At 41.9% G+C, this 57,671-nt stretch carries 32 protein-coding genes and 2 pseudogenes (1 of these 34 running past the window's edge); 8 read left to right on the top strand and 26 right to left on the bottom strand.

Translation table 11 applies throughout. From position 1 onward, the window contains the following. The 19 genes and pseudogenes from H6G79_RS25070 to H6G79_RS24985 all read right to left on the bottom strand — a co-directional run. Positions 1 to 669, bottom strand: partial view of a hypothetical protein gene (locus H6G79_RS25070; RefSeq protein WP_190592750.1) — the 5' portion only. It extends 558 nt beyond the left edge of the window; only the first 669 of its 1,227 coding nucleotides appear in the window; its start codon is at positions 667 to 669; its stop codon lies off the left edge, out of view. Beyond that, positions 656 to 1,684: a MoxR family ATPase gene (locus H6G79_RS25065; protein WP_190592749.1), complete on the bottom strand. Its 1,029-nt coding sequence runs from the start codon at positions 1,682 to 1,684 to the stop codon at positions 656 to 658. The genes H6G79_RS25070 and H6G79_RS25065 overlap by 14 nt, the downstream gene beginning before the upstream one ends. Continuing rightward, positions 1,669 to 2,829, bottom strand: coding sequence for a hypothetical protein (locus H6G79_RS25060; protein ID WP_190592748.1), 1,161 nt, complete (start codon positions 2,827 to 2,829; stop codon positions 1,669 to 1,671). Before H6G79_RS25060 ends, H6G79_RS25065 begins: the two co-directional genes overlap by 16 nt. Before the next feature lie 208 nt (positions 2,830 to 3,037). After that, the gene (locus H6G79_RS25055; RefSeq protein ID WP_190592747.1) at positions 3,038 to 5,770 is read right to left on the bottom strand and encodes a metallophosphoesterase; all 2,733 of its coding nucleotides are present in this window, start codon (positions 5,768 to 5,770) and stop codon (positions 3,038 to 3,040) included. Continuing rightward, the gene (locus H6G79_RS25050) at positions 5,767 to 9,504 is read right to left on the bottom strand and encodes a CHAT domain-containing tetratricopeptide repeat protein (RefSeq protein ID WP_190582612.1); all 3,738 of its coding nucleotides are present in this window, start codon (positions 9,502 to 9,504) and stop codon (positions 5,767 to 5,769) included. Before H6G79_RS25050 ends, H6G79_RS25055 begins: the two co-directional genes overlap by 4 nt. A 2-nt stretch (positions 9,505 to 9,506) precedes the next feature. After that, positions 9,507 to 12,584 carry a CHAT domain-containing tetratricopeptide repeat protein gene (locus H6G79_RS25045; RefSeq protein WP_190582610.1) on the bottom strand — a complete coding sequence of 1,026 codons (3,078 nt, stop codon included), beginning with the start codon at positions 12,582 to 12,584 and terminating at the stop codon, positions 9,507 to 9,509. 86 nt (positions 12,585 to 12,670) lie between these two features. Next, on the bottom strand, positions 12,671 to 15,463 hold the full coding sequence (locus tag H6G79_RS25040) for a CHAT domain-containing protein (RefSeq protein WP_190592746.1): 2,793 nt from the start codon (positions 15,461 to 15,463) through the stop codon (positions 12,671 to 12,673). Between the two features lie 45 nt (positions 15,464 to 15,508). Continuing rightward, positions 15,509 to 18,550 (bottom strand): CHAT domain-containing protein, encoded by a 3,042-nt coding sequence (locus H6G79_RS25035; protein ID WP_190582606.1) that lies wholly within the window; start codon positions 18,548 to 18,550, stop codon positions 15,509 to 15,511. A gap of 68 nt (positions 18,551 to 18,618) precedes the next feature. Continuing rightward, on the bottom strand, positions 18,619 to 21,975 hold the full coding sequence (locus H6G79_RS25030) for a CHAT domain-containing protein (RefSeq protein WP_190592745.1): 3,357 nt from the start codon (positions 21,973 to 21,975) through the stop codon (positions 18,619 to 18,621). Between the two features lie 13 nt (positions 21,976 to 21,988). Then, on the bottom strand, positions 21,989 to 25,012 hold the full coding sequence (locus tag H6G79_RS25025; RefSeq protein ID WP_190582602.1) for a tetratricopeptide repeat protein: 3,024 nt from the start codon (positions 25,010 to 25,012) through the stop codon (positions 21,989 to 21,991). Between the two features lie 14 nt (positions 25,013 to 25,026). Beyond that, positions 25,027 to 25,074: pseudogene (locus H6G79_RS37770) on the bottom strand (hypothetical protein); the annotation flags it as partial. An 81-nt stretch (positions 25,075 to 25,155) separates the two neighbouring features. Beyond that, the gene (locus tag H6G79_RS25020) at positions 25,156 to 28,653 is read right to left on the bottom strand and encodes a CHAT domain-containing protein (RefSeq protein WP_190582600.1); all 3,498 of its coding nucleotides are present in this window, start codon (positions 28,651 to 28,653) and stop codon (positions 25,156 to 25,158) included. Then, positions 28,653 to 31,784, bottom strand: a complete 3,132-nt coding sequence (locus H6G79_RS25015; RefSeq protein WP_190582598.1) for a CHAT domain-containing protein — start codon at positions 31,782 to 31,784, stop codon at positions 28,653 to 28,655. Before H6G79_RS25015 ends, H6G79_RS25020 begins: the two co-directional genes overlap by 1 nt. A gap of 180 nt (positions 31,785 to 31,964) precedes the next feature. Then, positions 31,965 to 32,270, bottom strand: coding sequence for a DUF3155 domain-containing protein (locus H6G79_RS25010; RefSeq protein WP_190582596.1), 306 nt, complete (start codon positions 32,268 to 32,270; stop codon positions 31,965 to 31,967). Continuing rightward, entirely contained in the window at positions 32,239 to 32,529 is a 291-nt protein-coding gene (locus H6G79_RS25005; protein ID WP_044520292.1) for a GIY-YIG nuclease family protein, read from the bottom strand. The genes H6G79_RS25010 and H6G79_RS25005 overlap by 32 nt, the downstream gene beginning before the upstream one ends. Before the next feature lie 96 nt (positions 32,530 to 32,625). Continuing rightward, the gene (locus H6G79_RS25000) at positions 32,626 to 33,198 is read right to left on the bottom strand and encodes a hypothetical protein (RefSeq protein ID WP_242048539.1); all 573 of its coding nucleotides are present in this window, start codon (positions 33,196 to 33,198) and stop codon (positions 32,626 to 32,628) included. Continuing rightward, a complete protein-coding gene (gene iscB, locus H6G79_RS24995) occupies positions 33,188 to 34,480 on the bottom strand; it encodes an RNA-guided endonuclease IscB (RefSeq protein ID WP_190592744.1) in 1,293 nt (430 codons plus the stop codon). Before iscB ends, H6G79_RS25000 begins: the two co-directional genes overlap by 11 nt. Positions 34,481 to 34,957: 477 nt before the next feature. Further along, positions 34,958 to 35,545: a hypothetical protein gene (locus tag H6G79_RS24990; RefSeq protein ID WP_190592743.1), complete on the bottom strand. Its 588-nt coding sequence runs from the start codon at positions 35,543 to 35,545 to the stop codon at positions 34,958 to 34,960. Positions 35,546 to 35,678: 133 nt separating this feature from the next. After that, a complete protein-coding gene (locus H6G79_RS24985; RefSeq protein ID WP_190592742.1) occupies positions 35,679 to 37,229 on the bottom strand; it encodes a hypothetical protein in 1,551 nt (516 codons plus the stop codon). Positions 37,230 to 37,380: 151 nt separating this feature from the next. Here H6G79_RS24985 and H6G79_RS24980 point away from each other — a divergent pair, with 151 nt between their 5' ends. Beyond that, positions 37,381 to 37,602, top strand: a complete 222-nt coding sequence (locus tag H6G79_RS24980; RefSeq protein ID WP_224311777.1) for a helix-turn-helix transcriptional regulator — start codon at positions 37,381 to 37,383, stop codon at positions 37,600 to 37,602. Positions 37,603 to 38,236: 634 nt separating this feature from the next. On the opposite strand, the gene drmC is transcribed toward H6G79_RS24980, so the two are convergent. The 6 genes from drmC to H6G79_RS24950 form a co-directional block, all read right to left on the bottom strand. After that, a complete protein-coding gene (gene drmC, locus H6G79_RS24975) occupies positions 38,237 to 39,061 on the bottom strand; it encodes a DISARM system phospholipase D-like protein DrmC (RefSeq protein WP_190592741.1) in 825 nt (274 codons plus the stop codon). Further along, entirely contained in the window at positions 39,058 to 40,917 is a 1,860-nt protein-coding gene (gene drmB / locus H6G79_RS24970; protein ID WP_190592740.1) for a DUF1998 domain-containing protein, read from the bottom strand. Before drmB ends, drmC begins: the two co-directional genes overlap by 4 nt. Beyond that, entirely contained in the window at positions 40,914 to 44,309 is a 3,396-nt protein-coding gene (gene drmA, locus H6G79_RS24965) for a DISARM system helicase DrmA (protein WP_190592739.1), read from the bottom strand. The genes drmB and drmA overlap by 4 nt, the downstream gene beginning before the upstream one ends. Before the next feature lie 119 nt (positions 44,310 to 44,428). Next, a complete protein-coding gene (locus H6G79_RS24960) occupies positions 44,429 to 45,295 on the bottom strand; it encodes a hypothetical protein (protein ID WP_190592738.1) in 867 nt (288 codons plus the stop codon). Between the two features lie 2 nt (positions 45,296 to 45,297). Next, the gene (locus H6G79_RS24955) at positions 45,298 to 46,356 is read right to left on the bottom strand and encodes an AAA family ATPase (protein ID WP_190592737.1); all 1,059 of its coding nucleotides are present in this window, start codon (positions 46,354 to 46,356) and stop codon (positions 45,298 to 45,300) included. Further along, on the bottom strand, positions 46,353 to 50,369 hold the full coding sequence (locus H6G79_RS24950) for an Eco57I restriction-modification methylase domain-containing protein (protein WP_190592736.1): 4,017 nt from the start codon (positions 50,367 to 50,369) through the stop codon (positions 46,353 to 46,355). The genes H6G79_RS24955 and H6G79_RS24950 overlap by 4 nt, the downstream gene beginning before the upstream one ends. A gap of 90 nt (positions 50,370 to 50,459) precedes the next feature. Between H6G79_RS24950 and H6G79_RS24945 the strand changes: the two genes are divergently transcribed. Continuing rightward, a complete protein-coding gene (locus tag H6G79_RS24945) occupies positions 50,460 to 51,014 on the top strand; it encodes a GNAT family N-acetyltransferase (RefSeq protein ID WP_190592735.1) in 555 nt (184 codons plus the stop codon). Between the two features lie 18 nt (positions 51,015 to 51,032). Then, complete coding sequence (locus H6G79_RS24940; protein WP_190592734.1) at positions 51,033 to 51,569, top strand: hypothetical protein; 537 nt, start codon at positions 51,033 to 51,035, stop codon at positions 51,567 to 51,569. 37 nt (positions 51,570 to 51,606) lie between these two features. Here H6G79_RS24940 and drmD read toward each other — a convergent pair whose 3' ends face one another. Then, complete coding sequence (gene drmD / locus H6G79_RS24935) at positions 51,607 to 54,849, bottom strand: DISARM system SNF2-like helicase DrmD (protein WP_199334060.1); 3,243 nt, start codon at positions 54,847 to 54,849, stop codon at positions 51,607 to 51,609. A 636-nt stretch (positions 54,850 to 55,485) separates the two neighbouring features. Between drmD and H6G79_RS24930 the strand changes: the two genes are divergently transcribed. The 5 genes and pseudogenes from H6G79_RS24930 to H6G79_RS24910 all read left to right on the top strand — a co-directional run. Further along, on the top strand, positions 55,486 to 55,884 hold the full coding sequence (locus tag H6G79_RS24930; RefSeq protein WP_190592733.1) for a hypothetical protein: 399 nt from the start codon (positions 55,486 to 55,488) through the stop codon (positions 55,882 to 55,884). Positions 55,885 to 55,906: 22 nt separating this feature from the next. Continuing rightward, positions 55,907 to 56,458, top strand: a complete 552-nt coding sequence (locus tag H6G79_RS24925; protein WP_045873788.1) for a hypothetical protein — start codon at positions 55,907 to 55,909, stop codon at positions 56,456 to 56,458. Between the two features lie 8 nt (positions 56,459 to 56,466). Then, positions 56,467 to 56,715: a hypothetical protein gene (locus H6G79_RS24920; RefSeq protein ID WP_190592732.1), complete on the top strand. Its 249-nt coding sequence runs from the start codon at positions 56,467 to 56,469 to the stop codon at positions 56,713 to 56,715. Positions 56,716 to 56,717: 2 nt separating this feature from the next. Beyond that, entirely contained in the window at positions 56,718 to 56,936 is a 219-nt protein-coding gene (locus H6G79_RS24915) for a hypothetical protein (protein ID WP_011316696.1), read from the top strand. 10 nt (positions 56,937 to 56,946) lie between these two features. Then, positions 56,947 to 57,582, top strand: a pseudogene (locus H6G79_RS24910) (phage terminase large subunit family protein); the annotation flags it as partial. Between the last annotated feature and the right edge of the window lie 89 nt (positions 57,583 to 57,671).

The raw sequence follows: 57,671 nt of genomic DNA, 5'->3' as shown, positions 1-57,671 counted from the left end.
TTCTACCGTACCTGCTACGTCTAACTCCTCTAATGTAACTTCGCGCACGCGACGACGTAGAAAACGCCAACCCTGCTTCATCTCTCTGCTGGTTACTGGTAGATATTGTGCTGATACATCGGTGGGGTAGTAGCTGATTTCAAAGCTACTAGATTGATTGCTGCGAACTGCTTGAATTAACTGTTCCGGTTCCATTTCTTGCACTATGTCAGCAGGTGGACTTGGTTCAGAAACTGGTTTTTGAGGCTCAGTTATTTGATTGTCAAGCGGTGCTTGATTAGATTCTTCGGAAACAGATGCTGGTGTTGAAGAATCTACAGTTTCTGGTGGCTTTGTTGATGGATTTACAGGTTGAGGCGTTTCGGTTTTTTTGGATGTTTCGACTGTAGTTTTTACTGATTCTTTGATAGAAGATTGATTTGTATAAGTTTGGGGTTGAGCTAGCACTTCATCAAAAAGTCGATTTAGCAGACGGGCTTCTTGCTCAGATTTTGTCCATAGTGTACAACACAGACGCTCTAATGTTTGGCGATCGCCCATACCAAATCCACCTTGCAACGCCTGCATTGCCAACATATAATCTTCAACACCCAAGGGAAAACCGTATGACCGCAATTTCTTAAATAAAATTAATAAAACATTGAGTAAGGGAATTTCAACGGGATTCATTTTTATCCTCCCGTGGCGGAAGCAAGTAGTCCCGATAATCTTTCCAGTACTTTAATAAAGTTCCAGCAAATGGAAGTTCTCCTTTAAGTTCTCTGATAGCCTGGTCTTCAGAATATCGTCGCAAGATTGTAAACCAGTCAATTAACTCACTGGTACTGACTTTTTTACCAGTTTTACCGATATCTTTTTCCATCTGTGTTCGCAATTGTCGAAAGCGTCTAACTGCTGCTCCTATAACTGCTGGTTGTGAGTTCGGGAAGTGAGCATTAATAATGTTGATTAATTCAGATTCTTGAGGAAACTTAATATAGTGGAATAAGCAACGACGTAGGAAAGCATCAGGTAAATCTTTCTCATCATTGCTGGTAATAAATATAATTGGCAGGTAGTCTGGGTTTGCTTTGATTTCCTCTCCCGTTTCTTGAATGGTAAATCGTCCCTCATCTAGCGATTGAAGTAAGTCGTTGGGGAAGTCAATATCGGCTTTGTCAATTTCATCTATCAGAACTACACAGCGTTGCGGTTTTTCTGGGGAGTTGTGCTGCGATTTTTCCAACGATTTCTGAAAGTCACTACCCAACCAACCAAGTTCGTGACGTTGCGATTTGTCAAGGGAGTACAGAAACGCACGACCCAACGGCCTAAGCCTGATATAATTTTTAGGGTCATCCACTTTTGAGCGTTTCTGCTCATCATGCTGTGATAATTGGGCATCTTGGAGACGAGCGATCGCATCGTAAGTGTAAAAACCATCTTTTGCCCTAGTTGTAGACTGGATATACCAAGACTCATAAGGTAAACCTAGTTCATCCGCCACAGCACGAGCCAAGCGAGTTTTACCACAACCCGGTTCTCCCTTGAGCAACAAAGGGCGTTTTTGTAAAAAAATTGTCAGATTTACTGCTTCAATCAACTCTGGTGAGGGTATATAAGGCTCACGTCCATTCAGTTCACATTCTTGGAGGGATGGTTGCTTTTCGCCTGTGTAGATGTGAGGTATTATCGAATCTGGCATTGGTCAATTTCCTCCCAACTAACATCAAAATACCTGCAAATCTTTTTATAAACAAGCTCAGGAATGCCCCATTCAGTTTCTTTCAACAATTTATCAACAAAATTTCTCTGCTGCATACCAGCAAGCAAATTTTGACGTATTTTTTCATCTTTTACACCATTGTCCAACCATTCATTTAAGTGCTTGCTCGAAAATTTACTTAGCTGACTTAAATATAGGGGATAGCTAGGATAGCTTGGCTCATCCTCAAAGTCCGAAGCTAAACAAGCACCTAAACCTTTAGCTCCTAGTTCTTTATGGTTGTGTTCAACGAGGAACATTGTTAGGTAAGTATCTTTGTGATTGACTCTATCTACAACTGGTTGCCAAAAATGCTGAATTAAATCAGTTAGAAATCCTGCTAAGAGATAGTCAGGTATATAAAAAATAAAAATCAAGTTTTGAGATTGTAAGCATTCACGAATTTTATCTATAATTTTCTCTTCTATATCCTTTGTCATTTTAGGTATATGCTCCGAGCCAAAAAATTCTGGAGCAATTTGCTTCCAAAAATAGGATATTTCACATCCGCTATCTAATTTTATTTTGATTTTTCGTCCATTTATGAACTCTGGTAATTTCCGGAATAATCGTTCAATCAAGATTTCTTGTCCGTATCTATCATCGTAACCATTAACTAAAAATGCAGCTTTTCGTTGACGTTTTTCTTGACAACGTATAGCTTGGATTATGTTATCTTCTTGGTCTTTAAAATCAATTTCGATAATTGAATTAAAAATTTCGTGTTTGTCAATATGAATTTTCGGTTGCTTGGCTCTAGTGAAGTTTCTATACTCTTGAACCTTGCTTAAGAGGTCATCAAATTCTATCCGTCGTGCATCACCTTCGGAAATACTCAGTTGTAATATTTTTATAAACTTAGGAAATATCCAACTATCTGTATCATTTTCTCCTTCCAAAACAATTGCTAATACCGATTGAACTAAAATGATAGAATCAACGCTATTTGGAATTTTAAGTGCTAGATGCTTAAGTCCATCAATTGGTCTACATAAATTGCGAAGCCCTTGAGCGTCATTATTAGCAAAATAATCGCATTTCAAAAACACATTTTGGCATAATTCATATAGTTCTACTGAAATCATGTCATAGTTGATCGCCTAAAAGATTACACTGTTACAGAGATGACTGATATATATCCAATGCATCCCCATCATTTTCTTTAAATGCTGAAATTTTATCTTCATCTTCAATGAACGAGATTTTTATCAACACTAAATGTGATTATATATACCAAAAATTTTGTATTAATTTCAAGGCTGTTAGTGACTCATTTTTATTCAAGTTAATTTTTTACATATTCCTACTGGCATAAGGTTGCAGCAGTTCAAACTCTTTTGGCTCAGTGTGCTGGTTATCAGTCAACACTAGAGAATAATCTGGCACAATACTTCTCTGTCCTCCTTGTAGACGTGCTTCACGAGGCCAAAATATCAAATTACCTTTATTCTTGCTCACTTCTATTTTGCCAACAGTGTAACCATGCAGACGTTGAACTTCTGTATTTTCTCTGGAATAGTATTCTAAACCAAAAAGCGATCGACCCTGCCAAATCCGTCGAGCATCAGCTCCACCTTCTACAATTTCTCCAGAAAATGCTTCGTGTAAATGCCCGCACAGGTGAACGGCAAAGCGTCCATGAGATGTTATTTCTGCTTTTAAATCTCGTTGTGAATTTGGATTTAACCATCCTGGTGGGTGATGTGTCAGCAACAGACAGGCGTTGTGTTGTTTTGTCCAAGCCGAACCATCACCGTTGCAGGCTTGATGAAATTGGCGGGGATGAAGTGCCAGCTTACCTTCATAGTTATCACCAGTTAATTGGAGAAAGCTTGTATTCAAACCTACAATTCCCAGCTTTGCACCTTCCTTTTCAATGGTGGCTGAAAAATCCCCTGGTAAAGTTCCTAGTTTTAGGTCTTTGGGCTTGAAGGTTTGATTTTCCCACCATATGATGTAGTTTTCAAATGCTTTTGTAACCACTTGACGATATGGTGACTCCGCATCCTCCCAAAACTCTTCCTGTATGTCCGGTAGGTTTAGCCACTGCTGCAAAAGTCGTACCGCAGGATCTTTTTTATTGGGTCTAACTAAATCGTGATTGCCTGGTACTGCTAGTAACTTGGGGGATGAACCCAGTTTATCGAAAAAATCCCATAGTTCTTTCATGAGTTGATCGAGTTTCTCGAATTCTTGGGCACTTCCTAGCTGAGTTAAGTCTCCAGTAAATAAAACTAAGTCCCACGGCCCGCACTTATCATGAAGGCGTTTCAAATCTGCAAAGAAGATTTCTCTAACACCAGGCCAAAGCCAATGCTGTTCCCTCATACCTTGATGAAGGTCTGTGAGGTGCAACCAACTGAAACTGCATTTCAGGTTTTGCTTTATTTGATTTCCTAGAGAATTTTGACCACCAGTGTTGATTTCAGGGGGAATATTGACTGGTTTAAAAGCTTGATTAGATATATGGCGGGAAAGTACAACATTAAGTTCCTCTGCCAGTTCTGCTAAAATTTGATGGCGATCGTCAGCTGGGTCTATTGAGTTTGCGAGTAGACGCAGCAGTATAACTAAGGCATTTTCCTTTGTGTCGTCACGAAATTTATCATTTAAGTAACCAATTGCATCCTCCACCAGTTCAGACGGGCTACCAGTTTGCCAATGAGATTGCCAAGGTGTAAGGGGAGCATTTGCTTTAAAGAAATTTCGTAAGCGTTGAGCGGTGTCAAATTGGTCACAATTCAACAAAGCATTACGTAATCTACTATAGATTTCAGGAGGAATCCCAGGCATATCGTCGTTTACTGGTTCAGTAGCAATGGTTTCCTGAAGTATAACTTTTAGATGTTGCAGGCGATCGCGCCCCCGTTCTAAGAAGCGCAAATCTGTTTGAATTTGTTTTTGTAATTTATTTTCGGTATATTGTAAAAAAATCTGCCATAGATCCAAATTTGTTTCTGGTAATATTTGTAGCTTTTCTAACTTAGCCCTATAATTTTGTTCGTTAATAGCAATAGTATTTTCATGGTCTTTTATGTCTTCCAGGTAGCGACTATAATCCAAGATTTCTTGCCGTAACTCTGCTTGTAACGGTCTAAGTTGCCATTGTCTATTTGTTGCTTGAGAAATTTTACTAAAACGTCGCCTGTACTCTTCTAATTTGCTATAAAGTTGTTTTGCTCTTGCATCGCACCACCGAGATTGATGATAAACATACTGAATTTTGTGGCGACACCATAGCAGATATAGTAGAATTTCAGCTACTTTATCCATGTGGTTTTGGTTCATATCTTGGCATTTAAACCAAACTAAAATATGCAGTTTTTTGGCAGGGTCTGTGTGGGTGCTTTCATATTCAAAAATTGGATTGCCTAGCAGATAACCTGTACCAACTAACTCAGTTGAATTTCTTTCTGAAAGTATTTGTGCAACAAAAGCATTAGCCAAATCTTGATAGTTGTCTTGTGCTTCTATTGGTTGACCAAAAAGTAATAATGTTTTCCCCAAAGAAGCTTGAATTTGTGGAGGTAGCAGCAGATTTTTGGAATTAAGATTACTTAATTGAGGTATGCTGAACGTATCTTGAGAATACAGAGTTAAATCAATTGCATAACTATCGTGTAATCGAAAAGGGCAAAGTAAACCTTGAAGCTCTAACCCACCAGTTTGAGGAATTAACTGAAAGTTTAAACTTTGTTCTTGATTATGTAGGAGATTGCTATATTCAACTCCCAGACTATCTTCTGCTTGGGGAAAATATTGATTATCTTGGTAACAAATAAGTTTTTGTTTTAGAGTTTGTAGTTCTATAATGTGGAGTTTATTACCCAAATCAACTAACTGTTCCCACAAATGTGGTGCTTCCACTAAAGTCGGTTCTTCCCCTTGGTTAATGCTGTTTCGCAGATGGAAGGCATAAAGAGTAATACTAGGACTAGACAGTCCCAAATTCTGGGTGATTTCGTTCATGATTTGGGCAGATTCTACCGATAGTCTTAGCTGTATATTATCGATATTTGATGTCATTGACCGATCGCACAAAATGCCGCCCAGTAGAAAGGCGATTGAAAGGGTTTAGTATCATCCTCTAACTTATATAGGCGGCGACGTAGATTCATCTTAACTGCTGGACTCAGTGGTAACTGGTTTTCTTCAATCCATCTTTCCAATTCAACCTTGGTTACATCTCGCAGCCAAAGCTGTGCCTGATTCAATGCCACTCCTACTGAGTCACCAGTTCGCAAATTCTGATAAAGTTGGATCATCAAAAATGCGGTCGATAGATCATTTACTGTCCACAGGCTGCTGACCACACTAGGACTTCCAGCAACCAGAAAGGCGCTAGGTAAACCTACATATTCATCGCTGAGAATCTGGAAATCGATAAAACCCGTTTCACACGCAGAGAGGGTAACAAGACGGCATTGACTGAGATCAAGTTCAAAGATTTCGCCCAAAGTCAGACATTTACTCAAATCGATTGCACTGCCATCGGGCAAAGAAAGACAATATGGAGGATTGTGGGTAGAACTAGCAGGAACACGAGAATCATTCAGCAAGAGTCCTGAAAGCATAGAGATATCTGAATTGAAGTAAGCATGGCAAGAGAAGTGGACGCAATTAGCTGTACTAAATTGCTGATTGTTAATCGCTTCTTTCTTAGCTGCTCTTTTAACGAGAACATCATCATATGGGTGAAAGATGCCCCGAATAGTTTCCACTTCAATATCGCTATAACTCAGGTCTTCAGTGGGATTCTGAATGGCAAACAGATGGGTAAAGTTTGAGCGTTTCTGCTTTTGGCTCACCTGTAGTACCTGGCAACTAGGAGCGTAGCGTACCCCTTTAGAAAAGCGGTCTAAAAGACGAGAACTATCAGCGATAGGGAGGGCGTGCAAGGGAAATAGGTGTAGGAAAAGATGAGGAATGATAACCAGTTGTTGGCAGCTTTTGGGTAAGCTGCTGAGGATGTCATCGATATGAAGGATTTGAGCTAAATGCTGAAGACGTTCTGATAATAGCCTCTGCCACTGATTTTTATTTTGAGCATAGTCTGAGATATATTCTTTTATCCAATCCAACAAGGCTGTTTTTTCTGTGTGGGAAGATTGCCAAACACGAGGATACTCCGCTTGCAGGGTAACCGTGAATGTAAAGATGGCTTCACCAGTGATGTACCACTCGATAAGAGCCGTTTGGTCATCAGTTAGTAATTGCCTAATTTCCTCAACTGAGATAGGTTCAATTTTATGGGTAACCCTGAAGTTAGAATCTATCTCCTCAATCTGATTTAGCAATTGATTAAACTGTTGCTGCAATGAATGCAATTCTTGGTGTAACTGCTGCCGATAGGTGCGATTAGTTTCATCTAACTGTTCAAGTTCTACTACCATATCCAGTTGGCGCTGTTTTGCTGAAATTCCTCGGCGCAATCTTTTCAGTTCATTGATGATGCTTTCGGGAATATCGCCTTTGGGGTAGAGGTCAAAACCGGCGAGAAGTTCCACTAAACTGCGAGCTTTGCTACGCTCTACATACTCGATAGCCCTAGCGTAATATTGAGGGTCTGCGATCGCCAATTCCAGGCAAACTTCTACCATACTCCAGTAATACCTAGCCCACTGCGACGCTAATTTTTGCTTAACTGGCTCCCCAGAAGTAATTTTTCCGCTTTGGAATTCTACAGATTCAATGGCAGAGTTAAAAGTGGTGTAAGCATCGTGAAGTCGCCCGAATTGTTGGTAAAGCAAGCCCAGGGTAAATAAAGTTCTGGTGTAATCTTGGGGAAAAACATCAAGGGTATAAAACCGTAGAGCTGACTTACAAGCAGCAATTGCCGCCTCCAGATTTTCCTCCCGGCTGCCGCGAATTCTGTCGTAGTAGGCAGCAGCTAGATTAGATTGCGCTCTAGCCCAATCTTCAGGAAATGTTTCGTAGGTAAGAACTTGCAAAGCCGATTGACAAGCAGCAATTGCAACCTCTAGATTCTCTTCTCGAACACCACGAATTCTGTTGTAGTATGTCCCTCCTAAATTAGTTTGAATAAACGCCCAATCTTGGGGAAATACTTCGGGAGTAAAAACTTGCAAGGCAGACTCGTAGGCAACTATTGCTATCTCTAAATTCTCTTCTCGGTCTCCATTAATCCTATCCCCATAGGCATTACCTAGATTATTTTGGGTTTGTCCCCAACTTTCAGGCAAAGTCTCCTTAGTATAGACTTGAAGTGCCTTTTGGTAGAAAGAGATAGCCAGTTCTAGGTTTTGACCACGATCTCCTAGAATGCGCCTGTAATGGGCAGAGCCAAGATTAATTTGAATTTTTGCCCAATCTTGAGGAAAATCTTCGCGAGTCAGGACTAATAAAGCAGACTCATAAGCAGCAATTGCCATCTCCAAATTTTCAGCTTTGTCCCCTCCAACTCTTTCCTGATATGCACTACCCAAATTAGTTTGGGTAAGTGCCCATTGTTGCGGATATATCTCGCGGGTAAAAACTTTTAGAGCTTCTTGAAAAGCAGCAATTGCTCTTTCCAAGTTTTCACCTCGGTTGCCAAAAATTCGGGTACGATAGGCACTTCCTAAATTCATTTGTACTTCAGCCCAACCTTGAGAAATGGTTTCGCGAGTACGAATTTGCAGGGCTTCTCGGTAAACAGCGATCGCTACCTCTAAATTTTCGGCTCGGTTTCCCCTAATTCGCTCTTGGTAGGCAGTTCCCAAATTGGTTTTGGTAATAGCCCATTCTTGGGGGAAATCATTCTGAGTCAAGATTTGTAAAGCTTCTTGACAAAAAGCGATCGCCTGTTCTATGTTACTAGCTCGGTCTCCATAAATTCTTTCACGGTAGGCGTTGCTCAGATTAGCCTTAGTTTGTGCCCAGTCTGAGGGTACTGTATGGCGGGTACGGATTTGTAATGCCAAATTATAGCAGTGAATCGCTTCTTCCAAGTTCCGAGTACGTTCTCCCTGAATTCGCTCCAGGTAAACGTTACCCAAGTTATTTTGCGTTAGTGCCCATTGTTGGGGAAAAGCTTCAAGAGTAAAAACTTGTAAAGCAGCTTGATAATAAGCTATCGCTTGCTCCAAATTATCTGCGCGATTCCCCTGAATTCGGCAATGGTAGATATTGCCTAAATTGATTTGAATTCCAGCCCATTGTATAGGGAAAACTTGGCTATCAAAAAAGGTTGCTACAATTTCACAGCCAGTAAGGGCAATTTCTAAATTACTAGCTTTGTTCCCCAGAGGAAAATTCTGTAGTATGTTACTTAAGTTAGCGATTCCTGCGGCAATTTTCTTAGCCTCTTGTGACTCATGCCTGGATAAATTTGTTTTCGACCATTCCTGCAACTCTCTGGAGCACCTCTGATCGAGTTTGTCTAAATTGTTATTAAGGAAAGGGTAGACAGTTTGTGGCTCACTATCGCTTTCAATAACTAAACGTAATGTTTCAGTTAAGAAATCATGATATTCTACGGAGTGTATTATCGGCGATGTCTCGCCACCCTTCTCTATAGATTCTTCTGCCAACGACTCCAAGGCTCCAGCAATCTGACTAGCGATCTTAGTTAAAAAATCAGCAGTGTTTTTCTCTCCTCGCTGTACGCAAACCGCTGCTACTTGTTTCATAATCTCCACCAACCCAATGTCAATAAAATCTGGGTTAGCAGCCATTATGACCTGCGGTTCTTCTCCGCTAGGACAGTCAAGCAAGGCACCGATTATCTCAAGATAGGCTTCTTGACGTTGTTCATCCATAATCACTGTCCGATCGCACAAAATGCCGCCCAATATCGGGGATTGTGAAATAGTTTGGCGTTATCATCTAACTGATGCAATCTCCGGCGTAGGTTAATTTGCAACGTAGCATCAAAAAATCTCTCGTTAGTGTTTACCCAAACTGACAATTCTGTTTTTGTAACTCCCAACAACCAGCGTTGAGCCTCGTTGAGAGCGACGGTAGCCGCTACTCCCTTTTGGAAAATTTGGTAAAATTTCACCATCAATAAGGCAGTGGACAAATCCTCTACCGACCACAGAGACACAATTACACTTTTTACCCCAGCAGCTATCAAACAACGGGATAGTCCAATCACGCCATCGCCAGTGATTTTACCCTGTCCGGTACTGCAAGCACTTAGCACAACCAGTTCGGCGTTTAGTTTCATGTCGTAGATTTCGCCAGCCGTGAGAAAGCCATTATCTTCATCGCTCTTGCTAAGAGCGATCGCCCCTGGTATGCCCAGCTGTCGGATATCATCTAATAAACCGTGAGTTGCGAGGTGTATCAATCGTGCTTTGGGAAGAAGTTGTGTAATATATGCTTTGGTTGCATCTGCACCCGTGATGGCTTGAGTGTTGAGAAAGGGTGCGATCGCTTGTGCTTCTGTTTTCGCCCAGGCTAAATTCTTTAACTCCACAGGTGGCTCAGTTAAGGGAATAGTTGGCATTTTCGGATTTCCCACAACTAGAGCTTCTAAAGAAGTTTCTGGTACTTCTACACTTCGTTTTTGGGTTAACTCCAGTATTTGAATGGAAGGAGCAGTAACAATAGTGTGTTTTTCTATAAGGAATTTGCCTTCTGCGTCTTGCAGCGCCGGGAAGGGAATTAAGAAAAGGTTATCTTGGGGAATGAAGAAAACAGGAATTTTAGGGTCAGTTGGTAGTAGGTGCGAGATTGGTTGAATAAGAATTTTATAAAGTTGCTTTAACTCAATGAATTTATTACAATCTTCAAAAACTGTATGATTTGATATATCACTTTTACTATCTAAAATACCTAAAGATGTACGAGCTTGTGTAATTAGGTTAGATAGTGATGTGTATTCTTGTTTGAGAAATTTAAGGTCTACTTGAGAAAAATTTATTTCGCCTGTTGGTTTAATAACCCAAATAAACAACAGTTTATTTTCATCAATAATTGAGTATTCGACTAGGATTGAATTTTGTAATTGAGCAACTTGTTGAACCTGAACATAGGTTATGGGATTAGCGAGGTTTTGTGTATTGGTTTGTTTAAATAAACGTTCAGCTAACAAATCTACAAATGCACGAGTACGACCGCGCTCGGAAATTTCTAAAGCTTCCGAAAATTTATTTTGATAAATTAACACTTCTTGCAACAGCCGATAAGTACGAGCTTGGTCTTCAAAAATTGATATTTTATCAGAGTCTTTTAGATCTAAACGTAAAGATTCTCTAATTTTTATTCCCTCTTGAAGTTTTGTTTCGGCTTCTTCTATTTGATCTGATTTAAAAAGAGAGTACCCTAAATTATTCAATGCGGTTCCTTGGCTATCAAAATCACCAATTTCCTCAGCAATTTTAAGTGAATTCCGATGATAGTCAATAGCTTGCTGGTATTTTTCTAAATAATAATAAGCAATGCCCAAACCCGCCATTGATTTGGCTTCTCCTGTGCGATCGCCGATTTCTTGAGAAGTTTTCAGCCACTGCTGATAATAGTCAACAGCAGCATCATACTCCCCCAGCAATAAGTAAGTATTACCCAAACTACCAAGAGATGTTGCTTCTCCTTGCAAGTCTCCAAGTTCTCGTGTTATGGCTAGTGATTGCTGCTGATAATCAATATCCAAATCGTACTGACCTAATGCACGATAAGCAGAACTTAAGTTTCCAAGAGAGCAAGCTTCCCCGTGGCGATATTTTATCTCCTGGTAAATGGCTAGTGACTGCTTTTGGTATTTAATATCCGATTCATATTGACCTAATGCGTTATACAGAGTACCTAAATTATTTAGTGCGTTAGCCTCTCCAAGACGATCTTCTATCTGTCGTGCAATCGCTAGTTGTTGTTCATAAAAGTCGATTGCCTTTTTATACTGTCCCAGAGCAATATAAGCTGCACCTAAATTACCCCTAGATTTCGCCTCTTCTTTGCGATCGCCTATTTCCTCTTGAATTGCGAGTGACTTTTGATAATAGTCTATAGCTAAATCGTATTTTGCAGTTGAGTACAAAGCATTACCTATATTCATTAGCGCAGTCGCTTCCCCTCTACGCTCCCCTATCTCCCTTTTAATTGCAAGTGACTGCTGATAGTAATCGATAGCTACATCATATTTGCCTGAAGAGTAAAGAGCATTACCAATATTGATCAGAGAATCAGCTTCTCCTGTGCGAGCGCCAATATCCTTTTGAATTTTAAGTGACTGCTGGCAGTAATCAATAGCAATTTGATATCGTCCCATAAAGTAATAAGCAATACCAAGGCTACTTAACAATTCTGCTTCCCATTGGCGATCACCAATTTCCTGATATAAAGCTAGAGACTCTTGCCATGATTGCTCGGCTGCTGCAAAATTGTTAAGATGATAATATTGATTACCTTTATCAAATAGGCGAGCTGCTACAACAACCCTCACTTGAGAAGCAACATTTAGTAACCACTCAGATGTGTCTTCCTCACCCTCTTCCATGAGGGTTTCTGCAACCTGCTTCATCGTCTCTGACAAGCCTAAATCAAGCAAATCAAAATTATCCTTCAAAATTTGCCCTTCTTGACCATTAGAACAAGACAATAGTGCTTCTATTAAGTTGTAATAAGTTTGAGTAATTTCACCTTGCTCTTGAGAATTATCTGTTAATTCTGCTACTGCAAAAGCTTTTTTTAATTGCTTAACTAAAGTCTGTAAAAAATCTGCCGCTTTTTGTTGTCCTTCTTCTTGAGCCTGAGTTGCAACCTGTTCCATCACTTGAATAAAATCAATGTCAATCAACTCTTGATTATTTTGTAACAGCGCCAACTCCTCGCCACTTTTACAGTCAAGTAGTGATTGAATTAGGTTAAGATAGGATTTAAGACGACTTTCATCCATTAAGCATAACCCCTCAAACCAATTCTGTTGGATTTTTATTTAATACTCTAGCTCGAAAATTTCAACTCGTGGCTTCATAGCTAAAATTACTGACCAATCGCACAAAATGCTCCCCAGTAGAAAGGCGATTTAAAAGGCTTAACATCCTCTGCCAACTTATAAAGACGACGACGCAAACCCATCCTAACTGCTGGTTGTAATAGTAACTGGTTTTGTTCAATCCATTTTTCCAAATCCCCCTTGGTCAAATCCTTTAACCAGAGTTGAGCTTGATTGAGCGCCAAAGCCACAGCCAAACCCTTGTGTAAATTCTGATAAAACTTAATCATCAAAAATGCTGTAGATAAGTCATCTACTGTCCACAGCGAACTGACAATATTAGGACTGCCTGCATAAAGGAAACCGCTAGGTAAACCAACATATTCATCACTGAGGCTGCTGGAGTCAGTTAATCCTGTTTCGCAAGCAGATAAAGTAACAAGGCTACATTGATTGAGATTAATTTCAAAAATTTCCCCTAAAGTCAGACGTTCATTGTTTGCCAAAATCAGTGCTGATTCGAGAGGAAAACTGAGGTTAAATTCACCATGACAAGAGAAATGATAGCAGGATGTCGATGACAAGTTAATACTTGCATTAAGAGCCGCTTTGGTTGCTGTTTGCTTTACTAAAACATCAACTGAGGGGAAAAATGAGGAGACAGTTTCCACTTCAACATTGCTATAAGACAGGTCGCTTGTGGGATTTTGAATTGCAAAAAAGCGGCTGAAATTGAGAGATGTTTGTTTTCGAGTCAGTTGCAGTAGTTGGCAGCTAGGAGCATAGCTAATGCCTCGCTCGAAACGGTCTAGTAAGATATCACCATTAGCCAAAGGTAATGCATGGAGAGGAAACAGATGCAGAAATCGATGGGGAATCAGGATTAAGCGATCGCACTCTACTGGTACATAACTAAGAATCTCATTTAGGTGTAAAATTTTAGCTAGATTTTCCAATTGAGATGTTAGATTTGATTTCCATTGCGACTTTTGATTATTATAATGATTTAGATATTCTGTGTTCCAATCTAATAGTGCTTGCAAGTCACTAGGGTCGGATACCCATATATAAAGAACTGATTGTGCAGTGATGATAAAAGTAAGGAAGACTTCATCCAATATATACCACTCTATCAAGGTTGTTTGTGCATCAGGTAGTAATTTTGGTATTTCTTGAAATGCAATCGGCTCAACTTTTTGAGTAAGAGTGAAGCTGGAGTCTAATGGTTGGATTTCATTTGTAATTAGCCGATCTAACTTTTGTTGTAATTCAGTCAGATGGCTACGACTTAGAATTTTAGGCGTAAACAAACTGTTTAGATTAACGTACTCCTCACTAGAGGATAGTGTACTAACTAGTGAGCCTTTTTTTTCTTCAATATCTAATCTTTGTTGTTCTATTCTAATGTCGTGCCGCAGTTGATCGAGTTGTTTGCTAACTTCTGGGGTTATGCCTTTAGGATAGCGATCGCGGTCAGCCAATAGTTCAACCAAGTTACGAGCTTTGCTTCGCTCGACATATTCAACAGCTTTTCTACCATAGCTAGGTTCATCACAAGCAAGTGCAACGCAGACTTCCACCATACTTTGGTATAGTCTATTGTATTCCTCAGCTAGTTTTCGTTTAGCTTCATCCCCAGAACTAATATCGAGCCGCAGAGATTCTACAGTATCAATTGCAGATGCAAATGCATTATAAGCATTAAGTTCTTGTCCTAGCCCTTGATAACTAAAACCCAAATTTGTCAATGTTCCAATATATCTTTGTGGAAATGCTTCAGGGTTAAGGATATTTAAGGCTTTTTTAAAAAGTTTAATTGCTGTTTTGAGATTCTGATTACGATTTCCTAAAATGCGTTTGCTGTAACTAATTGCCAACTCATTCTGTATTGTTGCCCACCTCTCTGGGAATGTTTGAGGCTGATATACCTGTAGAGCATTTTTACCACATGCGATTGCTAATTCAATATTTTCATCTCGATTACCGAAGATGCGCTCTATGTAAGCACCTACTAAATTATGTTGAATCAATGCCCACTGTTCAGGAAAAGATTTGCGATCGATAACCTGTAGGGCATTTTGGTAGTGAGTGATCGCTTTTTCTAAATTTTCGGCTTGCTCTCCTTGCAGACGATAAAGGTAAGCATTTGCTAAATTGATTTGTGTCCTAGACCAATCTGTGGGATGGGATTGGGGGCTATAGACTTGCAAGGCATTTTCACAGCAGATAATGGCTTTTTCCAAATTCTCGGCTTTATCTCCTTGAATGCGTTGGCTGTAAGCATTTGCCAAGTTACTTTGTGCCAATGCCCACCCCTCTGGATCTACTTCAGGAGTGTAGACTAGCAGAGCATTTTCACAGCAGATAATTGCAAATTCTAGATTCTCTGCTCTATCTCCTCTAATACGCTCCCACAAAGCTACTGAAAGGTTATTGTAGATATCTGCCCACTGATTTGGGAAATCTTTGCGAGTAAAAACCTCTAGGGCTTTTTGATAACCAATAATTGCAATTTCTAAGTTATTATCTTTACTGCCTAGAGGAAACTGTTGAAGCTGAAGACTAAAACAAGTGAGCGCCGCAGCAACACCCTGTGAGTCATCTGAATCCACATTAGTGGTATTTATTGCTAAATTTTGTAAGAGGATAGCAAAATTATCGTCTAGTTTATCAAGGTTTTTTTTCAACAGTGAATAAACTATTTTTTGGTTATTGTCATTATCTACCACTACTTCCACAACAGTAGCGAGGAAATCTTCATAACTTGAACATGATTTTGATTCATCTATCAATGGACGTAATTTGCCGCTAATACCTTGTAACCAATTTAGTATTCCCATATTTCTTCAAAAGTCATTTTTAGATAAATAAGCATAAAAATATAATTAGTAACCTATTGCACAAAATGCTGCCCAATAAAAAGGTGATTGAAATGGTTGGTCTCCATCTACAATTTTATTTAACCTACGACGTAAAGCAATCCTGAGACTCGCATCAAGAGAAATTTTATTTTCTATAATCCATATTTCAAGTTCCTGCTTGCTAATATCTCTTAACCAAGTTTGAGCTTGATTTAACGCTAATGCTACTGATTTATCAGTACGCAAATTTTGATAAAACTTAATCATTAATAAAGCTGTTGATAAGTCATTTACTGTCCAGAGAGAGCTGACAACATTAGAAGCACCTGCATAAAGGAAACCACTAGATATACCAATATATTCACTGCTGGTACCAACTGGATCGGTCAAACCTGTCTCACAAGCAGAGAGAGTAACAAGGCGCGTTTGTTGCAAGTTCAAAGAAAAGATTTCTCCCAGACTAAGCGAAGTATCTGCCAATTCTAAGACTGAATTGAAAGGAGAAATTAAATCAGAAAAGCCGTGACAAGCAAAGTGAATGCAATGAGCAGAGTTGAAAACGTTGCTATCAATAGCAGATTTGAGTGCTAGTGTTTTTTGAAGAGTAGTTGATACCTCAAAATATTGTCTAATTGCTTCAATTTCCACATCTGCGTAGACAAGATCGCCAGTAGGGTTTTGAATTGCAAAAAGATGAGAAAAATTAGGTCTATTTCGGATTTTTATCAACTGTAGTAGCTGACAACTTGGCGCATAGCTAACTCCACCAGGAAATTGGGAAAATAATGTACCCCTTGATATGGGTAATGCGTGCAGCGGTAAAGGATTTAGGAACCGATGAGGAATTAAAACAAGAGAGTTACAGGTTTTAGGTAACTGGGTTAATAGGAAATCGAGATGCAGGATTTGGGCAAGCTGTTCTAAGTGTTGGGTTAATTGCTTTTTCCAATTCTCTCTGTGCCTGTAGTAATCATTCAAATACACCTGAAGCCAGTCAACTAAATCCTTTAAGTCTTGTAGGCTAGACTGCCAAACGGTGAGAAACCCTTGACTCCCTTTTGTATGGAGAAAGCCCTCAACTTCAACTTGGTAGGGAGTTTCCGAAGAAGAAGCCAGAATAAATGTAAGTATTTTATCGTTAGCGATGTACCACCCTAAAATAGCAGTGTGATTGTCCAGCGTAGCCTGGAAAGGAGCCAACTCAAAACTGGAACCAATAAGCAGGTAACGGTCTTGCAACTCATTCCTTTGTTGTCGCAATTGCTGAAGTTGTTGGATTAGAGCTACAGGGTTTTCTATCCCAGTCTGAATAGATGCTTGTCCTTGATGAATTTCAGCCTGAAGGTGTTGCAATTCACTAACAATTTCTGGAGGAAAGATGCTGTTCAAGTTACGACTGAGAATTAATTCTATCAAGGTGCGAGTTTTACTGCGTTCAATGTAGACGATCGCTTCTTCGAGATATTGACGATCATCGACAGCTAGTTGAAGGCAAACCTCAACTATGTTTGAGTAAAGTTCATGCCACTGCTGTGCCAGTTTTTGTTTAGCTATGTCTCCAGAGAGAATATCATCCCGCAAAGCTTCGATTGTTTGAATTGCTTTGGCAAAAGTATCAAAGGCAAGCTGTAGTTGCTGTGTATCTGTGTAGAGTAGTCCCAAATTGAGTAGGCTTTCTGCATGAAAGTTAGGCAAGGCAGCTTGAGTACGTACATTTAATGCTGCCTGACAACAGGCGATCGCCTGTTGCAAATTGTCTTGGCGATCGCCTTGAATACGAGATCGATAAGCCATAGCCAATGCATTTTGAGTTTCTGCCCAAGACTCCGGAAACTCGCTTTGTTGATAAATATGTAAAGCATTTTGATAGTACGCAATCGATCGCTCCAAATTGTCTGAACGCGATCCTTGACGTCGCTTCCAGTAAAGGACTCCCAGAATCTTTTGTATTTCTGCCCATTGTTCTGGAAACTCAGGTTGAGTGTAGATTTGCAAAGCATTCTGTAAGTAATGAATGGCGCGTTCCAGGTTTCTTTCCTTTTCTCCTTTCTGGCGTTCCAGGAAAGCCATTCCCAACTTCTTCTGCATTTGGGCCCAATCTTGAGGAAATATACTCCGGGTGTAAATCTGTAAGCTTTTGCGAAAACAAGCGATCGCCTGCTCTATGTTTTCAGTCTGATCGCCCTGTATCCGACGATAGTAAGCTACTCCCAGGTTATGTTGGCTTGATGCCCAATTTTCAGCGAAGGTGTCACGGGTACAAACCTTCAAAGCATTGTGATGATAAACGATTGATTGTTCTCGATTCTTTGCCAAATCGCCTAAAATGCGGGCACCAAAAACTGTTCCTAAATTGTTTTGGAGCATCGCCCATTCTTGGGGAAATGTCTTTTGTGTGTTAACTCTCAGAGCTGCGTTGAAGTGATTAATTGCTTGCTCCAAATTCAGAGCTTTCTCGCCACGAATGCGATCGCCATAAGCTACTCCAAGGCTATTTTGGGTAGTTGCCCATTGTTCGGGCAGTTGATTTTCGGTATGAATTTCTAGAGCCGCATGATAGCTAGCAATAGCAATCTCCAAGTTACTGGCTCTGCTGCCTAAAGGAAACTGATAAATTAAATTGCCAAAATTGACTAATAGTCCAGCGAATACAAGTCGTGTTTCTGGTGTAAAAGTAGAGAAAAGTGTATTTGTCCATATTGGTAGCAATTGAGCGAATGTATCATTGAGTTTTTCTAGATTTGTTTTCAACAGAGGTTCAATTACCTTGGGATCGCAATTACTTTCCAAAAGCAAGCGCCAAACTCGCGCCCAAAATGGTGCAGCAAGTCTGATGTTTTGTAAGTTAACCAACTGGGCTGCATAATCTCGTAATGTGTAAACTTTTTCAGCATCCTCTAAGTTGCCTTGTGCAGCTAACTGTCCTGCTATTTTTTCTAGTGTTTCAACCCAACCCGAATCTACCCACTCCTGTTTCGCATCTAAAATCTCGGACACTCGAGTACTATCTGCACCTAGTAGTTCTTGCGTCAATTCAATATAGGCTTGGTGACGTTGTTCATCCATAATGCTGTGCGATCGCGCTAAAAGCTGAGATAGTTTTTAGACTTAGGAGGCTAAATTTTACTGGCTCATCACTGACCAATTACACAAAAACCTGCCCAGTGGAAAGGGTGTTGAAATGGCTTACTATTAGCTGGGATTCTTCTCAAGTGTAACTGTTGAGTTGGATCTAAGGGTAGCTGTTTTTCTTGAATCCATTGCCACAATTTGGCTCCAGTAATATCCCTCAGCCAAAGTTGGGCTTGGTTAAGGGCGATCGCCACTGAAGTCTGATTTTGTAAATTTTCGTAAAACTTCGCCATTAAAAAGGCAGTTGATGAGTCACTTACTACCCATAGAGAATTGACGACAACAGAAGCACCCGCAATTAGAAAACCACTAGGTAAACCGATGTACTCGTCGCTGAGAGACCTGAAGTCGGTTAACCCAGTTTCACAAGCAGATAGGGTAACAAGGCGACATTTGTTAAGGTCAAGGGTAAATAAATCTGCCAAGGTAAGGCATTTTTGTAAATCGATAACTTGATTGTCTTGGATTTTCAGGTGAATGTAGTAGTTGGAATTGGGTTTGCATTCTTCAGGGACGTAGCAATCTGCTAATAGGAGGGCAGAGAGCAGAGGATTTACGATATTGAAGTAACCGTGGCAGGAAAAATGAATGCAGTTGGCAGTATGAAGAGATTTTCGCGATCGCTCATTCAACTTAAGATTAGCTTTCTTAGCATCGTTTTTAATCAGGATATGACGAGATTGAAAATATTTTTGGATAGCTTGCACTTCTAGGTTGGTATAACTGAGGTCTTCTGTGGGATTTTGGAGGGCAAAGAAGCGATTAAACTCAGAGCGAAGCCTTGCTTGTGCTTGTTGCAGTAATTGGCAACTAGGAGCGTATTTGACTCCATCTGGAAACAAATCAAGCAAACAGCCTCCAGTAGGCAACCTAGTTTTACCTTCAACTTCAACACTTTGTAATTGAGCTGCCAATGCATGAAGAGGTAACAAGTGTAGAAACAGATGAGGAATCAGCACTAATTGTTTGACCGTTTCAGGAATGTAGGCAAGTAATTCCTTAAGGTGTAAAATTTCAGCTAGTTGTTCAAGAAATAAGGGAAGATTTTGCTGCCACTGAGTTTTATTCTGAAGGTAGGTATTTAAGTAATTGTCAGCTAGATTTTTTAGAGCTTCTAGGTTTTCCGACGATGATTGCCAGAGAATAGGAGTAACAGCTTGAGGAAGAATAATAAAAGTTAGAAAATTATCCCCAGTAATATACCATTCCAAAATAGCTGCTTGGTCATTGGTAAGTTTTTGTATCTGTTTATAAGAAATAGATGCTATTTTTTGAGTCAGGCAAAAAGTCGGGTCTATGGGTGTAATTTCATGGGCTATTAGTTGCTCTAGCTGTTGTTGTAGTTGATTTAGATGAGTACGATTTGGAAGAGTTGTTTGCTGGTTGTTTTGATAAGGATTATTCCCTTCTACTATTAAATGACTAACACTAGCCCTAATTTCTAAATCTTGCTGTTCCATTGCTATTTGCTGGCGCAGACGCTCTAGTTCATCCAGTACAGTTTGTGAAAAACTACCTTTTGGATAGATAGGTCGTCTAGTTAGCATATCTGTCAAGTTACGGGTTTTACTACGTTCTACATACTCAAGTGCTTTAGTTAGCTGATTAAGTTTAATGCAAGTTTGCACTGTCATGATATAAACATAAATTGACTCGGACAAAATTTCCTGTCTGCGTTGATTGCTTTCAGCCCAAGTCCAACTTTGTTCCACTGCATTGACAGCAATTTCGTATCCCTGAATTGCTGTTGTCCATTGTTCAGAAAGAAAAGCACTGTCACCTAGATTGCGTGCAGTTCTTAAACATTCGATTGGAAAGTCTTCTGGTGTATGAATCTGTAAAGCTAGTTGACAATAAGTAATTGCTAAGTCGAAATTTTCTAATAACTGATAAGCACGACCGATGTTATTTTGTAGCGTTGCCCATTGTTCGGGGAATGATTCGCGAGTATAGGTTTGTAATGTTTGTTCGTATGCAACGATCGCACATTGGAGATTTTCGGAACGATCGCCTAGAATTCGATGAAGATAGGCATTACCTAAATTAGCTTGATTCTTTGGTAAAAGCTCTAGTAATTCCTCAGCTATACAAACTTCTATTGCTGCTTGATGAGCCTGAATTGCTAGTTCTAAGTTATCCGCTTCGTTACCCCCAAGCCGATTAAAATAAGCCAAGCCAAGATTGTTTTGAACTGTTGCCCACCGTTGAGGTAATTCATCACGAGTATAAATATTTAATGCTGATTGGAAACAAAAGATTGCTTGCTCAATATTCTCTGAGCGATCGCCGATAATTCTTTTCAGAAATGCTAGCCCTAAATCGATTTGTGTATCAGCCCATTCTATGGGAAATTCTTCACAGCTTAAAACTTGTAGTGCATTTTTACAGCAAATGATAGCCAGTTCTAGATTCTCAAATTTATCGCCCTGGATTCGCCCAAAATAAGCAGTCCCCAAATCGCGCTGAGTTCCTGCCCAATCGAGAGGATAGGCTTCTTCTGTATAAACTTGCAAAGCTTGTTGAAAAGCCTCGATGGCAGCTTCCAAATTTTTTAGGCGACTACCATGTATCCGACTACAGTAGGTATCTCCTAAATTATGTTGTGTATCCGCCCATTTTTCTGGATAAAGTTCGCGGTTTCTGACTTGCAAAGCATCTTGAAAGCACAGAATTGCTCTTTCCAAGTTGTCGGCTTGTTCGCCTCGAATCCTATCTGCATAAGCAATACCTAAGTTATACTGGGTCTTGCCCCACTCTTGTGGAAATGAGGAGCGAGTAAAGACTGTGGTTATTGCCTCGTACCCAGCAATAGCAATTTCTAAATTAACTGCCCTGTTACCGATTGCAGAGCAGCTAATCTGGTTGCTGAAACTACCAATATTCTCTGCATAATCTGCTGCAACTTCTGGCTTGAGCTTAGAGAGAGCATAGGGAAGTAGTTCTTTTAATAGTTGAGCGAAGTGTTCATTCAACTGACTGGAGTTAATTTCAAGTAGTGGAGCCATTACCTGGGGATCGCTACCAGTTAGCATAACTGCTAGTAAAATATCGCGCAGCAACTCAATTTTATCTTCGGTGTTGAATTGGACAACTTGCTGAGTTTTAATTTGATTGTCATCGATCAGACTATCTAAAAAATGGATAATTTCACTTAGTTGTTCGCTGAGAAATTCCAAAAACTCGACATTGCCAGGATGATCTGCCTCTACTTGAAAAGATATCTCTTTTTTTATAGTCTCAATTAAGTCAAAATCTATTAATGCTCGGTGAGTAATTAAAATAGACTGTTCTTCACCAGAATTACAGTTTATTAATGCGTCAATTAAATTTTGATAATTTTTTTGATTTTTCTGATTCATTGTTGTTCATCCGTCACTGACCAATGGCACAAAAAGCAGCCCAATACTGAGGGTTTTCAAATGGTCGGTCATTCGGCTCTAATTTGTTCATCTGGCGACGCAGACTTATCCTTAAAGTGTGGCTGAGAATATCCTGATTAGCTTCTACCCAAGCTTCAATTTCCAATTTTGTCACCCTCAACAGCCAACGCTGTGCTTGATTGAGAGCAACTGCTGCTTTCATTCCCTGCTGAAGATTTTGATAGAACTTAACCATCAAAAAAGCGGTGGATTGGTCTCCTACAGACCAAAGAGACACAATTATACTGTTGACTCCGGCCGCAATCAAACTACGGGATAATCCAATCACCCCATCCCCAGTGATTTTACCTCGTCCTGTACTACAGGCGCTGAGAACAACCAATTGGGCATTAAGTTGCATTTCTAAAATTTCGCCAGCAGTCAGGAAACCATTGTCTTCTTTGGTGGAAGCAAGAGCGATCGCCCCCGGTACACCTAACTGCCGAATATCATCTAATAAACCGTGGGTTGCTAAATGAATGATTCGCGCTTTAGGCATCTGCTGTTTGATATAAACTTTGGTAGCAGCAGCGCCCGTAATCGCTTGTGTTTTGAGTAGGGGTGCGATCGCCTGCGCTTCAATTTTAGCCCAGGCTAAATCCTCTAACCGCACAGGTGGCTCAGTTAAGGGAATAGTTGGCATTTTCGGATTTCCTACAACTAGCGTGTCTAGAGAAGTCTCTGGTGTTTCTCGACTGCGTTTTTGGGTTAACTCCAATACTTGAATTGAGGGTGCGGTAATGATAGTGTGTTTTTCGATGAGGAATTTACCTTCTGCATCCTGAAGGGTTGGCAATGGCAACGCAAACAAAAAATCCTGGGGAATGAAAATAACTGGGACATCAGGAGAGGTTGGTAGCAGATGGGAGATTGGTTGAATTAGTAATTGATAGAGTTGCTTTGATATCTCAGAGATGGAATTAGAGTTGAAATGCTCCCGATCGTTAGTAGCATTTTTGATATCAGAGTTGAGTATTCTATATAGTTTTAGAACTAAGTCACTTAGGGAACCTAAAGAAGTTCTTTGCTTTGCGGATGGAGGCTTTAAATCAACTGAACAAAAAGAAATTTCATCATTGGGTTGTAGTACCCAAATCAGCAGTTGTGTTTCTCTAAGTGATGGTACGCCTTCAAGCTCAAAATAATCGTAAAGCAATGAGTATTCAACTACCGAACAATTTTGCTGTTGAACAACTTGTTGAATTTTTTGGAGATTGGGTGGAGTGGTAATAACTTGTTCGATGGATTGCGGGGCTAAACGCCCAGCCAACAACTCTGCAAATGCCCTAGCTCGACCACGCTCAGTAATTTCTAAGGCTTCGGTAAGCTTACCCTGAGCAATTAGTACTTTTTGCAAGTTCCGATAAATCAGCACTTGTTCTTCAAAAAGTGATATATTATGCTCGTCTTGCAATCCTATACGGAGAGACTCCCAACGCTCAACCCCTTGGCGCAGCTTACTTTCAGCTTCTACCAGTTGACCGGAATGCAACAAAGTCCATCCCAAATTATTCCAAGAAGTACCTTCTCCTTTGCTATCTCCTATTTCTTGAGCAATATCTAGAGATTGCTGATGGCAAGTCACCGCTAATTGGTACTGCCCTAGAAAGTGGTAAGCCCTACCCAGATTATTGAGAGAACTGGACTCCCCTCGACGATCGCCAAGTTCTCGTTTTATCAAGCGTGACAGTTGATGGTACTCAATTGCTTTCGAGTACTGCCCCAAGGACTGGTAGGCATTTCCTAGTCCACCATTAGCGTGGGCTTCTCCTTGGCGATCGCTAATTTCTTGACAAATTGATAGTTGCTGCTGATGATACTCAATGGCTTTTTCGTACTCCAGTAGGGAATCATAAGCATTGCCCAGTCCACTTAAAGATTGAGCTTCTCCTCGGCGATTACCAATTTCTCGCTCAATTGCCAACGATAACTGAAAGTACTCAATTGCTTTCTGGTATTGCCCCAAAGAATCATAAACGCTAGCTATATTGTTGAGAGCGCTTGCTTCTCCCCGACGGATGCCCATTGCTTGGGCAATAGCTAAGGATTGCTGATGATGTTCAATCGCTTTGGGGTATTGGCCCAAGGAGTCGTAAATATTGCCCAAATTATTCAGCGAATTGAACTGCCGCTGGCGATCGCTTATCTTGTTGGCTAATACTAGAGACTGTTGATAGCATTCACTAGCTTTTCGGTACTCTCCTAGAGAGTAGTAAACATTACCTAAGTCATTTAGGGAATCAGCTTCACCCTGGAAGTCATCTAAATCACGTACAGTAGCTAAGACGCGCTGATGGCATTCCATTGCCTTTTGATAATCTCCCAAGGCATAGTAGACATTACCTAAATTGCCAAGGGCGATCGCTTCTTGATGCGAGTCTCCCTGTTCCCGGAAAGCTGCTAATACTTGCTGATAGTATTCAATCGCCTTTGAGTATTGACTAACACAAGAGTGAGCATTAGCCAAATTACCAAGGGAATTGATTTCGCCAAGGCGATCGCCCAAAACTTGAAAAATGGACAATGCCCGTTGATGATACTCAATGGCTTTGGTGTATTGTCCCAAGGAACAGTAGACATTACCCAAATTTCCCAGAGTGATCGCTTCTCCTAAATTATCTTTAATGTCTTGTGCGATCGCTAAAGCCTTTTGGTGGCAATCAATTGCTTGATGGTGTTCCCCCAGGGAATAGTAAGTGTTACCTAAACCGGTTTCTGCCTTTGATTCCCCTAGAGAGTCATTGATTTCTTGTGTTATTGCCAACTGTTGTTGATGTGAATTTAAAGCATCTTGGTGACAACCCAAGGCGTTGTAGGTATTACCTAAAGCATTTAGCACATTAGCTTCCTGGCAACGATTTCCAGTTTTTTGGCACTTTTGTTGTAACTGTTGCCATAACTTTAAAGCAGCTTGTAGTTGACCAGTCTGAAATAAGCGAATCCCTTGTTCAAAGAGTTTTTCAAATTTTGTTGACATTTGGATAAAATTGATTTTTTTTGATGTGGCGAAACTTGGTAATGAATTATATTTGTAACCATATTTTAATTGACCGTAAATTCCTGGACGGATGTTACAAGTAATGGCTATACAAAATCGGTAATTTTTTAATTTATATTTTACTACTGTCCTATGGCACAGAAGGCTGCCCAGTGAAATGGTGATTGAAAAGGTTTATCATCATCTAATATATTGTTTAATCTCCGACGCAAACTCATCATTAGTGTTGCATCCAGTTGAATTTGGTTTTCTGCTATCCATATTTGCAGTTCTTTTTTGCTAATATTCCGCAGCCAGATTTGAGCTTGATTTAGTGCGACTGCTATTGATAAAACAGTACGCAAGTTTTGATAAAACTTAATCATCAAGAAAGCTGTTGATACATCCTGGACTGTCCATAAACTGCTGACAACACTAGGACTACCTGCGTAGATAAAGCTACTCGGAATACCTATGTATTCATCACTGAGGATTTTATAGTTCGTTAAACCAGTTTCGCAAGCAGAAAGGGTGACAAGACAACATTGGGAGAGGTCAAGGTCAAAAATTTCACCAAGGGTGATACGTTCTTTATTTGCTAATAATAATGCTGATTCTAAAGGAGATTCAAAATTAAATTCTGCATGACAAGAAAAGTGAATGCAGTTTGCCAAGCTAAATTGCGAATTTTGTATAACTTCTCTCGTGCCACCATCTTGATTTTTGACTTCTATAAGTGCTGCTTTTGTGGCAGCATCTTCAATCAAAATGTCAGCGTGTGCAAAGCAATTTTGAATGCTTTTCACCTCAACAGCAGAATGACCCAAGTCTTTTGTAGGGTTTTGAATTGCTAAAAGGCGATTAAAATCTGAACATAACTGTTTTCCAGTGAGTTGTAGTAACTGGCATGAAGGAGCATAACGCATACCTCGGCTGAAGTGGTCTAGAAGATTAGTATTTGGGGATAAAGGTAAAGCATGAAGGGGGATTAAGTGTAAGAAACGATGGGGAATTAAAATTAGCTGGTCACAGTTGTTTGGTAGGTAATTAATAATCTCATGAATATGCAGAATACTTGCGAGGTTTTGCAGGTTATCTGGAAGTTTTTCAATCCACTGTTTGCGGTTTTGTTGGTAGTCTTGCAAATACTCATTTTGCCAATCCATCAAAGCTTGCATTTCTTCAGCAGAGGATGACCAAACTAGAGGAAGTTCTGATGAGTGGGTAATAATGAAAGTGTGGAAGTTATCATTGCAGATATACCACTCAACTATAGCAGTGCGGTCATCTAGAAGAGTTTTAATCTCGCTATAGAAAATAGGTTTAACTTGCTGAGTTGCCCTGAAGCTGGGGTCTATGGGGTCGATTTCGTTTTTTATTAGACGATCCAGTTGTTGAAGTAATTCATTCAGGCGGGTGCGATCTTTTAGCCAATTATCTGAATCTCCTATTAATTGACCCATGCTGCTTGAGCGATTTTGCTCAATAATGTCTAAGCGACGCTGTTCTGCTACAATTTCTTGCCGCGATCGCTTTAGTTCATTGATAATGGTCTCTGGAATGTTGCCTTTGGGGTAGATGTCACGGTTAGAAAGAGTATCAACCAAATTTCGGGCTTTGCTACGCTCGACGTATTCAATTGCTTGATCTGAGTGGTTAGTTTTGATGTAAGCTTCCACTATGTTGGCGTAAACATCAATTGCTCCAGAGAGAATTTCTTGCCGCCTAGTATCGGTGATCGCTCCGGTGCGACTGTATTCAAGGGCACGAACGGCAACACCATATCCCTCAATCGCTTCTGTCCACAACTCAGCATTAAAAGCAGTATTGCCCAAATTGCGTCCAGTTCTCAAGCATTCAAGTGGAAAATCCTCCGGAGGATGTTTTGTTAATGCGGCTTGAAAAGATTTAATTGCATCTGCAATGTTATTAAACTCACGATAGGCAATACCCAGATTATTTTCGATGATTGCCCATTGATAGGGGAAGAGGTTAGAGTCTAAAAATCTCAAAGCATTAGTATAGTTTTCAATAGCCTTTTGTAAGTTCTCTGCTTCTTCTGACACGCTGCGGTTACAGTAAGCAGTTCCTAAATTAGCTTGGGTAGTAGCCCATTGGTAGGAGTTGCTTTCAGGAGTGTAAACTGCTAAAGCAGCGATTAAATGGTGGATAGCTGTCTCTATATTTTCTGGCTCATCTCCTGCGACACGGTAAAGGAAGGCAACGCCTAGATTCTTTTGCAGATTAGCCCATTGTTGACTACCACGTTCAGGGGTGCAAACTTCAAGCGCGGCGGTAAAATAGCGGATAGCTTCCTCTATGTTTTCTATTCGCTCGCCCCGAATGCGTTCTAGGTAAGCAGCACCTAGATTATTTTTGGTTTCTCCCCATTTGGCAGGTGAATCTTCAGGAGTGCAAACCTCAAGTACTTGGGTAAAACAGGAGATAGCCATCTCGATATTCTCTTCGCGATCGCCTTCGATGCGTTCAAGGTAAGCTTTACCTAGATTATTCTGAGTAGTCACCCATTCATATGGGTAGCGTTCCCGAGTGCGAACTTGCAATGCCTGATGGCAGCATTCAATGGCGGCTTCAATATCCTCGGCTCGATTACCTTGGATGCGTTTACGGTAGGCTTCGCCCAGATTATTTTTGGTAGTACCCCATTCGTAGTGATTGTTCTCAACAGTGAAGACTTCTAGAGCAGCATGGCCATGGTGAATAGCCTGTTCAAGATTCTGTGCTTGCACACCCTGAATTCGCTCTATGTAAGCAGCGCTCAAATTATTTTGCATAGCAGCCCATTTTTCGGGGAAATTCTCGCGATTATAGACTGCTAAAGTAGTGGTGAAATAATGGATAGCCTCCTCAATATTTTGCGATCTATCGCCTTGGATGCGTCTACGATAGGCTTCGCCAAGATTCTGCTGAATTCCTGCCCATTCGTAAGGGTCACGCTCACGAGTATTGACCTCTAAAGCATTATGGAAGTAGCGAATTGCTTGTTCTATGTTTTCTGCTAGCTCTCCCCGACTGCGATAAAAGTAAGCAGCACCCAACCTGTTTTGAAGAGCTGCCCATTCTCTTGGGTAAGCATCACGAGTAAAGGTAGTAACCACAATGGTCTCGTAGCCTGTGATCGCAATCTCTATTTTGTAAGTTCTTTTCAGGGGTTGGAACTGCTGAATGCGATCGCTAAAATCAGCAATAATTGCAGCAATACTTTGCGCTCGTTCTGTCGATGCTTTGATTAGAGTAGCCATTGCCCAGTTACGCAATTGTTGAGCAAAGTGTTCATCTAGTTTGTCCTGGTTAGCTTGCAACAATATATACAACTCATGTGGTTCTTCGTCGCTTTTTGCGGTTGCTTGCAATACCTGTAACAAAAAATCGTGATATTCTTCTGCGGTAAACACCTTGATATTATTTGATAATTCCTGCGTCTGAGTCAGCTCACTGGCAAGACTGGTTAAAATATTAGCTTGCTTTGCTAGCATCGCTGCTGTTTTTTCCATCATCTCAACCAAACCACTATCTATCAGGTCTCGATGAGCGTTCAGAATTTCCTGACTTTGCTCCCTGGGACTGTTAAGTAGCAATTCAATCAGATTCAGATAGGCTTGTTGACGTTGTTTATCCATCACTGACCTGTAGCGCAGAATCCTGCCCAATGGAAAGGTTGCCAAAACGGTTGGTCGTTATCCGGCAAATTATGGAAACGACGATATAAACTAATTTTAAGGGTAGGACTTAGCTGTAACTGATTTTCTTCAATCCATTTTTGTAATTCCACTTTGGTCAAATTCCTTAACCAAAGTTGAGCCTGATTGAGCGCTAATCCTCCTGGAGTGCCTCTCCATAAGTTTTGATAGAACTTGATCATCAAAAACGCTGTCGAAAGATCATTCACTGTCCACAGACTACTAACCACAGTTGGACTGCCTGCATATAGAAAGCCACTAGGCAAGCCGATGTACTCATCTGTAATACTTCTGAAATCTGTCAAGCCAGTCTCACAGGCGGAAAGCGTTACAAGACGGCACTGACTCAGATCTAGCCCAAAAATTTCTCCCAAGCTAAGACACATCTCTAAATCAATACATTCTTCATTGCTGCTAAAATTTTGAGATGAAGTTGCTTTTGCACCTGCCAATACCAAAGCAGATTGGAGAGGAGCATCAAAATCAAAATAGCCGTGGCAAGCAAAGTGAGTGCAGTGAGCAGTTTGGAAAGCAGCTAAAATTGCTGCCTTATGTGCTGCCTCCTTGACTAGGATTTCTGTATGAGGTTGAAATACTTTAGCGATCTCTGCCACTTCTATATCTGCATAACTGAGATCGTCAGTGGGGTTTTGCACTCCAAAAAATCGATTGAAGGCAGGGCGATGTCGATCTTGGGTTAGTTGTAATGCTTGAAAACTAGGAGCATAGCGCGCTCCACCCAAAAAGCGATCTAGGAGCGTATAACTCAAAAATGTTTGTTGAGGAATGCTAGCAACTTGGGAAGCTTCAAGCTTTTGGGAATTTTTAATAGGAAGGGCATGAAGGGGAAGCAAATGTAAAAAGCGATGAGGAATCAAAATTAACTGTTTATAGTTGTTTGGTATCAACTTTACAATCTGCTCCAGATGAAGAATTTTAGATAATGCTTGCAACTGGTCAGTTAATGAGGTCTGCCAATTCGTCTTCATGTGGAGATAATGCTGAAAATAGCTGTTGATCCAATCTCGTAAAGCGTTACGATCTCCTTCTTCAAAACGGAAAACTTGCGGTTTTTCAGACTGACGGGTGACGACGAAAGTTAAGAAATAGTTTTTAGTGACATACCACGCTAAAGCAACCGTGGTGTCATCCAAAAGGGCTTGTATTTGGGCAAAAGAGATGGAATCGACCTTTTGAGTGGCGCTGAATGTGGGATCGAGTGGTTTGATGTTGACCTCTACAAACTGGTTGAATTGCTGACGAAGTTGATCGAAGCGGCGATAGTCTTCGGCTTCTGCGTTTAAGAGCGATCGCTCTTCTGCCGCCAGCCGCCGCCGCAGATTTTGCAATTCCTCAATTGCAACAGTGGGAATTTCACCTTTGGGCAAGATATCTTGTAGCGAGAGCAGTTCTACTAAATTCCGAGCCTTGTTACGTTCGATGTATTCTAGTGCTCGGCTAGCATAGTGTGGTTCTGTTGCAGCTAGTTGCAAGCACAAGCTCACCATATCCTCATAAAGATCGTTCCACTCTTGTGCCAACTTCTGTTTGACGACATCTCCAGAAATAATCTCACTGCGAAGAAATTCTAACCGCTCAATTGCTGCTTCAAAGGCTTCGTAAGCTGCATGAAGTTGCCCAAGTTCCTGCTCGGCTAACCCCAAACCTGATTGGGTTTTAACATAGTTTTCGGGAAAGGTTGTCGGTGTGTAGACCCGTAAAGCTTGCTGGTAGGCAGTAACCGCATCCTGCAAATTCTCACGTCGATTTCCCTGAATACGCTCCTTCAGTGCATGGCCTAGATTATTATAAGTTCGTGCCCATTGTTCGGGGAGAGTTTCGTAAGTGTAAAACTGCAACGCCTCTCGATAGGAAGCAATGGCTTGTTCCAAGTTCTCTGCGCGATCGCCATTCAAACGAACTGTATACGCAAAACCCAGTGTATTCAAAGTACGAGCACGCTGTTCTGGAAAAGCATTAGAGGTAAATACCTGTAGGGCATTTTCACAACAAGCAATGGCTTGTTCGAGATCGTCTGCGGCATCTTCATCTTTGACCCGCAGACACTCAATATAAGCTAGAGCTAGGTCATTTTGGGACATCGCCCAATCTTGAGGAGTAGTTTGTTGCTGATAACCTTGCAATGCCGACTGATAGGCCGTGATCGCTCGCTCCAAATTTTCAGTTTGCTGCCCACGAATCCGCTGCCGATAAGCACTACCGAGATAGCGCTGAGTCCGTGCCCAATCTAATGGAGATTCTGCAAGTGTCAAAACTTCTAATGCTTGTTCACAGCAGCTAATTGCTTGTTCCAAGTTTTCTGAGCGATCTCCTTGGAGACGAGTTCGATATGCATTTCCCAAGTTGCTTAAAGTCGTTGCCCATTGTGTGGGAAATTGCTCGCGGGTGTAAACCTGGAGTGCCTGTTGGTAGCAAGCAATTGCATTTTCCAGGTTTTCAGAGCGATTGTCGTAAATCCGGGTACGATAGGCAACGGCCAAACTGTTATAAACCATTGCCCAGTCCAGGGGAAAATCTTGGCGATTATAAACCTCCAAGGCTCTCTGACAGCAGGCGATTGCTTGCTCTAAATTGTCGGCTCGTTCGCCTAGTATGCGATCAATGTAAGCTACTGCCAGATTTGCATATACCAAAGCCCAAGTTTCTTTTGACCCATCACGACTAATTAGCTGTAATGCACTTTGGTAACATTCGATTGCCCGTTCCAAGTTAAGAGCGCGATCGCCTAGATGATGATTGCGATAGGCAACTGCCAGATTAATCTGGATTCGTACCCAATGCTGCGGAAAATCTTGTCGATTGAGAACCATCAATGCAGCACCATAACCAGCGATCGCAATCTCTCGATTATCAGGAGAAAATTGCTGCATCAAATCACTAAATTCCAAAATTGTAATTGCAACTGTTACAGCCTGTTGAGAAGTTAGCCTTGGCAGAGCGAAGGCAACCCAATAAGCAGGAAGTTGAGCAAATTGAGCGTTTAACTTATTTTTATTCGCTTGGAGCAGTGGAAATACGACTTTAGGATTCCCTTGACTTTCACGTGTCACCTCCAGTAACTCAATCCAAAGGTTTAAATATTCTGGGGACATAGAAGTTACAGACTCTCCAAACCTCAATAAAAAGTTAATAATACTGTTGTATACATTTATAAACTTCGTCAAGTAAGTCTTGTTGCTTTTTAACCTGCCAAAACTGGCAGGCTATAGTAGATTCCAGTTATAGTTGATTTAACTAACAACAGAAGCTATCTCTGGTGAGAATAATTTGTAATTTTCAATGGCATATTTATAACTAAACAGTCCATTGTTTGATAAGAAAAATCTCTCTTCACTACCCGATATCTTGAGTACGGTGATAACGCTTGGTGGTTGAATATTGTTATTGCGAATGAATTTCCTTGCAGTTGTACAGGTTTTTTCTTGATGGTTTTGTTGATAGCAACTAAAGCTTGTAACCTTTGATAGCAAAACTTTTCCACGTAACTTACGTTTCAAATGGTATCTACCTAGTTTTTGTCGAATTCGTTTTGGCATTTTGCACTCTCCTTAATAATTGTGCATGGTTTTTATATCGTTTGAGTTGAATTTCAAGCTGACGGGCTTCTTGTTTACTTGAAGTCTTCCATACGTGGACAATTTTGAATTCGATGCCGCGTTTTATCGCAGCACGAGTAAATGCTGCGCCAGATCCTTGTAGATGCTGCTGAAATCTTTTCTTGAGGTTCGCGCATGAACCTAAGTAGTAACGAGCTTGATGTTTCTCATTTCCAAGCGGACGAGATAGCTCAATCATGTAGCAGCAAGGAATTGAGGGTATCTTTCCTGACAATTCCATTTATGCTTTTTTGGGATTATTTTGAAAGCTGAGGCGTTAGCTGATTGTGGTGGTTTACGTAGTTACGCAGTTGAGTCTTTCTTGTTCTTGTACCCAACTAATTACATTTGATTTACTAATGCTGACAGGCTTATCTTCACCTACAATAAATACTTGAAACCAGCCAGTTTCTAACTCATAGTAGTCAATAATAAAACCTGCTTCTCTGGCTGTTGTTAGAGCTAATACTTCCTGGGGCAACAATCTTTTAATTCTTAACTGTTCTTCTGGGGAAAGCTGCTGACAAGCTTCATCTTTAACAGCCAGATGCCTGTAGATAGCACTTCTAATTTGATAATAACTGGTAGCTGATTTGAGTTTTTCTGCCAGCATTAACACTTCTTCCCCAACTGACTGCTGTTCTGTAGCGTTACTGGTGCTGGTTTGTTCGTTTTGTTTTAGCCTGGAGTTAACTTCTATAGCTTTTTCGCTCTCTGTTGGGGATATTTCCTCTTGTGGTATTCCTGACTCAACCACAACCACTTCAGATTCAGCAGTCTCTTCTTGCGGCTGCTCTTTTTCTTGGGATTTAATTTTGGCGTGATAGTCTGCGATCGCTTCACCTCTAATCCCTAATTTATCGGACATTTATGGAAAATGCATACATATATCCATCATTACGCTGAATTGATTTGCAGTATTTATAACGAACTGGACTAACCTTCCCTTTTGCTGTTCTCATTTCAAAAACACCACTTTCTCTAACAGTTAACCGACCAACGTGAATACCAGCGAATTTCCCGGATGGGAGAATCGCACGTACCATGTCGCCAGTCTGGAAACCAAAGAAAGTTTTGCACCGCGTCTTGTGTTTTATGGGGAAACCGTATTTATTGGGTGTACACATCTGACGGCTACCCCACCCCTTAGCAGCAATTAACAACGGTTGCGAAGTCAGGACTTGCAGTTTTTCTACTAGTCCCACGCAAGCGGCATCTAGCCAATGAGTTTTGGGTAAGTTCAGATGAATACGGTTGTATTTTGTTCTGCTACTGCTTGCTATTTCTACTGGCAAACCCGTTTGTTTAAGTGTGTTAAATAATACCCATCGGGTTGAATTTACTGCCGCAGCATCCTTTAATGGTTGTTTTGCCTGTCTCAAGATACGGAATAGAACATCAGGCTTTTTGGCTAGAAAATCTTTAACATGTTTATTACTTTTGGCTTGGTTACACCTGTGACAAGCGATTGTGAGATTAGAAATGCGATCGCTTCCCCCTTTTGACTTTGGGTGAATATGGTCTACCTCCAAAGGTACGTTTTCAACACCGCAATAAGCGCATTTTCTATCCCATTTCTCAAGTAAATATTCCTTGATTTCGTATCCTGTAAGTTCACCTTGTTGGTATTCCTTGCCGGATATTTCAGGGTTTTGCATCGACTGAAGGTTAAACTTAACTAGCTCTTGAGATATCCCTGTAATCGGGACATATCGAGTTATTCGCTTAACCCAAGTAAGGATGTTTTTAACCCTAGATTCTAGACTTGGTGGCAACCATCCAGGCTTTCTAGTACGGTTAAGAAAGCGTGGTTTACGGTAACGAGTTTTACGATTACGACGGTTGCGACGAATAGCACGACGTGATTCTAAATTATTCTTGATTTGCTGACCACGATGGGTTAATTCAGCACCCCAAAGGACTTTGTTACTTTGCAAAATTGCTAGTCCGGTAGTCTTTGAACCCGGATCGATTTTTAGTTGGTGTGTTTGTATTTCAGGATTGGGAACTGCATATTTTAGGATGATTGTGAACGGGTAACGACGATACACGGCAGCTTGTTGTAGATTTAATAATCGCCTTGCTTGCCCTGGATGGACTGGGTTTAACGGCTGCTTGTTGGTATCAACTGTAAATACAAAGTTAGACATTTTGTCCTCTGATTTCTCAGGTAATGTTTTCCTCGCCAATGTTAAAAAGACTTGTTGAGATTAACTCACTTCCTTAGCTAAATACAGATGTTTAAAGTTAATCGACAGAGCTAAAAGCTGGAAAGCACTTTTAGGTGTCCTGACCCTCTTAACGTAGCCATTTAAGGCTGAGGAACTGGCTATCTATTCAGTAAAAGAGCTGGTTGTTCAGCCGTGTCTACTGTTTAGCTGATAGCTTCACGGAGAATTTGTTGGAGAAGTACCCCATATCCTTCAATCAATTCCTATGTGAGTAACCCTATTTTGATAGCCTTCTCCCCATTGAGGAGGAACTGACAGTAGAGATCACCTTTTGGAGTTCTGTGCTAGTATGTGCGGTTAGATTTGGGGTTAATTGATGCTTTTGGAAGTAAGAGATTGATGTGATAGTTACTGGCATAATTAAGATTCACTTTACATTAATTTGTTGCAAATAATTTAAGCTGCTTGTTTATTCCAAGTTTCTGATGATTTAGAGATAGCAGCCAAAGCATAACCCAAGGTGTGCTTGTGAATTTTGGGCATTTTGTGAAACGACATATCCTGACCCCAATCTTGGACTGACTTAGTGCCAATATGTAATACTTGCGTGAGGGTTTTGACACAAGTTGCGCGAAAATTGGCGTGAGAAACAGTTTGCAGTATTTGTTTTTCAGTTAACCCTTCAAGGAGTATTTTTTCTAGAAAGGTTTGAGCATCTACTTCCGGTGCATTGTATTCTCCTGTCAAGATGCTATTTAGCTGGTTTGGTATGATTTCGGCGGCGTGAATGTAAGCAAGTGTAAATTTACAATAGTTAGGTATTCCATCAAAATTGAGATCGCTTCCCCACTTGCGAACTGTTGGTCTTTGTACACCTAAGATTGCACATAGTACAGTGATGCATTTTTTTCGATATTGCGAATCTGTTTCTTCTTCAAGAAGTTCTCCAGAACTGAGTTCGGCAATACCGAAACAGTGGCGTAGAAATTGTCTGGGTTCTAACCTTTCTTTGGGTAAACTCTTGAGCATTTCATAGTTTTTCATAAATGATCCCTTACCTAAATGCAATTACAGCAACTCAAGGGACAGAGATACATTTTGTGTATTCTCTGCATAGCAATTATGTGAAGCTAGCTGTAATTTGTTAGGCGTAACTCTAAAATGTGATTTGTTGTTATTAATGACGTTGGGAATTAGTCAAATCAAAGACAAAAGCCGCAATAGCATTTATCCCTGTATGTAAAATTCCATTGACTGCTCGATAACCTTGACGACTCCAACCAGCCCAACCAAACTGCTCTCCTATATGCCCAAATTCAGCAATAATTGTTGATTCTTGGGTTTCGATGTTAGGTAAAGGTAATAATTGGCGTAATTGTGTTATTTCTTCCTGTTGTTTGGTATTAACAACTTGAAGTTCGGCTAGTTCTTCTTCTCGTAATAAGAGTACATTATTTAAATGCTCAACTTCCGACATTAAAGGTGTAATAGTTTTCTCCAACTCCGAGTTCACTACTTTAGCAGCTTGGCTATTGAATGTATTGCTCCATCTGTTTTTGTTAGCATCTTCGAGAGCTTTTTCTAATTGGGCTACTCGTTGTTCCAATTGTGCCTTATCTGTTTGGAGTGACCGCACTTTCCCTAGTTCGCGTTCTGTTTCAATTAGCTTTTTAGCTACTTCTTCCTTGGCTTGGGCCATTTTTTGGGCATATGCTCTTGCTGCTTGAAGTTCCACAGTTGCTGCTTTTAGTGCTGCATCTCGAATTTCAACAAACCGCCCCAGTTCTTCTTCGGCTTTTTCTTTATTTTGTTGTGCTAAGGCTTCTGCTATTTTCTGCTCTAGTTGAGCCGCAGTGTAGAGTTTTTCAGTTGTGTAAAGCTTTGTCTGTTTGGGAGTAATTTCGGCAGTGGACACTTCTACTTGTAACTGTTCTGGTTCAAACAGGCGCTTAGTTTCTAGTCCCATAGAAACTGTATGGTCTAATAATACCCACCACAAATCTGAGTCAGTTTTATCCCATTTAGAAATAATGATGCCCCTACATCCAGTACAACCCATATTGTCCTCGACCACGATAACCCGCACTCCCGGTGCAAACTGTACCTTAGATAATGCGATAGAATCTGATTTCCTAACAACCAGAACTGACTTAGAGTTATAAAGAGTATTTGCTTTAGGAGTAGACAGTTCTGAGGTTGCTGCTGCTTTAATTTGTGCTGCTGTCTTTTTCCCAGTACCTACCAGCTCCTTCACTAAGTCAGTTGAGATTTGAGTTAACTGGCGTAGAGCTGCAACGCTCCAATTCTGTACTTTCTCGCGCACAAGGTGTTGCACCCTTTTCGGAAGCTTCTCAAACCAAGTGTATATTTCCATTGAGGCTTTAGCAATGTAGCGTGATGCCCCAAAGTCAGGGCTATCGAGCCATGCTGCAAAAATCTTTTTCCCATCAGTGGCCATAGCGATGCAGTTGTCATAGACATGCTGCAAAGCTCGACCACTTTCTAATAAACCATCAAAGGTCTGGCGAACAAACCCTAAGAAGTTACCCAACGTTGTTCGGGCTTTGCTTTGTAGTTCAGGTTTTTTAAATTGGTTGTAATCGAAGCTGTAAGTTATTGCAAAAGGAGCAATGGCATCGGCTTGTTCTTCGATATATTGCTCTAATTCTAATTGGGCGATCGCTTGGTTGTCGGGTAAAACTACGATCGCTCCTTGCAGTTGTGTCATGATTATATTGACCTCGCAAGGGGTTGACGTTAGCCGTTGCGATTCTTCCTGGAAGTCGAGTGCAGCGGCTTTCTGTTACTAATTCTACTTGTGTTAACTAAAACCGTCAACCCGTTGCGGTAATGCAAATGGTAAAGTTACTGTAATGGATATGAAGCAGTTAAGAGAGCGGTTAAATCTCAGAACCGTCGATGTAGCTAGTAAAGTTGGTGTTGGAGAATCTTCTGTACGCAATTGGGAGAAAGGGCGTACTATACCAAAACTAAGAATTGATCAGACAGCAGCATTATGTAAGCTTTATGGATGTTCAATTGAGGAATTAGACCAAGCAGTTAAGGAATCCATAGCTAATGCTTCACAATACCAAGATTGAAAATTTCCTATTGTTTTTAAAGATTACAAAGGAAGAGAGAATAGCACTTAACTATTACCAAGCTATTATCAGCCGATGATTTGCTAATTTACTTGTCGAATACCAAAGCACTAACGGACAATAAGAAACAGGAAGGTGAATATGCGATAACACAGGCAGTAGCAATTACAGAATCAAAAATAGATCTGTATGAAATATTCAGGGTGAACAGTATCAAGTAGCATTTGTGGGCTTGGTCAAATCTGATACGGTATAACCCTGTTTTGTCAATCTGGGAGAAGCCAATCTCTGAAAGCGTTTCGGAGCTTTACTTTTCAACTTTTGGCTATAAATTTTAGTTTCTGTTAGAAAATAAAGGCTCAAAGCTTTATTAAATAAAACTTTCAGAGTTTAGCTTCGATTATTCCTTTCCGAAAGTGATAAAACAGGGATAAGATGCAATTATTCAACCCAGTAGGCGCAAATGTTCTACACTGCCTGACTGATTGCATCTAACAAAAACAAACCCAAGTCTTTATGCAGTGCTTCATTATGCTGCGGACAACCAGTTGAATGTAGACACCTTGGACAACCTGCTTCACAATCACATTCAGCTGCCAGCGCATATGCTTTAGCAGCGAAATTAGTCAAATCATTAAATTCCCGGTACTCGACGTAGTATATTCTTTGCCACTAAAGTTTCAAACTGCGATCGCATTCCTTTAGCAGCTACAGGGTCATCAATTAGTACACCAGCTTCAATATTGCGTTCGTGGGCGGCTTCAGTAAAGTTGGCTGAAGTTACAAGCAGGCGTTCTTCATCTACAACAACACATTTCGCATGAAGACAGGCTTTTGTACCTGCACCTGGGGCGAGGGAACGGGGGTCATAAAACACTTCTGGTAAGCGTTGTCCCGTCCAGATTTCTTGACGGAATGTGTCTGCAAACTCTTTCAAAAGCGTTGACTCTGGTAATTTATTGTTGTGCGATGGGCGAAGCCCCACCGTAGGTGTTCGCTTCACGTTAAGGAACATCCTGACATTTAGTTCTAGATTCGCATCCATCCGGGAAGCCAGCACACCAAACAGAGCTTGTGCTTTTTTCCCTTTGTCAACAGCAAAACTGGAAATAAGGATGCTACTTTTGGCTGTGCTGAATAACTCGCGCACAACAACGCTAGTATCGCGGCTTTGAGAACCGACGACTTCCTGTCCTGTCCAAACCAACTCTACTCTGTCGTGTACTTCCTGAGATGCTGACCGTTCTGCTGCTAGTAGACGCAATGTGTAAGCTATGTGACCGGGAGTAGCACCCATTGCGTTAAGTCGATTGAGTTCCTCAACAACACTGCTACTGAGAATTTCTGGGACGTAGGTTTTAATAGTTGATATGCTAAAGGGTGGATGAAGCCTTCCTGTTTCAAAGGCTGTAGCCAAACTGAGCAAAACTGGTCGGCTCAGTTGGAGAAACGCTGTCATGACAATTCCTGATTGAGAAAAAACTCAGCACCCAAACCCTCAACTGTAGCTACGACAAGCGCCCGGTCAAGAAATTCGTTACCACGTTCGCAGGAAGATTCAGCAATTAATAAACATCCATGACAGGCTGCACCATGCAAAAAACGCTCCTCTTGTACGTTGTCTGGCTGGTGTTGGGCGCAAACAGGGTCATTAGAACATAGCCTTCCTAATTCTAGGGCGGTAGTTAGATGGTACTCAATTCGCTTGCCAATTTGTACCAGACCTCCCAAAGTTCCCTCCGACCCAGGGGAACCAGTATATAAAAGAATTCCATAGCCAGTGTCACCAACATAAATGCGTTCACGAATTGATGAAGCAGCATAACCGCATTCTAGAGATACTGCTGTAATCAATAGGTGTGATAAGGAGTGCAGCATAATATAAGGTAGTCCAGGAAATTTAGCTTCTGGGAGTGCCTTGCGCTTCTGCCACACCTCGAAGCCCCTCAACAATTCCAGCCCACGTTTTTGCACCGCAGGCTGCTTTACCCAGTTTTCGATTGCCTGTTTTTGAAAGCTGATAAATACACCCTCACCACGGTTTTCGATGGCAGGAACCCAGCTTGGTTCGATATCAAGGGCAGCCCGCCGCACATCCAGTGCCAGTTCGCCATCAATATCAGGCATTGCAGGTTCAAAGCGGGTGAACCCGACTTGGGCAATGACCTCTCGTAAACGATGTACTAGAATAATCCGGTCAATACGAGAGGATAATAACGGGGGCAAAGCAGTTAACTTGCGGGCGCGGGCATAAAAGTCACCATCTGGGGCATCTTCTCCCATCTCTTCTGGGCTGGAAAGCAAGGTTTCAATTTCTACTTGCTTAATACTTTTACTTTGGTCTCCTTGTCCACTTTGCTTGCGCCGTATTTCTGCCCATACAGCTTCATCGCTAAATCCTTCCAAGGCGTTAGCAACTTTTTGTTTACGGCGTTCTCTTTTGACATCATCTGAGCTTTCTGCATACTGAAGAAAGTCTTCATAGACTAAATTAACTGCTGCTCGCAGGGCTTCATCTGAGTCTGGGAGAGAGATAACACTCAAAACTTGAGAAAAGTAAGTATTACTTGCAGCTCTTACTAGCAGTCGGTTGTACTCTGGTTTACCAGTGACGCGGGAAACACAAGGTTCAAAAGCTTTTGGCCCTAGCCAAGGACGATGCCCCAGACATTGACCCAAAATTTTGCCATTGGGTACTGTAGCATCAGAGAGGGGACGACGAGCGCCGCAGGCTTGACAGCGAACGAAGATATCTACGAAATCGTTGCCAGAACCACGTTCGTCAAGCCAAAGTTGACCCCGGCATTTACTGGAAACATCGCTATTGCTGTGGACAAAGCGATACCAGTCGATATCACTGATGTGTCCGTTAACACAGGCTTGGACAAAGCGAACGGGGACAACTGGGATTTTCTTTTTGGTATCGCTGAGGTATTTACCTTTAACTAGACTACCCCAAGGAATCAGAGGACGAGTACGGTATTCTTTGGCGTTAGGGGAAATCCAAGTTTCTTCTACTTGGGCGACAAACCAAGTGGGGAAGGTAAAAGCTGAAATTCCACTTCTAGCGGCGGCTGGGTCTTGCTCGTCTGTAGGTGGCGCATACATAGCAATGTCTCTGACACCCAAAATCTCGGCAACCCTGGCTGCAAGGCGGTCTTCGTAAATTCGTCGTCTATTACCCCGCCAGTGGTTGAGTCCGCCGATGATGACTGAGTAATTTGGTAAGTCCACCATTGCGCCGGGGCCAAAGGTGGAGATAATTTGGCTTTGCCGTATTTCTCCTGAAGGCTTGCGTTTGCTTTTTGACTTCATTTTTCGTCCTCCTCAACCTCAAAACCATCAGGGTTGCAAACCCACAAGTTGACTGTTGGTTCTACATCTCGGAGGCTGCGTTGTGCTTTGAACTTGCGTGCTTCCATTGGTTGCTTTTCAAGTTCTGGGTCAAGGGGGTCAAATAATAATGGCGGTGCTTGACCTACTTCTTGTTGGTATTGCAAGCTGATTTTTTGACTAGCAATGCGTTCCCAAGTGTCTAGTAAATCTTTCACCCGTCCGCGGACTTTTTGACGTAGTGCTTCGGCTTCTACGGCATCAAGTTCTTTATCGTGCATTTCTGCGCGATCGCTAATGGCATCGACCACATATTCTAAATCCTGCCGATGTTGTAAAATCTCGATAGCGCGGGGTGGTGCAGTCATGCCAGGATGCCCTAAACGCGCCAAGGCAACGGAAATAGCGGCGATACCCCTGTCAATGGCACGAGGTGAAAATGGGGTGACGCTAGTTGCTTCTACAGAACGATAAAAGCTGGTATGCCAAGCTGGGAAGCGTTCGTAGTGAGAGCGATCGCGTGGTCGATGTATATTTAATAATGTGATGACTAAGCCAGGGCGATTTTCATCCCGTCCTACCCGGCTGGTAGATTGAATATACTCGGATGCTGTTTTTGGTTGACCCAGCACGACCATCAACCCTAAACGGGTGATATCCAAACCCACGGATATCATATTTGTTGCTAAGGCTACATCGATATGTTTCTTCTCGTGAAATGGTAGTGCCAAGCAGCTTTTGATTTCAGCAACAACATTAGTGCTGACACGGGAAGTTAATTCCGCCGGTTCATAGGCAATTTGACGGTCAGCAAATAAACCTTCAGTTTCGTTGACTCGTTTTCTCAGGCTATACCTTGCTAGACGAGAGTTGACTTCATCTTCAACGATGCGGCGACTACCACCTAATTCCCGCAGGGAGTTAAAATATCCCAGCAGGGTCATGTAAGGATCTGCGGGGTTATCAGGATTTTTTGCTCCTCCTGCTGCTTGATAATGTTTCTGTGCAGCACCCAGTAGTGCTAAGTAAGTTCGTAACAGTACCACTTTTAAGCTTCGTCCCTGGGCCGCAATGCCTACATAGGTACGGGCGTTACTGACACTTGCTGGTACTGTTTTGGCGAAAAATGAATCGCGGCGATCGGGGCCGGGAGGTGGGAAAATATCTACAGCATCTCGCCCAAATAAGGCTCGAATTTGTTTGCTTGCCCTCCGTACTGTTGCAGTAGAAGCAATAATTTTAGGGCGTAATTTTTTACCGTTAATTTCTCTGCTGCTCAGTTCGTCAATGGCAGTTTCATATAACCCTACCATTGTTCCCAAGGGGCCGGAAATCAGGTGCAATTCGTCTTGAATAATCAAGTCTGGGGCTGGTAAATGACCAGCAAGTGCTTGACCGCGGCCAGGATGGGCAGGCCCGTAAAAACCATCTTTGTCATAACGGTCTACCAGTCCGAATAATGCTCCAGTTTCTCCTACCCAAGGGAGATTAGCGAATTTATCGACAGTGGCGATAATAAAGCTGGGTAATCGTTGGTAAATTGGTTCATCTACGGCAACGATGGGCAACGATTGATTGCGGGTAAATTTGCATTTGCGGTTGATACAAGTAATTTGCAGAGATTTTGGCTGATTTGCATCTGGGAGTAATTGGAAGGAGTCAGAGGTAAACCGTTTACCGCACCAAGGACAGTTTTCTAAAGGGATGGGTGAAGGTTTTCGGGTGTCATTTTGAAAGGCAATAGTACGGGCGCGGGCGGTGTATTCATCGTTGTCACCTTTTTTTCCCATGCGGTTGGGAGTAGCGGTTTGTCCCACCCACAGTCCAATTTCAAAAGGCCAGGGGCCTAATTTTTGTGTATCTTTTTGTCTTTCTAACTCTAAGGCGCAGACAAGAGTAGCAGCACGGCTTAATTGGTCAAGGGTAAGCAGGCGCAGCGTATAACGCATCAAAACACTTACGCCGGCTGAGTTTATTGTGGGGTTTCGCAGGCGGCGCAATACCATTGCGAATGCTGCTAATCCTAAGTAAGCTTCGGTTTTACCACCGCCTGTGGGGAAGAACAGCAAATCTACTAATTCTCGGTCAGGGTGTTCGGGATGGGCAATACCAACCAAGTTCATTAATAAAAACGCCAGCTGAAAAGGTCGCCATGCCGGAGGTCTGACAGATTCTGGGGTAGTATCTGTATTGTGGGTAAGACGCTGACGGATAGCAATGGCGATCGCGCGATTGGCAATTTGAAATGCTTCTAATACATTAGGATCGTCTAGGGCTTGCAATCCGGCGGCGATGCGTTTGTTTGCCCTGGTTGCCCGGTTGAGTAAATCGTTAGCAACTTCCAGTCGTTCTGGTTCACTGGGAAGATTGAGCTTTTGTGCTTCAATCCACACCCCATAAGCATCAACTATCCCAGACATCATATTTCGCAGAGCTTCCACCGTGGGTGCGGCGGCGAGTGCTTCCATCCCCAGTTCCACGCCTGCAACTTGCTCAGGTACTACCTTTTCTACATCAGCAATGGGCATCCAAGCAGTGCGGACTTCTTGACAAGTAGTGTCATCGTTGGTTACAGCAACAGCTGAAACGTTATGTCCTACTGCATACTCATAATCATCTCGATACTGTAAATCTGCTACCTTCTCATCCCAATCATCACCGTGTCGTCCGCGCAGGTTGGGACGAGGAACGAGAGAATAAGGGGTGCGGATGATGAGGCAAGTTTGGAAGGCGAAAGCAATATCGCTGTAGGGGTTGGCTACTGGCGGGCGATAGTTCACCAGGAACACGGACACAGAACGAGTACCAACAGGAACTAACTCCGCCGCAGCTACGGGACGCACTGAGGTAACGAGTCTCAAACCGTTACTACCAGGAATTTCCCAATGTTTGGGTACGTTACTTAAATGGAGAGGAACAGTTAATTCTGCTTGTCCGGGGGTTCTTTGCCACAGCCGGGGTAACTGGAGTTGGCTTTTAGAGTCTTCCTGATTTTCTTCATTTTCTTCATCAACTGGACAGTAATCGCCCCAGTGAACAGTAACATTTATTTCCTTAGCGGTTGCTGGTACAAGGATGCTTAAACCCATTGATGAGGGGAAAAATGCTCTCCGGGCGGAGGCACTGTCGGGTTGCTTTTCATCATCGCCAGCGTTCACCTGAGAAATCTCGTCTATGTCATCGTTACCTATATCTTCTGAACGCTGTTCTACTGAAGCTTCATAAGGCACTAAAAAACCCGTGAGATACCACTTAGATGGAGCTTGGTCAATAATTTCGTCAACATGGGCGATATCATTGGGCGTAGGCCCCACTAAGTCAAGTTGTAGGGCATCAATGAGACATGAACGCACTTCGGCAGGAGTATGGGGCATGGTGTATCGCTGTTTACTCCTTTAAAAGATATAACAAGCAATTAACTGTTTTCTTATGTTGCCCGAAGTGTTTAAAAGTGTCAAATAATACTTTAGTCTATCGTTACAATCAGAAATTACTATTGAAGAGGGTTAATTCTGTTTTGTAACTCAATTAAATCTGGGTACTGATTAACATCAAGTTGATTCAGTACCCAATCAAAAAAAGCGTTCAGAGAAATATACTGAGGTTTCTGTTGCTGCATTGCTTTTTGAATATCTTTACCATGAAACCAGATCAAATATTGCTTCTGTGTCCAAAATTCCTCTTGGGTAAACTGCTGCTGATATACAGCAAGACTTTGTTGAAATCTGGCTAATGTAACTGTTCCAACTGCTTGTTGAAACTGGTTAATTAGTGCTTCAGCTTCAGTTTGACAGTCTTGGAGGGTTAGTGAGGATGGGAGTTTACCACTACCACCTGTCCATGTTGTTTTTAATTGATGCCGACTTGCACTTGATTGCAACAAGTTGGCTAATGCCCATCTTACTGCTTGATAATCTTGCAAGCTTCTTGCAGCTTCTTCAATCCAAGTTGCGATCGCCTCAATTCCTGGTGAATCTCCATGTCCCCATTTGGAAGTGGGATTTTCTTGTTTTTCTAGATATTTTGAGTGCCAATAATCGTGAATTAAATCGGCATTTATTAAATAATTCTCCACACAAGCACGATGGGTAAGCAACATGGATTGGAATGGGATTAATCCGATGTTGGTAGTTGGTTGAGCGTCAAAATCGCGATCGCGAAAAATAATGTATTGTTGATTTGTCGCTCCATCTCTAGAAAAGTAACCCTGAACAAAAACTGAAAAAGTAAATTTACTGCCAGAGGGAACAATTGTGGGTTTATTTGTTACAAGGTTCTCGACAACTCTGTTAAGTAGTCTAAAATCTAAACTGGTTTGCTTGCCCTCACAGAAAATAATTTTGCCACTAACGACACTCACAATTACACCTCTAGCCGGATAATATATGCTTCAGGCACTAATTGCTCTATATAATCAGAGTGGGTTGTAATAATAAACTGATTATTTGTGCCTAATTTGGGTAAAGCTCTCAGTAATGCCTGTTGCATTGGTGGATGTAGGTGCAATTCAATTTCATCAATCAGAATGACAGAGTTGTGAATATTCCAACTTGCAAAGTCCACCAGCATTGGAAAAATTGCCCGTTCACCACCGGACATCTCAGAAATTTCATACTGGTTTTTACCGTCGTATAAATAAAACCAGGGTTCACTTAAGATATCGTCCACATTCTCTCGCAGAACTGGGCCTTCAAAACTGCGTTTTGGAAAGACTGCTTTGTAACCCCGTTCAATTTCGGCGTATAAATCCTTTTGTCCTTGCCGTAGATACTGAATTCTACCCGTTTCTACATCTTGATGGAATTGTCGCCACTTAGAAAGGCGATCGCGCAACAGGTCTTCTGTAATTTCTAGTTTGCGATCTGGGTCTTCTGTAGTCAGGCTAGTTGATGTTCTCTGTTCTGTGTACCAAAGAATTGTACCCACTCGCTCAAATACTGAAAATCCTTCAGCACGGAGTAGTTGTTTAGCGTATTCTCGTCCTTTAAATTGAAATAATTCCGCAGCACTATCTGCTTGAACACGCCCGTTTCGCCATTTAAGGTTAACAATATGCTTTTCAGCAGGAGGCTGCAAATCACGACCCATTTCTCGTAACTTTTGTTGAAAATACCGCACAGCTTCGAGTTCACTAGATGAAAACTGCACCTGTACAGTCACCTCCGGCTCAAATGCTCCCCAGTTACTTCCAAGCAGTTCATAGTTAAAACCTGCCCATTCTAAATCGGAAGGTTCTTTTAAGCGTCCGGTTGCTGTACCGAGAGTTGCGGCGATCGCTTGTAAAAGACTTGTTTTCCCAGCACCGTTCATGCCGATGAGAACAATAATATCTCGCGCTAACCCAGTTTCTGGATCTGTAAAATCAAATGTAGAAGACCGGAATTTTTTAAAATATTTTAGCTGTAGGGATTGAATTTTCATAAGCTAGTCTCCACATCAAATCCCGGTATTATTGGTGTAGTGTCCCCAACCTTTTTAGATTTAGTTTTGGTTGTTTTTTTCTTAGTAGCTTTAGCCTTGGGTTTCTTTTGTGCTGCTTTACCGCCGAGAATTTCAGCTTGCGATCGTTTTTGGTTAAGGTCGAGTAGGCGTGCTAAAACTTCATCATGCACTTCTTCTGTCCAACGGTAACGCCAAGGTTTTTTGCGCTGTCGTCCGTTGCTGGTTTCTTCTTCGTCATCTTCATCGTCGTAGTCTAGCAGGAAGGTGCAGTCGGTGGGGATGTCACTCCAGCCGTAAGCTTCGAGTACGGCTTTATCCATTGCGGCGTGCAGTGAGCGTAATTTTAGGATATCAGGGTCGCGTTCTTCTGGGTCATGGAAGCGGTTGTAGGTGTCGGTTAGTCCCTGGTTGTTGCGAACCATTAAGGCGGCGCGGTATTCGTAGTATTCTTTGCCTATAGCTTCTAGGGTGGGGTTAGTTTCCCAGTTTTCCGGGAAGGGGAAGGTTTCAAAGCAGTCGGAAGGATTGTAACGTAGATCATCCTTCACTGATGAGCTAAAAAAACGTGCAAAAATTTCGTGAATACGTGATTGAAGGACAGTAAAATTAGAATATTCCTGAAAGGGAAAAATATTTAGGCTATTGGCAAATACTACATTAGAGTTATAAAAAATGAATGATAGATGAGTAGATGCTTGGCTATTTGTTATTAGTACACGATTTAATTGAGCAATAGCTTGATATAATTCAGTTCGAGGACGAGTAAATTGCCACCACTTTTCTTTAGCAATTTTATCTTTTTGTGCTAATCGTTCAGGTTTAACTTTATCCTCTAGGATTTTCATTAAATCAGGATATTGTTGTGCCTCATACTCGCTTATTTCTCCAAAATTGATTACATAGCGATGATGTGTATGAGTCGGGTTGCTATTAACTTCTTCACCACCAATATACGGAAAAATTTTTTCAGCATTTTTGGGGTCTTTCTCAATCAAGTAGTACATTTGCTCAAGAGATGTTAACTCAGGTTTTGAATCATCGAAGGTAAAACCCATACCCAAAACAGTGCTTCCTTGAAAACTTTGATTTGAGTTTGCCAGTAACACCACTGGATTTTCATTCCCGCCTGTATGAAATAGAAATGCAGAAATTATAGGAACTTCTCGTCCATTTAAAAATTTTAATCCTTGATAAATTCCTTTAAAAACGTTAACTACACTCACAACTACGGCTGCAATTCCTGTCCATTTCAGCCGCTTTTGAGCATTATAAATAGTGCCTTTATTCTGACAAATCCAACGTAATCCGGTAGTCCGAGTATCACCTTGAGCAATAGTATTTGTTGCAATTAACCCAAAAGTTCCACCCTCACGTAATATCTCAAAAGCACGGCGGAAGAAAAACGCCACAAGGTCAGAATTACCGTGAGACTCTGGGTAAACTTCTTTTAACCAATCTTGATAACCAGGTGCATGAGCATTAATGGTTGTATTTTTACCTGCAAACGGTGGATTTCCAACAACTGCATCAAACCCTGGATTTTCTCTATCAAAAACCTCTGGAAACTCAATATCCCAGTTAAATGGAATAATCCCCTTATCTCCACTCCGCAACTTACTAGCAATTTCCTCCAAACTCTCAGTATCAGCTTGGTGATATCGCCACCTTCTCACTAATTCTGCAATCTCAGTTTCTCTCTCCTCTCGCTGCTTCTTATTACTTCCCTCAAAAAACGCCGCAATTCTCACATCCCCCGTTAACCGCGCTTGGTACAATTCTTGTTCTACTTTGTATAAATAATCCCGCTTTTGGTCATCATCAGCATCACTGCGGGTATCCAACGCCTGAATTTCCGCCCGATAAGAACGCGCACGGTCAAGTTGCTCTTTTAAATATACAAATAGCGGTAAATCGTCAGTCGCATCCTTCCCAAAAGAACCAATCTGCTCTTTCTTCAACCCTACCAGCGAATCCCCACACTTGAGGGCATGGTCAAGAAATGTAAACGGTAAATCCTTCGCCAGCGTCACTAACCATAAAGATAACTTCGCCAAATTCACTGCAAACGGGTTTTTATCCACACCATATAAACACCGTTGCGCCACCAAGCGACGCGCAATTAATAAAGGTTCTTCTTTGCTATAATTGCTAATTGTCGCATTCTGGTTGCGATCGATAATTCCCATTCCCAGGCGGGTATCGTTTTCCTCGCGTTCCCACGCTTCCACCACCTTCTCAGCCAATTGACGACAGGTTTCTACCAAAAACGCACCAGAACCCATCGCCAAATCACAAACTTTCAAAGATAAAATCTGTTCCGCAGTCGGTTTTTCTCCCAACGCTTCCAAAACCGGACGCAGCGTTGTTTCCACAATCGGTTTAGTCAGTGACCTGGGCGTATAATGCGAACCAGAACGCCTGCGTTCTTCCCCTGGCTGCAAGTACAGCGAACCCACAGGCAATAAGTTTGGTGTTTGCCGTGATACCTTCCGACCTAGTGCGATCGCTATATCTTCCAATGACTGCGCTGCTTTCAGTTCCTTGAGAGCATTACCTGATACTTCGCAATTTGCCAATTCCTTGAGTAACTTTTGGCGATCGCCCGATTTCGCTGCCAAAATCGCTGCTACATCAACTACCACCGTTGTAGAAACCTTTGATCCCTTGGGTTTACTGTAAACTCCAATACTAGGACTTTCTGCCTGTTCCACAGCAAAACCCATAATGCCTTCATATACCGAGCCAATCTGCTCCACATCTAGGGATCTATAAGATAGCCGTTCCCCTTCTAAAATTAGTAATTTTTCTAACAACCGATAAATTACCCCATCGGGTATTCGCGGAGGCTCGATTGCTTGACCCGCCAGAAACTTACTACTGCGTGGGCGACCTTCCAAAAACGCATATTCATCTGGGTCAAAAAGCTGACCATGCCGTGCTGGTAAATACTCTGGTGTTTGTCCGCCGCCATCATAAACTAAGCGAAATAAACTCAACAGCCATGCCCACGCCCCATAACGCTGATCCATCGTGTCGGGGTAGTTTCCAGCATCTTCACGTAGCCGTTCATACAAGCCAGTTACAGAATAGTTACGCTGATAAATATCGTCTGGTGGCATTAGCCCTTCGTCCTCAGCGTAGAGCAAAAACACCAGTCGCATCAGCGTAGTGATTAATCCACCGTAAATGTGTTGTGGATCTGTAGCAGCAATTTCACCTAATAACTTACCATCAACTGCCGCATCCGCCATCTGAAACCCACGCAGCAGTTCCCACAAAGCATCCAGCACTTGGTTAGCCAAGGTTGTAGAAACTTCTGCTTGGTACTTACGGCTGTCTTCCAACAAATTTTTTAAAGAACGACCTGTAGTAGCACTAAACACCCGAAATGCCGATAACAGCATTTCCATCGCCCCTAAAATCAGCCTTCCAGACACCTCACACATCGCTTGCACTGGAAAGGTCAAATGTCCAGAAGACTCGCCCCGTGGCGCATACACCAAACGCAGCAACCCGCCATTACACAATAAACCTATGGGTATTTGCGTCTCCCGCAGCAACCGCTCAAATTTAGCCTGGGGGCTGGCGTGCCAACCACTGCTAGACTTAGTTAATTCTGGTGCGACTACATCCAACTCAGTACCAGGAGAAATTATTTGCACCAAAATCTGCGGCTTGTCGCTATCTAGGTCAGGGACAATATAGGTAGGCGCAAGAATTTCGCTGTAATCAGGTAAAGCTATCTCATATTCTGGTGATGGTTTAACAAGGTCACTCTCAGCCCAACCTAATACATTGACCGTAAAAGCGGGAAAATCAGCAATCAAGCCATCTTCATCAACCGCAGCCAGCAAAGATTGTTGCAAATCTACAACATTCCGGTTGACCACCGCCTGCGCCTTCACCAACGCCGGGGGAGATACCACCAACCCTACAGGCTGGAGAAAACCCAACCACTCTTTGTGTCTGGTGATTTCTGGGTCAATTGCCATCGTTTCTCCTTTGCGGTCTTTGAGTCTGGTACAGTTTGTTTACTTTATCTGATAACATCAAAGTCTGCTAATGCACATGATATTGGTGCGATGCGAACAAAAATACAACTAATTCGCGGTCAAGATAGCATGACCGTGGAAGCAGATTTAGTAGAATTAGTGCAAAAGCACGTCAATGATTATGCCTCAGAGTGGAAAGAACAATTAAGATTGTACGCACAAGAAGATAAATTTTGGGACTGGGAGTTTAAACTTCAGTTCGTTATTCACAGACAGCCAAACCGCGAAGGCTATGCAATTGAGTACGAAGGCAAAACTCAAGGGTTAATGCTGATTGAAACTCAAATGCACGGTTCGCGTATCAGTGAGGGTAAACGGTTAGTATACATTGATGGAATTGCTTCTGCGCCTTGGAACCGGGAATTTATTCAACGCCCGCCCAAATTAAAAGGCGTTGGTACTGCACTCTTAGCATTTGCCAGAAACCGCAGTATAGAACTAGGTTATGAGGGTAGAGTTGGGTTGCATTCGCTACCAGGAGCAGAAGAATTTTATGATAATCAAGGGATGATTGATTTAGGAGAGGATGAAGATTACGAAGACCTAGTTTATTTTGAGTATGGAGTTCGCCGTTCTTCTGAATAAGGTAGCGAGGTGAAGTTAATGAATCAGGAAGAACCTAATTATATTCAAAGCATTTTTAATCAAGAAAATGCAGTAAATCCGATGGATTTATTATTTGATGAAAAATGGTTGAAAAAAGCTGTTGAAGCAGAAGATAAAGTAGGTGGTAAGATTGGTGCTGGCTTGGATTGGGGTTCTGGATTTGGCGACCTCATGCTTAACTTTGAACTTTTAGGACGTTTAACAACTTTACGAGTTTCTCTTAATCGAGAAGTGCGGTTGCTGCTGAATAATTGGAATTTAGGAACAGCTACAAAAATTGCGGTAAAAACTGCAAGAGATAGATTACTTCAAAGGTTAAGACTACCTACACCAGAAGTCAGAGAACAGATACTCATTGTTTTGGGAAAAGATGAACTTTACGGGGAAGAGTTTATCTCTAATCGAGAGATACTGCGCGAATTGCTGGCGGTGTTGTTGAAACAAGAAGATTGGGAAACTATTGCAGCAGTTGCAGCAGATTCGTTAAAAGAGACAATTATGTATCAAGTTTCTGTTGAAAAAATTTCAGCATAAGTCATAGATTTAAGAATCAATTACTGCAAATTAACAACTAACCGCTAACTGGATACAAATAAACTATACCTACAGGTTCTACCCGTACTGCCTTCACTTCATAAATTGCTTCAATTCGTGCTGGTTCGCGTACCAACTCTTGGGCTAACATATTTAGCCGCTTATCCCAATGGCGACGGTCTGCTTCTAACTGACGCAATTCTTCTTCAGGAAATAATGAAAGCTGTAGGGGTTGTTCGGTTTCTTGTTTAGTTTTAAGAATGCGATCGCGTTGTTCTTCTAAAATCTTCTTCATTTCCTCAGCTTCCTTTTGTCCTCTGGCTGTCAGCTTTTTCTTAGCGCGTTCAGCTAGCACCTCGGCGCGTTTGTGTAAATGTGGTGTCAACTCTCCCACGTCCTGAGATGTAGCTTGGCATAAGCGTTGTCTCACTGATGCGGGAACCTCTCGCAACCGGGGAGAAGCCAAGGAAGTTTCCAGTAAAGCTAAAACATCATCCTTTTGTCCTTCTGGTAAAGCTTGTAACTTTTTACGCCCTCTAGTTACTGGGTCTGACCATTCCGCAGCCACAGCAATTACTTCATCATGTAATCTAGTAGCGCGATCGCCATACAAAGATAAACGTCCTAAAATTAACACTTTGGGTAAAGGTTCATCCGTGAGACACACGCAAGCACGAGTTAATTCATCATGGGTAAAACCTTGCGATAAAAAGCGTCCCAGCAATCGCTGTACCAATCGGTGTTCCAAATGCAAGTGAACTACATCGCCATCCAAAGTACCAGAGTCACGGAAAATTACCGGACGAATAGGAGCTTCCCGCCGCCATTCCCAAGGTTTTTGACCGTGTTTTCGCGGTATTCTTAAGGTATCAAGGGTACTAGCCCAGGTGGGGTCTGCTCCCAAGCGTTGGTTAAGAGATGGTACTATCCAACGTGCAGTAGTAGGGTCATTAGCTGCCTCATTAGCATCCACAGGTGCAAGGGAACTGACTCCCAAAATTTCCAAGGAAGCGGAAATAGCATCCCGAAAATGGCGGTCATCCAATCCCAACCAATCCTGCGAAGTTTTGAGCATTTCTTGAAGTTGTGCCACTTGGTTAACCAATTGCTCTTTCCTGAGTCTAATTTCCTCCAATTCTTCATCAACTACTTGGGAGAAAGCGTTGGCTTGAGTTTCAGACTGGTCTACTTTTTTGATCACCTCAGCAATTGAATTTGCTTGTTCATGGCGAATACCCCCTTCCAGCAATCTTGATAAATTCTTCTCTACTACTGGGGAAAGGCTACCCAGTTCTTTTTGTATGGTTGCTGTCTTTTTAATTAAGATATCTAGTACCCGGTCTTCGGCTCGCTGTGGCAGTGCAAAATAGTAACAGCGAACAATAGGCGATCGTTGCAGTTTTCTGTCAATCCGCCCGTTGCGCTGTTCCATACGGCTGGGATTCCAGGGAACATCAAAGTGGAACAAATCAGCACAGTTATTTTGTAAGTTTACCCCCTCCCGTGCTGCGTCGGTGGCAATAAGGATACGTAGAGGATGACGAGACGGGTCAGTATTAAAAGCAAGTTTGATTGCTTCTCGACGTTCTTCGCTCATACCACCATGAAATACATCGATACGTTCATGCTCTCGGTCTGAGCCTGCAATCAACGCTTCTAATTGTTGTTGGAGGTAACGTTTTGTATCTGTATACTCAGTAAATATAATTACTCGGCGGTCATTCCAAGTAGCCCCTGGTTCGCCCAAATCTGGACACAGATTACTACGAATCCAATTTTCTAGTTCTTTGATGCGGGGGTCTGGCTGATAACGTGCAGCATTTGCAGTCTCAGACATTTCTTCTAGTAGTTCTAGTTCGCGGGCTGTAAGTGCAGAGGTCGTAACTTGACTAGTCGCTGCTATCATCTGAGCATCTTCTTCTGCCTGTACTTCTATTTCGTCCAGTTCAGCGCGGTCATCATCAGCACCTGGAGGTTCCCATAGTAGCGGTAAATTACGTGACAATTTAGTTGTATTAGAAGTAGAAGCAGCTTGCTTTTCAATTGCAGTACGATGCACCTTTAAAGTTCTAGCAAATGCTTCGATAGAGGAGAGTAGGCGTTTTTGCAGAGAAGTGACAACAAGCATCGCTGACTTTTGAGTGGATTTGGATGTATCTTTTAACCGCTCCTCACGTAGTTGGCGATATTCTTGTAACAATCGAGACAGCTTTAACTCTGGAGCATTTGCAGGTAGCCCATCAATAACTATGGGAATAACTTGGCGATTAGGAAAATCTTCTCCTATTTCCCGGAGGTCGCGTTTTAATCGCCTTACCATCACAGTATCAAGTAGTTTTGGGTTGCGAACGGGTACGCCTCGACAAAACCGTTGTGGGTCAAGAATTTCTAGTAATGCGGCAAAGCTGTTAGAGTGGCCGTTGTGGGGAGTGGCAGACAGAAACAGCTTATGCTCAAACCGAGGTGCTAAGTCACGGACAGTTCGTGTCAGTTGAGAATCAACAGCATATTTGGCACCACTTGCTGGGGCGGCGTTATGAGCCTCATCAAGTATCAGCATTGATGCAGCAGAAAAATCACCTAACCAATCACGTAATGGTGCAGCATAGGTTTCATCTCGGAGTAGCGCATGAGAAATAATAAAGCGGTTGTGCGTTGTCCAAGGGTTAATTCCATAGCCACGTTCTTGGCGACGGGAGGCAACAAACTCCCGATCAAAAATCATAAAAGTGAGTCCAAATCGGCTCTCCATTTCATCGCGCCATTGTCGTACCACCGATGGGGGACAGGAAATGATCACGCGCCTCACTTTTTGGCGCATCAACATTTCACGCAGGATCAGCCCAGCTTCAATGGTTTTTCCTAAACCAACATCATCAGCAATAAACAAAGCCACTCTAGGCATCAGTAAAGCTTTACGTAGCGGCTCTAGCTGATAAGCTTTTACCTCAATTCCAGCTCTGTAAGGTGCTTGAAATAATTTTGGGTCTATTGAGGTAACACAGTTCCAACGCAATGTGTGCAGATAAGCAGAAAATAGCCGTGCATCGTCAAATCCTCGGCTGGCAACTACATCCCAATTAGTTGCACTTATGTACTGAGCATCAACTTCTCTCTCCCACAAAACTTCCAGAGGAGCTCCTAGTGCATCGTCATCTAGACACGAAAGGCGAACTAAGGTGTCTTCCTCAGCAGACGGCCCAAGAACTACATCTTCTACAAGATACTGTCGGGAGCGTACCCGAACGATTTGTCCGGCTTCAAGGTTGATTGCTGGCATTTTGTCCTACATAAGTACAATGGCACTTTGCGTTTTATCATCCGAAAGGCATTGCTGCCATAGCATACACACCTAAAGTACCGGACTTCTCACCTAGTGTTAGTTATAAATTTTACCACTAGCTGTCCGTGAAACGCAGCAATATCAGACGATTATATTTTAATCTCAGACTATGGTAAAGCGTGGCATTTTGCTATCAAACCCATTGTTTTAGCAACTTGCAATCAAATAACTTCAAGATTTGACAAACATCCTGTATTTGGAGTTATTAAAATTTTGGCATTACAAGATTAAACCTGAAACTTTACAGATAGAAAAGTAACAGTTGATTTTGATGTAAATCATTTCACTTTTGGCTATGAATTTCTGTTAGAGTGCTTTTTTCTCAAAAAAGTTGTTTTTTCATTTTTTTACTCATATATACAAACGTGCTTGCATTATCAACAGGCAGTATGTAACTTGGCTAGTGTGCAGTTTATTTGGAGCTAGGTTGAACTATAAATGTATTTGAGTTGAGCTATACCTGTACTAAACTGGCATATTTGGTAAATTATTTTCTAATCTACAAACAGTTTAGTAATTTACTAGTTTAATTCGCTTCTCATTGATGTTGTCTTTCACTTGGAATTGAGTTTGATGATATGTGAAAACGTTATCTACACCCAAAAAACACTTGCCGAAAGATACGGGATTTCAATCTCTGCTTTACAAAAGTGGTATCCCTATGCCGGTATAGTAAAACCGCGAAAGCGGGGAGGATATTTTGATGCAGCAACAGTTGAGATTGCTGATGTTTTCTACGTTGCTACCAAAATTCGGCGGTTGACGTATAAGGAATATTTACAGCAAGTAATTCCTGCTGGTGGCTTAGATGCTTATTTACAAAAAGTCAATGGCTTAACCCTTTATAACTTTTTGACCAAGCATATATCTGATGAAGAAAAAAACAACCCAATTGTGCAATCAGTAGTTAGGAGAATTGAGCGCAATGAAGCATATCAACAAAGTGGCAGAGACTTTGCAGGTGTCGCCTGATGTAGTACGTACCTGCTGTCGGTTGTTAGATTTAGCTTTACAGCCAAATGATACGCTTGACGAAACAATCGAACAGCAATTAGTTCAACTTAAAGAGATAGCTTCTCGTGAAGGTATGTCCTTGGAAGAAGCTGCCCAGCACTTGATTGCAATGCGCGATCGCAAATCAGAAGTAGGCGAACATAAGTTCGACAAGCGCGAGTATATTAAACAACGATTTGGCGTAGATCCAGAACAAGCTTCTCCCGATAGTTTTGTAGGAATACTGTACCGGGATGCAGACAGGGGTATTCAGTTAGGAGAATTACGCCATAAAGTGGTGCTTGAATCTTCCACACTTGCTCTAGAAGAATTTGTTTTTCATGGCAGTAGTTCGCTGGCTGAAGGTAATACTTCCGTTGCGGCTGGTTACGACCAGGCGCAAGAGCGAATCAATTCGCGCATTGATAACGATTTTTTCGGCAAGGTGAACTGGGGGGAAGAGACTCATCCACTGTTGGTCGGTACATCGACACCGCAGCCCAGACAGTTGAAGTCCTCGCAGCCGAAAACCGGGCAATCTCCGAAGAAATAGTTAGCCAGATGCTACCCATCTGTTATCGAATACGGGATGAAAGTTTACTTAATTTGAGAAAAACATCTACCCAAGCAGTTGGTATAAATTTACTTTCGGTAGTAGCTGGTACTGTGGTTGGGACATGGGTAACGATTCCCCCAACGCAGGATAAACAGGAGATTTACAGCATCCAGCCAATTTTGGTGGGTGTAGGCATAGGTGAATTAGTTGGTTTCATTCTGGCACTAGTAGTTATTTGGTTTACCAGGGAGTAAGTATGAGTGCAGCATTTGACTTTTTGGTTAACACTGCGGGTGGTTTGTTGATGAACCTGGGTGTTTCTGGGATGGTAGGACAGCTATTGGGAGTGGGGGCCACGCTTGCCTTGCACCCTCTGTTACTACTAACCGGGATAGTTGTGGGTGGTGCAGGAATTGCGATCGCACGCGAGTTAAACAAGCGCCCTCAGTTGCAGTTGGTTGTTGATAATACGTGAGGGGTAAATTATGTTTACTCCTACACCTGTACGAAATAAACAACCAAGTCGAAGAAGACAAAAAGTAAATGTTACCTTGTGGACGGTGTGTTCGACTGTTAGTGCGTTGTCTGTTATTGGGGCGGTTGCATTAATGGTTGGATGGAAGCAACAAATTCCAGGTAATCAGATATCGGAGGTACAGCAAGTAAAGGCGCAAGTTGCCCAAATTCGAGAAGTGTACTTAGAAAAGCTTTCCCGTACTGACTACAATATAGACCATCTGTCCAGTTACTCCTCAGTAGAGGGTGCGCCTACTCTTACAGGCTGGCGACAGTTAGCGGCGGCATTGTGGGGACAGCAATTGCGGGGTGAAATATCCAGAATGCAGGCTAATGAGAAATCTGGATTTTACCGCCTTCATTATATGCCAGCACTGGAGATAGTTAAATTCAACTCGCTGGATGTGTTACTAGAAGCGGCTTCTGGAAATAATAGTTTTTATTGGGGATACCGCAAAACCGATGGTACGAAAGTTGAGGAGAAGATACCAACTGGGGCTGCTGCTGTTCTGATTTTGGGTAAATTAGAGGCGATTGATTACGCCCAGAATTTGGAATCTCAACCATCGGTCGATCTGAATAGACTTGTCCGAAAACTCCAAAGCCAGATTGTTCAAAGCTTTGAGGCAAAACTTTGATATCTTCGTAAAAACGGAGCCATAAGGGTTTGAGACAGTTAGTGATAGTTTAGAGG

It is taken from the genome of Anabaena sp. FACHB-83 (genome assembly GCF_014697485.1).
GTDB lineage: Bacteria > Cyanobacteriota > Cyanobacteriia > Cyanobacteriales > Nostocaceae > Nostoc_B.
Note: the sequence above shows the minus strand (reverse complement) of the source record. Positions and strands in the feature narration are given on the sequence as shown.

Excerpts from the sequence above, each read along its gene's own strand:
- H6G79_RS25065 (WP_190592749.1), bottom strand. The coding sequence starts at position 1,684 with ATGCCAGATTCGATAATACCTCACATCTACACAGGCGAAAAGCAACCA.
- H6G79_RS25060 (WP_190592748.1), bottom strand. The coding sequence starts at position 2,829 with ATGATTTCAGTAGAACTATATGAATTATGCCAAAATGTGTTTTTGAAA.
- H6G79_RS25055 (WP_190592747.1), bottom strand. The coding sequence starts at position 5,770 with ATGACATCAAATATCGATAATATACAGCTAAGACTATCGGTAGAATCT.
- H6G79_RS25050 (WP_190582612.1), bottom strand. The coding sequence starts at position 9,504 with ATGGATGAACAACGTCAAGAAGCCTATCTTGAGATAATCGGTGCCTTG.
- H6G79_RS25045 (WP_190582610.1), bottom strand. The coding sequence starts at position 12,584 with ATGGATGAAAGTCGTCTTAAATCCTATCTTAACCTAATTCAATCACTA.
- H6G79_RS25040 (WP_190592746.1), bottom strand. The coding sequence starts at position 15,463 with ATGGGAATACTAAATTGGTTACAAGGTATTAGCGGCAAATTACGTCCA.
- H6G79_RS25035 (WP_190582606.1), bottom strand. The coding sequence starts at position 18,550 with ATGGATGAACAACGTCACCAAGCCTATATTGAATTGACGCAAGAACTA.
- H6G79_RS25030 (WP_190592745.1), bottom strand. The coding sequence starts at position 21,975 with ATGAATCAGAAAAATCAAAAAAATTATCAAAATTTAATTGACGCATTA.
- H6G79_RS25025 (WP_190582602.1), bottom strand. The coding sequence starts at position 25,012 with ATGTCAACAAAATTTGAAAAACTCTTTGAACAAGGGATTCGCTTATTT.
- H6G79_RS25020 (WP_190582600.1), bottom strand. The coding sequence starts at position 28,653 with ATGGATAAACAACGTCAACAAGCCTATCTGAATCTGATTGAATTGCTA.
- H6G79_RS25010 (WP_190582596.1), bottom strand. The coding sequence starts at position 32,270 with ATGCCAAAACGAATTCGACAAAAACTAGGTAGATACCATTTGAAACGT.
- H6G79_RS25005 (WP_044520292.1), bottom strand. The coding sequence starts at position 32,529 with ATGATTGAGCTATCTCGTCCGCTTGGAAATGAGAAACATCAAGCTCGT.
- H6G79_RS25000 (WP_242048539.1), bottom strand. The coding sequence starts at position 33,198 with ATGTCCGATAAATTAGGGATTAGAGGTGAAGCGATCGCAGACTATCAC.
- iscB (WP_190592744.1), bottom strand. The coding sequence starts at position 34,480 with ATGTCTAACTTTGTATTTACAGTTGATACCAACAAGCAGCCGTTAAAC.
- H6G79_RS24990 (WP_190592743.1), bottom strand. The coding sequence starts at position 35,545 with ATGAAAAACTATGAAATGCTCAAGAGTTTACCCAAAGAAAGGTTAGAA.
- H6G79_RS24985 (WP_190592742.1), bottom strand. The coding sequence starts at position 37,229 with ATGACACAACTGCAAGGAGCGATCGTAGTTTTACCCGACAACCAAGCG.
- H6G79_RS24980 (WP_224311777.1), top strand. The coding sequence starts at position 37,381 with ATGAAGCAGTTAAGAGAGCGGTTAAATCTCAGAACCGTCGATGTAGCT.
- drmC (WP_190592741.1), bottom strand. The coding sequence starts at position 39,061 with ATGACAGCGTTTCTCCAACTGAGCCGACCAGTTTTGCTCAGTTTGGCT.
- drmB (WP_190592740.1), bottom strand. The coding sequence starts at position 40,917 with ATGAAGTCAAAAAGCAAACGCAAGCCTTCAGGAGAAATACGGCAAAGC.
- drmA (WP_190592739.1), bottom strand. The coding sequence starts at position 44,309 with ATGCCCCATACTCCTGCCGAAGTGCGTTCATGTCTCATTGATGCCCTA.
- H6G79_RS24955 (WP_190592737.1), bottom strand. The coding sequence starts at position 46,356 with ATGAAAATTCAATCCCTACAGCTAAAATATTTTAAAAAATTCCGGTCT.
- H6G79_RS24950 (WP_190592736.1), bottom strand. The coding sequence starts at position 50,369 with ATGGCAATTGACCCAGAAATCACCAGACACAAAGAGTGGTTGGGTTTT.
- H6G79_RS24945 (WP_190592735.1), top strand. The coding sequence starts at position 50,460 with ATGCGAACAAAAATACAACTAATTCGCGGTCAAGATAGCATGACCGTG.
- H6G79_RS24940 (WP_190592734.1), top strand. The coding sequence starts at position 51,033 with ATGAATCAGGAAGAACCTAATTATATTCAAAGCATTTTTAATCAAGAA.
- drmD (WP_199334060.1), bottom strand. The coding sequence starts at position 54,849 with ATGCCAGCAATCAACCTTGAAGCCGGACAAATCGTTCGGGTACGCTCC.
- H6G79_RS24930 (WP_190592733.1), top strand. The coding sequence starts at position 55,486 with ATGATATGTGAAAACGTTATCTACACCCAAAAAACACTTGCCGAAAGA.
- H6G79_RS24920 (WP_190592732.1), top strand. The coding sequence starts at position 56,467 with ATGCTACCCATCTGTTATCGAATACGGGATGAAAGTTTACTTAATTTG.
- H6G79_RS24915 (WP_011316696.1), top strand. The coding sequence starts at position 56,718 with ATGAGTGCAGCATTTGACTTTTTGGTTAACACTGCGGGTGGTTTGTTG.